Source organism: Bacteroides sp. 90-K9/2, assembly GCF_047310725.1.
Lineage (GTDB): Bacteria > Bacteroidota > Bacteroidia > Bacteroidales > Bacteroidaceae > Bacteroides > Bacteroides vicugnae.
This window is the reverse complement of sequence record NZ_JBCGVL010000002.1, coordinates 57672-115342: the sequence shown is the minus strand read 5'-3', so window position 1 is coordinate 115342 and position 57671 is coordinate 57672. Positions and strand designations below refer to the sequence as shown.

The following is a 57671-nucleotide window of genomic DNA, read 5'->3' as shown; positions in this document are numbered from 1 at the left end:
TGACAAACTGTATAAACTGGTATCAACCGAAGAACTGAAGAAGTTCAAAGGACTCGATATTGAGCAAAAAAGAGGCTAACCATTATTTCTCAACTTTTAATTCTCAATTCTCAATTTAAATGAACTATATCTATGAATTGGAAATGAAGGTGCGTGATTACGAGTGCGACCTTCAAGGAATTGTTAATAATGCGAACTATCAGCATTATCTGGAACATACCCGTCATGAATTTCTGACGTCGGTTGGTGTCAGCTTTGCTGCACTTCACGAACAGGGAGTCGATCCGGTAGTGGCACGCATTAATATGGCATTCAAAACGCCGTTGAAAAGCGGAGACGAGTTTGTCTCTAAACTCTATATGAAGAAGGAAGGTATCAAATATGTGTTCTATCAGGATATTTTCCGTAAGAGTGATCATAAAGTAGTAGTGAAATCCACTGTTGAAACGGTATGTGTGGTAAACGGACGTTTGAGTGACAGCGAATTATTCGATAGCGTCTTTGCCCCTTACCTGAAATGAGCAGTTCCGAGGAAGAACAGATTTATAGTATCGCCCTGACAATGGTGCCCGGTATCGGGCACATAGGGGCGAAACATTTGATAGACGGAATGAACAATGCTGTTGATGTCTTCCGTCTGCGTAAAGAAATACCGGAACGTATTCCTGAAGTGAGTCAACGGGTGATAGAGGCGTTGGATTGTCCGCAAGCTGTGATCCGCGCCGAACAGGAATATGAATTTATCCGGAAGAACCGGATCTCCTGCCTGACTTTCCATGATGAGGCTTACCCTTCCCGTTTGCGGGAATGTGAAGATGCTCCTATCGTCCTTTTCTTTAAAGGAAATACCGATTTGAATTCCCTGCATATCATAAATATGGTAGGCACCCGTAATGCCACTGATTATGGTACCCGTATTTGCGCCTCTTTCTTACGCGATCTGAAAACACTTTGTCCTGATGTGTTGGTAGTCAGCGGGCTTGCTTATGGGATCGATATCCATGCACATCGTGAAGCACTGGTCAATGACCTGCCTACGGTAGGTGTTCTTGCCCATGGTCTGGATCGCATTTATCCTTATGTCCATCGAAAAACGGCCATTGATATGCTCGAAAAAGGAGGACTGTTGACCGAATTTCTGTCCGGCACGAATCCCGACAAACATAATTTTGTCAGCCGTAACCGTATTGTTGCAGGTATGTGTGATGCTACGGTTGTCATTGAATCGGCAGAAAAAGGAGGCTCATTAATCACTGCTGAACTTGCTGAAAGCTATCACCGCGATTGTTTTGCTTTTCCCGGGCGGATAAATGATGAATATTCAAAGGGGTGTAATCGGTTGATTAGAGATAATAAGGCTTCCTTACTATTATCGGCTGAAGATCTTGTACAGGCAATGGGATGGAATATACCGGCAACTTTTTCCGGGAAAGTAAATGTGCAACGTAGTCTTTTTCCCGACTTGTCCGAAGAAGAACAAAAGATTGTCTCTATCCTGGAGAAACAGGGGAATTTACAGATTAATTCTCTGGTGGTAGAAGCAGATATTCCCGTACATCAGATAAATGCTATTCTTTTTGAATTGGAAATGAAAGGAGTAGTTCGTGTATTAGCAGGAGGAATGTATCAGTTATTGAATTAACTCGTATAGACTAACCTCATATATGGATATAAAAAAAGGAGCAACGCCTTGCTCCAACCTTTGTTAACCTTAAATCTAATACTATGAAAAAAATCACATGACAAATGTATGTCTTTGCAAACTAACCTCCAAATAATTCTGTCGTATTTGTTTCTCTTTTAATTTCTTTCACTGATTTTCACTGTTATCGTACACGGTGCGCTTTTGATGGCTAAAGTAGGATGCTTTTGAGATAAGTAATAGGGAGGAAAGTAAGTCTTCCTGAATATCATTACAGCTTCTGGGAAAATTAGAAAATAAGGTCTGAATATAAGTGTTTTCTTGGTTTTAAAGGAACGATGCTTTGGTTTTAAACCAACAGGGCGTTCCTTTTAAAGGAAAGATTTTGCTATATTATAAGTGCTGTGCAATAATTGCAATGTCAAATATTGGAAAAATAAAATGATGGCTTAATTGGTTGATAATTAACTTTGTATGGATAAATAGTTCTTTATATTAACGGCAAAATCCCAAATGACTTGACAAACGCTTTTTGATGTTGTATATTTGTAGTACGAAAGAAACAATGAAACGACAAATTAAAACTTTAAAAACGAAATGAGACGAATCTTATCTTTTGCTGTATTAGCTGCATTGTACTTCCCCAGATGTACGACCAGTAAAAATGTAGTGCGTTGTCTGAGCCGATGGATTAAAGACTGTAACCCGTTGACCAAAGAGCTTGTACCGACCGGTTATATGCCGTATAATCATCGTTATCTGACGATGAAACAGTATAAGATTATAACAAAACATCTAGGAGATCCTTATGAGGATTAGGGTATAGAAGACCCGATGAAAAGCTTGAGGCTGCAACCTTTTATAGGGTTTGCAGCCTTTTTTGTTGCATAAATTCAATGTAAATCCTTCTGAAAGCTACATTCGGGTTTTTAATAAACTTGGATACCGTTTTTAATAAACTCCTTAAGAATTTATTAGAAACTCAAAAGTTGTTTATGCAGAAAAGATAAACTTTTTTCGGTGTGTTGAAATGAGAGATATACGAAATCTTTGTGTGTTTGGTTAATAATCACTACATTATTAAAGACAGTCTCATTTCATCTTTATTTGTGTAACTTTGAATGGGTAGATGTTTCTTCTTGTAATTCTTTATTTTAATTGAAACTTATCATACAATCATATATGATTGTGAGTATATGAATGTGAATATGTTACTTTGGAGAATAAATTATGTCTGGCAAATCAAGAATCTTAAATGAGAGAGATCAGTCATAAAATATTTAGCAGAGTAATAACAATAAAAAAATGATGAAATGGATACTCTTAAATTGCATTCACACTTTGAAAATTTACTGTATGTGGGAAGAAGCGTGCTCACTAATACAAGTAGCCGCATTCAAAGATTATTTTTTAAAAAAGAGATGTGTATATATGAATACTTGTTTAAGGAGGAAGCGAGTAAAGGCATTGAGATTGTAGTGGACAATGCTGTCTTAGTTTGTGTTTTGGAAAATGATATCTGTAATAAATCTATTCTTTATCTTAATGACTCCACTAATATAACATCTTATATTAATTATTGCAATAGTAATTTTGAATATGATAAACTCCGTGATAGATGGATTATGCCTGATGGTTATCTTACCCTTTTTATACCGAATGATGACTTTGAAAAGCGATTTGCATTCGTGCAAACTTTAGTATGAATGAACTTTGTGAAGTCTTTGGATTCTTAAGGGGATATATCTTTGAACATTAGACAATTTGATTTGTTATTTATACTGTTAAGATGTATGTGGTAGTGTTTTGCTTTCATTATGATGTAAAACATCTATTTTTACCCGTTTTTTAAAGCCTGTTTTTGACTATATGTCAAAACAAACCTTTATATTTGTATATGTGAAGTTAACCAAAGAAAAAATCACTTATTATTGGCTATGATGAAAAAGGAAATCAAATTCAGTCTTGTTTATCGGGATATGTGGCAATCTTCCGGTAAGTATCAGCCTCGGGTTGACCAGCTTGTACGTATAGCTCCATTGATTGTTGAAATGGGCTGTTTTACAAGAGTTGAAACGAATGGAGGTGCTTTTGAGCAAGTGAATCTATTGTACGGCGAAAATCCAAATAAAGCCGTCCGTGCTTTTACCGCACCTTTTAGAGAAGCGGGCATTCAAACGCATATGCTCGATCGTGGCTTGAATGCATTGCGTATGTATCCCGTTCCGGCAGATGTGCGTAAGTTGATGTATAAAGTCAAGCATGCACAAGGGGTGGATATCACCCGTATCTTCTGTGGACTGAATGAGACGAGAAACATAATTCCCTCCATTAAATATGCTTTGGAAGCAGGCATGATTCCGCAGGCAACTCTTTGCATCACATATTCTCCGGTACATACCGTTGAGTATTATGCCCGGATTGCCGATCAGCTGATTGAGGCCGGTGCACCTGAAATATGTTTGAAAGACATGGCAGGTATCGGTCGCCCCGGTATGTTGGGGCAACTGGTCAGGACTATCAAGGAAAAACATCCGGATGTATTGATACAATATCATGGTCATAGCGGACCGGGATTGTCTATGGCATCTATCCTCGAGGTTTGCGAAAATGGTGCGGATATCATAGATGTGGCTATGGAGCCCATGTCTTGGGGCAAAGTGCATCCGGACGTGATCTCGGTACAGGCAATGTTGAAAGATTTAGGATTCCAAGTTCCCGATATCAATATGAAAGCATATATGAAAGCCCGCGCGATGACGCAGGAATTCATAGACGATTTTCTGGGTTACTTCATGGATCCTACCAATAAATATATGTCTTCACTTTTGTTGAAATGTGGTTTGCCGGGTGGCATGATGGGGTCTATGATGGCAGATTTGAAAGGGGTACATTCCGGTATCAATATGATATTGCGGAGTAAGAACGAACCTGAACTTAGTCTTGACGATCTGCTGGTAATGCTTTTCGACGAAGTGGAATATGTATGGCCTAAGTTGGGTTATCCTCCTTTGGTGACTCCTTTCAGTCAGTATGTGAAGAATGTTGCATTGATGAATCTTATGCAGTTGGTAAAAGGAGAAGAGCGCTGGACAATGATAGACAACCATACCTGGGATATGATTCTGGGTAGGAGTGGACGTCTGCCGGGTACGCTTGCTCCGGAGATTATAGAATTGGCGAAGTCTAAAGGATATGAGTTTGTCGATACTGATCCGCAGTTGAATTATCCGGATGCTCTGGATGATTATCGCAAGGAAATGGATGAGAATGGCTGGGAGTATGGAGAGGATGACGAAGAACTTTTTGAACTAGCTATGCACGATCGCCAGTATCGCGATTATAAGTCGGGTGTTGCCAAGAAACGTTTTGAAGATGAATTACAACATGCTAAGGATGCATCCATGGCAAAGAGTGGTTATTCCGAGGAAGATATCAAGAAGTTGAAACGTGCCAAGGCAGATCCGGTTATTGCTCCCGACAACGGGCAGGTGCTTTGGGAAGTTTCCGTGGAAGGACCGTCCATTGCGCCATTCATCGGACGTAAATATCAGCATGACGAAGTCTTTTGTTACCTTTCTACTCCATGGGGAGAATATGAAAAGATTCTGACCGGATTCACCGGACGGGTGGTGGAAATATGTGCACAGCAAGGTGCTACCGTACGTAAGGGAGATGTTATCGGTTATATTCTGCGGAGCGATATCTTTGCGTGAGTCTGGTAAGAAATAAACTTTTAAGTGGTAAATGCACAGAAAATCGGCTGATTATCGATGATCTGTGCATTTTTTATAAGACTATATCTATTTCTATTCAGGTGTGTACATTTTTGGCCAAGGTATATTTTCCAGCCCGTCTCCAATATAAAATCCCAAGTGGGGTGGTTGATTATAGCCTACATTCTGCCAGGCGATACCTAGGCGATACATCGGATCGTGCATTAATGTATATAAGCGATGATCGGTAGGGATGGTCGTAGTGTATATATGTAATTTGCTTGGATCCTTTGCATCACAGAAAACGACCTCCTCTCTCCAGTCACCGAAAAGATCAGCACTGATATTAGGAACAGCTTTAGTGCCACTTGTATATTGGGCCTCCGTGAAGGTACGCAACGGTACAGGCTTCTGTCCGTCCCATTTACTAATAGTTGTTTTATTCAGTATTTCATCTTGTAAATCTCCATCCCAATAAATACGGAAGCAAATAGAAGGCTTCTGATCGGAGATTTTCTCCCCTTTACAGTTGTAGACTCCCGGTGCGTCGGCACTCCACATCTCAAATCCCCGGTGGTTAGGATCAATGTCGGCAGCCAATCCTCGTCCGTTGTCTCCGCTGGTAGGACCTCCCCAAAGGATTTCTCCGGTTTTGGCATCATGCATTTCATATCCGTATTTTTCGTATCCTGCAACTTCCTCGTGTACTTCCCATACCTGATAGCCTGGAAGGTCAGGATCTAATTTTGATACATGCATCGCATCTCCATGTCCCAACCCGGTACGATAAAGTAATGTCCCGTCGTTATTGATGGCGCAAGAGCCATAGATGATTTCATCACAACCGTCTCCATCCACGTCTGCTACTGACAAGTTGTGATTTCCCTGCCCATAAGCTCCTTCACCCTCCACATCAGAAATATGTGTCCAGCGTTTTACTAATTCTCCTTTGGCAAAATCGTAAGCTACTAAAGTCGTTTTATGATAATAGCCACGGCACATGACGATACTAGGGTGAACTCCGTCCAGATAGGCGACACAAGCCAAGAAGCGGTCTGCACGGTTACCATATGTATCCCCCCATGAGCTAATTTCTCCTCTTGCCACCTCATAAGGGACAGTGTGTAGCTCTTCCCCTGTTTCTCCGCTAAAAATGGTCAGATATTCGGGGCCATTCAATACATAGCCGCATGATTCTTTAATCATTTCCAGATTTCGCCAGTCTTTGTCCGGATCATCTGTGCCGAGAACAATTTTCTTCCCTTTTCCATCCACAGTTCCGGGAGCAGTTTTGCAAACTAATTCGGATTTTCCGTCGCCGTCGAAGTCATACACCAGAAACTGGGTATAATGTGCACCTGCCCGGATATTCTTTCCCAAACTGATCCTCCACAAATGCTTGCCATTTAACTTATAGGCATCCAGATAGACAGGACCTGTAATTCCGGAGCAGGAGTTATCTGCTTGATTGGTAGGATCCCACCTTACTATAATCTCATATTCTCCATCGCCGTCCAAATCGCCTATGCTGCAATCTTTGGGAAGATAGGTATATTCCTGACCATTCGGATATTCCTTGACAATGCCTTTGTCCGGACGAATAAAGGCGACGTGTGGAGGAGTCATACCTTTTTCGGGACGGTTGAGTTGTATAGTCAGAAAATCTTTTTTCCACGGTTTCACTTCTTTAGAACTATCTGTTTCTTTCCCTTTTATTACGGCCTTTACTACATATCTATCTTCTATGTTACCTGATTTGTCAGTCAGATTGGTTGCGTGTTCAGCAGATACGAATTTGAGTAGCTTACCATTTTTATAGACATTAAAAGCTACGTCCTTTTCATTACCCAACACACGCCAACTGACGAAAACCCCATTCTCGGTTTTCACGGCTACTAATCCTCTGTCCAGAGTTTCCATTTGTCTTTTCATTTCCCCGACCGGGGTTATAGCTCTTCCTACGAGACTACTGAATATCAAAACTGAAAAAAGTAAGATGTTCTTCATTTTGCAATTACTTGTTATTTCTGACAGGCAAAGGAAAGCGTTTTCTCTCTGTAATTTATGTACAGATATACAAAAACATGGAGAAATCGAATATGTAGTCTTTTTCCTTCTCTTTTGGGCAGTTCTGAATCAGAGTGAATAAAATAGTACTAGGGTGCATTTTATGCAAAAGTTTTCGCCCTACATTTGCTGAAAACTAATTTTAATGTATCACTAAAATAAAATTCATGAAAAGACGACTATTTTTCGTTGTGACATTACTCGCCGGATGGAATCTTCTTTCGGGACAGTCTCTTCCCGACCGGAAAGAGACCTTGAAAACATTGGTGAAAGTCAATGATTGTTTTATGAAAAAGTATGCCGATTATACCCAGCCCAGTTATGTGGGTAAATTCAGGCCCAGTAATATTTGGACCCGGGGTGTTTACTATGAAGGGCTGATGGCATTACACACAATTTATCCCCGTTCGGATTATTATGATTATGCATACGACTGGGCTGATTTTCATAAGTGGGGGCTGCGTGATGGAAATACAACCCGTAACGCAGACGACCACTGTTGTGGACAGACCTATATTGAGCTTTACAAGATATGTCCTGATCCGGTGAAGATAAAAAACATCAAGGCAGCAATGGATATGTTGGTGAATACTCCGCAGGTAGATGATTGGACTTGGATTGATGCGATACAGATGGGAATGCCGGTTCTCGCCCAATTAGGAAAAGTTACCGGTGAACAGAAATATTATGATAAAATGTGGCAGATGTACGCCTGTTCGCGTAATAAGATAGGGAAAGGATTATTCAATGAAAAGGAGGGATTGTGGTGGAGAGATGCTAATTTTGTCCCTCCTTATAAAGAACCTAATGGGAAGAACTGCTATTGGAGTAGAGGAAATGGCTGGGTGTATACGGCATTAGTAAGAGTGCTGAATGAAATTCCGATGGATGAAGTGCATCGGGCAGACTATAAAGCTGATTTTCTGGCAATGAGCAAAGCTTTGAAAGCCTGTCAGCGTACTGATGGCTTTTGGAACGTAAGTTTGCATGATGAGTCCAATTATGGCGGTAAGGAGACATCAGGAACTACCTTATTTATATATGGTATGGCTTGGGGAGTACGGAATGGCTTATTGGATAAGAAAGAATATATGCCTGTCATTGTAAAAGCATGGAATGCTGTAGTTAAAGAAGCGGTACGTTCCAATGGATCTTTGGGATATGTGCAGGGAAGTGGTAAAGAACCGAAAGATAGCCAGCCCGTAACTTATAAGAGTGTTCCTGATTTTGAAGATTATGGAGTAGGATGCTTTTTACTGGCAGGTACTGAAGTATATAAGTTAGATTGATTGGGATAGTCAGTTTTTTTAGTTTTCAATAGGTATTAGATAACAATCGTTCGCTAAATTCTAAAATTAACAAATTCTAAAATGAAAAACAGCAATACATTATCTTTAATTGCAGTGTTATTACTAACCAGCTGTATAGGGGGGCACAAAGCTATCACAACGGATACTCTTTCGGATGCTGTGTTCGGTTTTGAGAATGTGCAGGACAGTGCCCGTACCAAAACGTGGTGGTTTCATGGGGAAACAGAAACAACAAAAGAGGGAATTACCGCTGATCTTGAAGCATTCAAACGGGCTGGAATCGGTGGCGTGGTTTATTATGACCAGACACACGGTGGGATGGAGAATGCTTTTCCCGCTTTTTCTCCTGAATGGTGGGAGATGTTGAGGTTCTCGGCTAAGGAAGCCGAACGACTTGGACTGACCTTTGAGGTCAATGTCTCGAATGGATTTGTAGCCGGAGGTCCTTGGATCACTTATGAATACGGGATGAAGTATTTGGCAGCCACTGAACGGAAACTTCACGGCGGTCAGTATTTTGAAGGAAAACTGGAAGTTCCGGTCAACCGTTATAACTATTCCCGGGATGTGGCAGTCATCGCCTTTCCTGTTCCGGCAGGTGGTGGCATCTCTTCAGCAACAGAGAAAGTGAGCTATTCATCGAATATGAGTGGAATTAATCTGGAGAACTTATTTAATCCGAAATCATCCACAGTTGAGCAGATTCCGGTTCCCGGAGAGGGAAAATCCGTATATCTCAACTTGCAGTTCGATGACGAATTCACTGCCCGGAGTATCAGCTACGAAGTGCGTCCGAAAGGAAAGGCTACTACCAGTGCAAGTAACGTTCCGGGACCGCCACAGGATACCTTTTATGGTACCGGCTATCGGGTACTTCCCAATCTGGGGCAATTGGAAGTCTCAAATGACGGTGTAAATTATACTCCTGTCTGTGATTTGAAGCCTGTATACCGGGCCCTTGGAGGCTGGCGTTTGAAAACTCTTTCATTTCCGGCAGTTACAGGTAAATATTTCCGATTGAACTTGCACGACTGGTGGGAGAAGAATGATTCCAGTCCTGAAATGCAGTTGGCCCATGTTGTGTTACAATCGACTGCCAAACTTGATGAGTATGAAGAAAAAGCCGGCTTTTATCCGGAATACATAGATAAGGATCAGACCCCTCCCTACAGTGCCAAAGAGTCGATAGATGCTTCGCGTATTCTCAATATCAGCGATAAGATGGATAAGGATGGTATTCTTCGCTGGGAGGTTCCCGAAGGTGACTGGATGGTGATGCGTTTCGCTTACGTGCCTACTGGCGCATCAATTAAACATGGTCGTCGGAATCTGATGGGGCGCGAGTGCGACAAACTCTCTGCTGCGGCTGCGGAGCTCCAGTGGAGAAATTATGTAGGGGTTATTCTTGATTCGCTGAAAGTATCCGGTAACTATAACCTTGCGGGTATGGTAATGGATAGTCATGAAGCGGGATCGCAGAACTGGACGAATAATTTTATTGAGGAGTTCACCCGTCGGCAAGGATATGATCCGACCTTATATCTTCCGGCTATGATGGGTTACATCATCAATGATGTGCAAACCTCAAACGATTTTCTATTTGATATCCGGCGAAATATTGCCGACATGATCTCTGATAACTATTTCGGTACATTTGAACGGCTGTGTAAGGAGAATGGGCTGACCTTGACAGCGCAAGCTATCGGAAACGCTCTCTGTATCCCCGCTGATCCGATTCAGGCTAAAAGTAAGGTAGCCAAACCACAGGGGGAATTCTGGCCTATCCAGCCTGACGGTATGTACGATATCAAAGAATGCTCTTCATCGGCACACCTCTATAATAAGTACATTGCATCGGCCGAAGCCTATACCGATGCCAAATATAGTCATTCGGCCGCTGATCTGAAGACATTGGCTGATTATGCTTTTGCATGGGGAATCAATGAATTTGTTATTTGTGCTTCGGCCTACCAGCCTTGGCTGAATCGTTATCCGGGTAATACGGGTGGGGGAAGGCACTATTGTCTCAACCGTAACAATACATGGTGGGAGTATAGTGCTCCATTTTGGGATTATCAGGCCCGCATTGCCTATGTGATGCGAAAAGGGAAGCCGGCCATCGACTTATGCGTTTATTTGGGAGGAAATGCTCCGGTCAAGATATTGACCTATAAGCTTCCGGATATTCCGGGTGGTTATGATTTCGATGCTTTTACATCGGACGCCCTTCTCACCCGTATGTCGGCCCGAAACAACCGGATCATGCTTCCTGACGGAACGGGATACAATATGATGGTTCTGCCGAGGGATGGAGATATCACATTGGATGCCTTACGAAAAATAGCAGGAATGGTGAAACAGGGAATCCGGGTGTATGGCCCTAAACCGGGTGCACATTTCGACTCTAACCGTGATACCGGTAAACAGGCGGAATATACTCGTCTGGCCGATGAACTGTGGGGAGAAAATCCAGCTTCTCAAGGTTTCAATCAGGTTGGTAAAGGGGTTGTTTATTGGGGGATGCCTTTGGCGGAAGCTATTGAAAAGGCGTCTATTATTCCTGATATCTCAATGCAAACCGGTAATACCAAAGATAATATGATTTATTTTGCCCATCGGAAACTGGCCGATGCAGATCTTTATTTTATGGCTAATCGTAAGGACTTGCCCGAGGAGACTACTTTTACGTTCCCTGTTAACAGAAAATTTGCAGAACTGTGGAATCCGGTTACAGGTGAACGTTATTCTCTTACTGGTAGAAAAAGCAAGGATGGCAGTACAAGTGTTGATCTTTGTATGGCTCCGCGCGAAGCTTTTTTCGTTGTTTTCACGGACAAGCAGGAAAAACTGCCGGCTATGGAATGGTATCAGCCGACGAACCGGTCGGAAACGATAAAAGGAAGTTGGGAGGTGTATTTTGATCCCGTCTGGGGCGGACCGGGAAAGGTCGTTTTTGATGAACTATATGATTGGACATCAAGTACCGACCCCAGAATTAAATATTATTCCGGTACGGCAGTGTATAAAAAGACGATACAATGCAATCCTTCAAACGACCGGATTTATCTTGATTTAGGAAATCCGGGACTCATCGCCCGCGTATTCGTTAATTCTCAGGAAGCCGGTGTAGTATGGTGTTCTCCATGGAATCTGGACATTTCTAAATATCTGACTCATGGCGAAAACAAATTAGAAATACACGTGGCGAATTCACTGATGAACCGTATGATTTATGATGCATCTTTACCCGAAGAGAAAAGGGTTACTTATGCCTATCCTGCCATTGTTTCGGAGGGCGATCCTTTGGTGGCGTCAGGATTGAAAGAGGTGAAAATTGTAAGAGAAAGTCGTGATTAAATACATTAATAAGATAATATGGTGTCAATAAAATATTCTTGTTTTTCTTTTTTGCTTCTTCTGTCTACATTCATTTATGGGGATGAGAACCGGACTAAACTTGCAGGATTGAAAGACGCGTTGTATGGTTTCGAGTATCTGCAAGATTCTACCCGGACGAAAGTTTGGTGGTTTCATGGTGAAACTGTGACTACCCGTGCGGGTATTACAGCCGATCTGAAGGCTTTTCATAAACAAGGAGTAGGCGGCGTGGTTTATTATGACCAGACCCATGGCAACTGTGAGGGAGCTTTTGAGGCTTTCTCTCCCGAATGGTGGGAGATGTTGGTTTTCGCTTCACAGGAGGCAAAAAGACTGGGATTAACTTTTGAAACACATATTTCCAATGGATATGTGGCTGGGGGGCCATGGATAACACCTGCGCTGGGGATGCAGAGATTGACTTCGGTGGAGACAATAGTGGATGGCGGAAAATACTTGGAGTTTTCGCTTCCTGTTCCTGAAGCACGCTCTGATTATTATAAAGATGTGGCTATATTAGCTTTTCCGTATCAGAGGGAAATACATGATGACAGCCGTGTGTTGAAGCCGGTGATAACTTGCAATAAGGCGGGCATAGATGCTAAAGCATGTTTCTCATCGTCAAAACAATTATCCGTAATTCCTGTACAAAAACCGGGAGAGTCTGTTTATATGACGCTTGATTTTGGAAAACAGTTCACAGCACGTTGCATTACCTATTCAATGGCTCCCAGAGGGAAAGCAGCTACTGATGCCATGAATGTGCCGGGTCCCCCTACAAAGGAATTTGTAGGAACAGGTTTCCGGGTTCTGCCAAATCTGGGAGAATTGGAAGTTTCTGATGACGGACTAACTTTTAAAAAAGTATGTGATTTGAAGCCTGTTTATCTTGCTCTTGGGGGATGGAAACAGAAGACTCTTTCTTTTCCGGCTGTAACAGGACGATATTTCCGTTTGAATCTGCATGATTGGTATGAAAAAAAGGATCGGAAACCGCATCTGGAGCTTGGGCAGGTGGTCTTGTCTTCTCGTGCCTGCATTGACCAATGGGAGGAGAAAGCTGCTCTGACCTCTGCATATATTGAAAATGATTTTACGCCTTCTTATCAAAAAAATGAAATCATAGACCCTGATCGGATAGTGGATCTTACGGAGCAGACAGATTCATTGGGGACAGTACGCTGGAAAGCTCCTGCCGGTAAATGGGTAGTAGTACGTTTTGCCCATGTTCCAACGGGTGGAAGGACCAAACATGGACGTAAGAACATGATTGGTTTAGAATGTGACAAGCTATCTGCCGTTGCTGCAGAGGCACATTGGAATCATTATCTGAAACACATTGCCGATTCGATAGAAGCTCATGGCGGACATTTGGACGGAGTGGTGGTAGATAGTCATGAAGCTGGTTCGCAGAACTGGACATCGGGATTTGAAAATGACTTTCTGCGTTTGCGTGGGTATGATTTAAGAAAGTATCTGCCGACATTGGCCGGATATGTAGTAGAATCACGCGAAGTGTCGGATGGATTTCTGTATGATATGCGGCGTACTATTGCGGATTTGACAGTAGAAAAATATTTCGGAACATTTCAGCGTTTGTGCAAAGAGCGTAATCTGATACTTACATCGCAGGATTTTGGCGCACTTTGTATGGCAGGCGACCCTATTCTGGCTAAGGGAAAAGTGCAGAAACCTCAAAGTGAATTTTGGGGACATCATCCTGACGGGAACTATGATATAAAGGAGTGCTCATCGGCTGCGCATATGTATGGCAAACCTATTGCATCTGCCGAAGCCTTCTCTGATGTGAAATTTAGCCAGTCATTGGCAGAACTCAAACAATTGGCTGATTATGCTTATGCTTTTGGTATCAATGAATTTGTCGGGTGTGCCTCTTCCCATCAACCTTGGCTTGATAAGCTGCCCGGAAGCACTGGCGGAGGGCGTCATTATGCATTGAACCGTACTAATACCTTTTGGGAATATAGCCGGGATTTCTGGGATTATCAGAACCGATCTTCTTTCCTTATGCGGCAAGGCATGTCTGTCATAGACTTATGTTTGTATCTGGGTGATAATGCCCCGGTTAGAATCCTGACTCATCGTCTTCCTGTCATACCGGCGGGGTTTGATTTCGATGCTTTCTCAACTGATGCATTGCTTACCCGTATGGAGGTAAAAGAAGGGCGTATTGTATTGCCGGATGGCGTGAGTTATCAGATGATGGTATTGCCGCGAAATGGAGAAATAACACTGGAGGCTTTGCGTAAGATTGCTTCTTTGGTGCAAGCTGGTGCATCTGTTTATGGAACACGTCCACAACGTTCAGGTACATTGCATGATTTGGAACATATGGTTGAATATGAAGAATTGGTCAATATGATGTGGGGAAGGAATAACACTCCTCAAGGATGTAGTCATTATGGCAAAGGAACTGTTTATTGGGGGATGTCTTTGACTGATGCAGTATCGAAAGCGGGGATGATGCCGGATGTTACTGTACCTGAAAAAAGGAAGTTTTATTATGCCCATCGCACTCTTTGGGATGGAGAAATTTATTTTCTGGATAATCATGAAGATACTCCTTTGGCGCATACATTTATTTTCCGTACTAGTAAAAGGTATGCTGAACTATGGAATCCTGTGACAGGAAAGCGTTATTCATTACAGAGTACTCTTACAGCTGACGGTCGTATTTCAGTCCCTTTGCAGATGGCTGCCCGCGAATCTTACTTTGTCATTTTCAGTGATGCGCAGAGCACAGGCCAATTGCCCGTGAAAGAGTGGAATATGCAGGAGAAGACAACTTTTATTCAAGGAGATTGGACTGTAGACTTTTCCGAAAAGCTCGGTGGTCCCGGTAAGGTTGTTTTTACTGCGTTGACGGATTGGACTAGCCATAAGGATGAACGTATCAAGTATTATTCCGGTACGGCTGTTTATCGCCATAATCTGATGATGGACGACAAGCGGTCTGAATCGCGGTATTTGCTGCGTTTTGACAAGCTTGCCTCCATTGCACGCATCGTGTTGAACGGGCGGGAAGTCGGTACGGTGTGGTGTTCGCCTTGGGAAATAGATATTACGGAAGCTCTGGAGACAGGGGAAAATAAACTGGAGATTTATGTAGCAAATTCTCTGATGAATCGCATGATTGGAGATTCTATGCTGCCTGAAGATCAACGTATCACTTATTCTGCTACTTCTATAGCAACACCCGGAATGTCATTGATACCTTCAGGTATTATAGGATCTGTACAGTTGGTTCGGCAGATGTCTGCGTCCAATTCTTCTGATAAATAAAAGATGATAATATTTGATTTACTATTGTTTATGAAAAATGTGTGCTTGAATAGAAAATACATTACAACATTCTGTTTGCTTCTGACGAGTTGGTATACGCTTACTGCACAAGAATGGCCGGAAATACAACCTGAAGCCCGTCCCGCTACCCGTTGGTGGTGGATGGGGAGTGCAGTAGATGAGGTTAATCTAACCTATAACTTAGAAGAATATGCTAAAGCCGGATTGGGAGGGGTGGAAATCACTCCAATCTATGGGGTACAAGGTAATGATGCCAATAATCTCTCTTTTTTAAGTCCTGAATGGATGAAGATGCTCCGGCATACCCAAGATGAGGGAAAACGACTGGGAATAGAGATAGATATGAATACCGGGACGGGATGGCCGTTCGGCGGACCGGAGGTCGATATGAAGGATGCGGCCACCAAGGCTATCTTTCAGTCTTATCAGGTGAAAGGAGGTGAGGCAGTCAGTCTTGATGTCAGTGTTCGGGATAAAAGACAAAAGCCAGTGGCTCATTTGAGTTGCGCCATGGCTTATTCCGACAAAAAACATTGTCTGAATCTGACTTCCTACGTACATGATGGAATACTGCAATGGCAGGTTCCCGAAGGTAAATGGGAGATTGTCGTGCTCTATGTGGGCAAGACTTTTCAGAAGGTGAAACGTGCTGCACCGGGTGGAGAAGGGTATGTAATGAATCATTTGGACCGGGATGCGGTCAAGCGGTATTTCTCTAAATTCGACAGGGCTTTCCGGGAGAACAAGATGGTTTATCCACATACATTCTTTAATGACTCTTATGAAGTATATGGAGCAGACTGGACGCCCGATTTTCTGGAGCAATTCGCCAGACGGCGTGGTTATAAACTGGAAAACCATTTCCTCGAGTTTCTGGATCAGGGTCGTCCGGATATTACTGCCCGCATTGTTTCCGATTATCGCGAGACAATATCCGAACTTCTCATCGAGAATTTCAGCAAGCAGTGGACTGCCTGGGCACATAGTCATGGAAGCATTACCCGCAATCAGGCGCATGGTTCTCCTGCTAATCTGATTGATACATATGCTTCTGTGGATATTCCCGAGTGTGAGGGTTTCGGACTTTCTCAATTCCATATCCAAGGATTACGCCAGGATTCATTGACCCGTACCAATGATTCCGACCTGTCGATGTTGAAGTATGCTTCTTCTGCCGCACATATTGCCGGAAAACCGCTTACTTCCTCGGAGACATTTACTTGGCTCACCGATCATTTCCGTACTTCGCTTTCACAGTGTAAGCCGGATATGGATCTGATGTTCCTGTCGGGAGTTAACCATATGTTCTTTCATGGTACGCCTTATAGTCCTAAAGAGGCTAAATGGCCGGGATGGAAGTTTTATGCTTCTATTAATATGTCACCCGCCAACAGCATTTGGAAAGATGCTCCTGCTTTTTTTGAATACATCACACGCTGTCAGTCTTTCCTTCAGATGGGAAAACCGGATAATGATTTTCTGCTTTATCTTCCTTTATACGATATATGGCAGGAGCAGCCCGACCGTTTGTTACTTTTTACTATCCACCATATGGCCAAACGTGCGCCGAAGTTTATCGAAACAGTCCATACGATTACAAAAAATGGATATGATGTAGATTACATATCCGATGCTTTCGTTCAAAGTACCCGTTGTCGGGATGGAAAGCTGATTACAGAAGGTGGAGCGTCTTACAAAGCACTTATTATTCCGGCTGTCAAACTTATGCCGGAACGTGTGCTTCAGCATCTTCTGAAATTGGCAGAGGAAGGGGCGACCCTTATTTTTATAGAGAACTATCCCGAGGATGTACCGGGCTATGGTCAATTGGAGAAACGTAGAAAGAACTTTGCCGGATGGAGAAAACAACTTCCGTCTATTTCTACTTTTGACAGTACGCTTTCCACACCTTATCAGAAGGGGACGATTATTACAGGGAAAGATTATGGGTCTGCATTGGCTAAGAGCCTTGTTTTTCCTGAAGAAATGAAAGTTCTCCATGGTCTGCAATATATCCGTCGTTCCAATGATAAAGGTTATCATTATTTTATATCTTCCTTACAAAGCCGGGGAGTTGATGATTGGGTAACGCTTAGCGTATCTGCCGAAGATGTAATGTTATTCAATCCGTTGACCGGAGAAAAAGGAAAAGCACAGACCCGGATACAAAACGGGCGGATACAAGTACGATTGCAATTACGCTCCGGAGAAAGCGTCATCCTGCAAACTTTCAATCAACCGCTCAATCAGGTGGAAAAATGGAATTATATTCAGGAACAACCTGTCAGCCTCTGTCTCGACCATAATTGGAAATTGCATTTCATAGAAAGCATTCCTGCAATAGAAGGAGAGTTTTCAATAGATACTCCTTCTTCATGGACGGAGATAGGGCATCCGGATGCTGCTGTTACGATGGCTACCGGAGTCTATACCAATGAAATACAACTTCCGGAAATCTCTGCTGACGACTGGATACTGGACTTGGGCGATGTGCGTGAAAGTGCCCGTGTACGTATCAACGGTCAGGAAGCAGGAGTAGTCTGGGCTGTTCCTTTCCGGCTAAAAGTGGGGAAGTGGCTTAAACCCGGTAAAAATATCATTGAGATAGCAGTGACCAACTTACCCGCTAATCGTATCAGTGATATGGATCGCCGGGGAGAAAACTGGCGTATCTTCCATGACATCAATATGGTAGGCTTGAATAATAACCATAATCCTTATAGCAATTGGCAATCATTACCTTCGGGGCTGAACGGGATGGTGAAGTTGATTCCCATTAATTGTCAATAGACAAATTAAGCCGCGCAGGAGTGTGTATTTCCGAACTTTTGTCCATACATTGGTATCTGAATCCAGCTCAATTTTATGCATAGCGGTTACTTTTGTGCAGTGATTATAAGCAACTTTGGCATTTTAAATGGTTCTGATGTCAATAGTCGGCTTTTGGAATGAACTGACAGAACCTACCTTATTTTTTAATGAGAAACAATGAAGAGCAAAGGAGCGTTTGGCATGTGCCGTTTAAGTTTGCGTTCCTATTTATTATTTGTTTGATGGCGTCCTATCTACTTCATGCTGTCGAAATACCAACCAAGAACAATGTCGGTCCATCTTTTATGACCGATACTATTGGAAGAATTGACGCACCATTCCATATGCCGCAATTGCAGCGACCGCAGTTTCCTGACCGCAAGATGGTGGTGAAGATGAAGAAACGTGGACTTTCCACTTCGGATATCCAAAATGTGATAGACAAGTTGGCGGATGATGGTGGCGGAACTGTGGTTATACCATGTGGTAAATGGAAAACAGGGAGAATTATTCTCAAGAGTAATATCAATCTTGAAATTCAAGAGGGGGCAGAGTTGGAATTTAGTGGATTTATTAAGGATTATCTGCCTGTGGTTTTTACCCGTGATGAGGGTATTGAAATCTATTCTCTTGGCGCATTTATTTATGCTTGTGATGCCGAGAATGTAGCTATTACCGGTAAAGGGCGTATTATTGGTCCTTCAACAGACTGTGAGATTTTCCGTATCAATAAGGAGAAAGCTTTGCATATTGAAAAGGTTGTAGGTGACAAACTTTTAGCGGAGCGTATTTACGATGGCATCAAAAACGCAGAAGTGTTTTTACCGAAGACCATTGCTCCTATCAACTGTAAGAATGTACTGATTGAGGGAGTTACTCTTGACCAGGGACTTTATTGGAATATCGTTCCGCAATATTGTGAGAATGTGATTATCCGGGGTGTCACTGTAACGAGTTTTGGACATGGACGTACGGATGGCATTGATGTGGAGTCGAGCCGTAATGTATTGATAGAATATTGCTCTTTGGATTGTTCGGATGATTGTTATACAATCAAGTCGGGACGTGGTGAGGATGGAGTGAAAATAGGACAGCCATCCGAGAATATTGTTATCCGTTATAGTATTGCGAATCGTGGTGCCGGTGGCATTGTTTGTGGGACAGAAACGGCCGGAGGCATCCGTAATGTATATATGCACGATTGTGTGTTTGACGGAACTGACCAGGCGTTCCGTTTCAAGACGCTTCGTCCGCGTGGAGGCGGTGCAGAGCAGATCTATATAGAACGGGTGAGGGCCAGACTGAATGGTGCCGCTTTCTATTGCAATATGCTTGGCTCCATCAAATGGGGAGGAGATTTGGCTAAACGCTTCCCCGCACGCAAGATAGATGAATTTACACCTGATTTTCGTGCAATAAAAATAAATGATGTTATAATTGAGGACTGTTGCAATCTGATTGATGTGGATGCATTACCCGAACGTCCGCTCGCCAATGTATACATCAGCGGTATCACCGCTAACTGCAAAAATTTTGGAAAAATGCGTGATGTATCATCGTTCACAATCAAGAATGCAAGGATTACAACTGTTGATCCGGTTTTGACAGTCGATGGTTGCAATGGTGTGATATTGCTCGACGTTAAAAATATGGATTCAAACAAGCCTATTCAAATTAACTATGAGGGTGAGAAACAGGATTCGGTGTTAATGCAGGATTATCCGTTGACTTATCATTCGATAAAGCCCGGTCAGTTATGGCTTGATACCAATGGTAACCCCATTCAGGCACATGGTTTCCAGATGTTCGAGAAAGAAGGGACCTATTATTGGTATGGTGAGAATAAAGAATACACCACTTTGGGCAGTAATGTCTGGACTTATGGCATCCGTTGTTATCGTTCGCGCGATTTCTACAATTGGGAAGATTGTGGACTGATTATTAAACCTGATACGGTAAATCCATTGTCTCCGCTACACTATTCGCAGACGCTCGACCGTCCTCATATCATATATAATGAGAAAACCGGTAAATACGTATGTTGGATAAAGAGTATGGATACTGACGGGTATTTTGTCATTCTTCAGGCTGATGATTTTCTGGGGCCTTATGAATATGTGCGTTCGCTGAAACCCGGAGGCTATGGTGTGGGTGACTTTGATATGTATGCCGATCCGGAGACAGGGAAGGGTTATGTATGGTTCGAACGTCCTCATTGGGAGATGATATGTGCTCAACTTACTGACGATTTCCTGAACATAACTTCCGGCTATTCCAAGCATTTTGTCGGACTTCGTCCGCCTTTCACTCGTGAGGCACCTACTCATTTCATGCACGAAGGTAAACACTACCTCTTTACATCGGGTACCACCGGGTATGTACCGAATAAATCGCTGGTTACGTCGTTTGATGATTTTCATGGAGAATACGTTGATCTTGGTAATCCGCATCCTGCTGATAAATATGAATCTTCATTCTTTTCACAGATTACCGATGTGATTAAAATTCCGGGAAAAAATCTGTATGTGGCTTTGGCTGATCGTTGGTTACCAGAACTGACCGATACGGATATTCCCATACGAACGGCAAAGAATAAGGAAAAGCATTATGTCAATCACCAGCCGTTTCCCAAAGACTTTAGTGAACCTAAGACAAGAGACAAGCGTAATCTACGGCGTACTAAATGGGATGTGACTTTCAATGCAACCTATGTATTTTTACCTATTACATTTAAGGATGGCGTGCCGCAGATAGAATGGCTTGATGAATGGAAGATCGAAGATTATGAGAATTAAATTTTGTTTAATTTATAATGTGAATGTATGAAAAACATGTATTTATGGGTGGCAATATCTTTGATGTTTTTGGCCGCTTGCAATAATGAAGACGAAGCAGTGAGCACGGATCCGATGGACTATCCAGCTGAAATTCGTGGAGTGGTGAAAGATTATGCTGCCACTGAAACTACTAAAACCGTCTCTTCCATTTGGACTGAAGGAGACGCAATCGGTGTGACTACGGCTGCAGGAATCTCTAAGATTTCTTACATCATGACAGATGACCGTAATGTCAAATATGCGTATAATGCAGAAAAAGATGTTTTTCAGGTAGTCAGTAAAGAGGGAGAGGATCATACTATTTATTTTAAAGGTCCTTATACGATGAGTATGACAGCATATGCTCCCTATACTGGTGAGAGAGGAACGTTGGCAGGAGTGATACAAGCTTCCACCACATCCGAGAAACAAGTTGGTACGGCACGGGCTACTATTGATTTCCTGTATGCCGAAGGTGGCGGCTCTCAAACGAATCCGAGAGTTGAGTTTCAATTCTTTCATAAGATGTCTCAATTGGTGTTGGCTTTCAAAGCGGGTGGCGGTCTTGAGTTGGATGATATCTCTTATACATTGAAAAATATCATATTGGACGGTTCTTTTGATACATCTGCCGGAAGTGTCGCTTCAGGTAAGACTACAGGGAATATCAATATGTCGTTGGCTAAAGGTAAAGAGATGAACTCTTCGGTGATCGTTTTTCCACAGAAACTGGCTTCTACTCTTCTTCTTGAACTGGCTATGGGAGGTAAAACTTATGCCCAGCCTATTGGGAATGGTATTGATCTGATTTCTGGTAATACGTATATTTTTGATGTAACGATTGCTCCTCAATCGATGACTGTCAGTCCGGCCAAGATAGAGGATTGGATATGGGGTGAAAATAGTGACCATTATGTGATTGCCGGTGAAAGTGAATAAGGTAAGTTAATTATAAACGAAAATATTATGAGAAAACAGAATGTATGGGCTTTGTGCCTGATGGGGATGGCCTGTCTGGTATCCTGTAATAATGAGCAAGAGTTTTCCTATATGAAGACTGATTCTCCGCTGAATCTGACCGCTGTACAAGTGAAGCAATCGGTGCAGTCGCGTGCCAGTTCAGATAATCAATGGATAGGTGATGGTACGGAACACGTTTCTGTCAGCGATGGAAGTGATGCTGCTACTTATACGGTGGTAAATGAGAATGGAGAGCTTCAATGTTCCGATGAGAACAATCAGCTGTACTGGGCGTCAGCTACAGAAGAGCAGACGGTAACTGCCTGGTATCCTGCTACTGCGGATAATAAGTTATGGGAAAGTTGGACTGTTAAAAGTGATCAGTCGGGTGACGGTTATCAACAGTCGGACATGATGTATGCTAATACAAAGGTGGCTTTACAGGGAAGCCATGTGTTGCCTTTCCGCCATCAGACAGCTAAAGTGATTGTGCATTTACTTAAAAATGAGGTGATGGCTGAAGAACTTGCCGGAGCAACGGTGACAATTAAAAATGTAGCACTTCAGGGAAATGTAAACGAAGGTGCTTTGATCCGAAACGAACAGGCTGGGGTTGAGGATGTGAATCCTAAAGCCGTATCTCCAATGAAAGACTATTTGGCGTCTTATGAAGCATTGTTGATACCACAGTTGGTAAAAGATAAAGTCTTTATTGAAATAAAGACGACCGGCGGTAAGACTTTTACTTATAAGCCCAAAGGTAATGAAGGATTGCTTGAAGGGACCTATCAGAATATTTATTATGTGACAGTCGGTAAACCGGGCATTTCTGTTGTAGTCGAAAGAGGCGGTCTGCAATGGGGACAGGAAGGAGAAGACCAGATTGTTGATATGACCCATGAATAAGAATCCACATGTTTTAGTAATCAGAAAAAAGAATCATTATGAAATTCTATAAATACTTATCATTGGCTGTTTTGTTTGCCCTGACTTTGGCTGCTGGTGGTTGCTCGCAAGAAGATAACTTTCCGGACGCTAATGGAAATATGGTTATCAATGTGTATGATGCCGGAATGGAAGCTGTTGGCGGAAATTCACGTGCTGTGACAGACGAAAATTATACTACTGTATTTGAAACAGGAGATTGTATCGGACTTTTTGCCATAAAGGACGGGGCGGTCTGGAATAATATGAATAATGTCAAAGTAACTTATACTGAAAACGGGACCTGGGCTTCGGAGATTGCGCTGCAATATGATGACGAGCAGGAAGGAGTTGCTTATTATGCCTATTATCCTTATCAGGATGGCAAAACTTATCAATCTGGTACGATAGAGAATTTTCTTACGAAAATGGCAAATAAATGGACTCCGGCAGCAGACCAATCGGATAAAGATAAATTCGCTGCCTCTGACTTGATGACGACAACTGAACCTTCATCAGTTATTCAGGAAGGAAGCGGACAGTTTACAATTCGTTTGTCTATGAAGCATCGTATGGCTATGAGTGTGTTGGTAATGCCTGAAACGGAATATAAATTCTCGGATGAGACATTGAATGAGATTCCTTATATTGCCAAAGAGCATGCATCTATGTTTTATATGACTTCTGTGAGTGATGAAAATGTAGTGAGACCTTATCTGGCTGATGATGGTTCTTATCGCTTGATTATAAAACCGTCTGATGCAAACAGTCTGATTGTTACCCAAGGCACTTACAATGATAAAAAGTATGAATTTACAGCTTCTATAAATGAGGGGAAATACCAACGATTTTTATTAGGTGGTGGAAAGAAGATTGTTGAACATGAGCTGAAAGTGGGTGATTTCTATTGTTCGGACGGTAGTATCGTTTCGGGGAATGCAGAAGAAGTACCGGAAAATTGTATAGGTATTGTCTATTATGTAGGAAATCCACAGCCTTCGGTATTGTATCCGGAAAAGGTAAGTACGGATGGTTCGCAGCCTTTTGATGAGGCACACGATGCATTGAGACGTGATCACCCTTCATGTGTGCATGGATTGGTTTATGCGTTGGATTATGCAAATGATGTGATTAAACTTTTTGGAACCAAAGGAAATAAGCCTGATATGGAGGGTATAGCCTCTGCTTATACAAGTTCATATTTATGTAAGAGTGGTAGCCGGGAACCTCATTATAAAAGTATTTTAGGCTATAATAATACTGAAGTATTGAAGAAACTTGCTGATTATGCAATTGAAAATAGTGCGGATTGGGATCTGTTGAATATGGTATCTTGTCTGGATTCATATAATAAACAGAAAGTACTTCCGTCAGGATTGACTTCCGGATGGTATTTGCCTTCTATTGAAGAAATGAGAATGTTGATTAATGAAACTGAAACAATTAATGCTTCGATAGCGAAAGCTAATGGCTTGGCATTATGGTATCTCAATGGAACGGAGGCTGCAAATGACCCGAGAGGTCGGTTTAACGGATACTGGAGTTCATCATTACGTGCCGGTTATCTTTTCTATATGGTGAAAGATGGGAAAGAAGGTGATAGTATCAATGGATATGTATGGAACTTGGGATATTTCCGTTTCTCGTTTGCCTTTTAGAAGTTTTAATGGCTTTTGTTTAACTTAATAATATAAGTAATGAGTGGAATAATAATATTCAAGTGGTATAGTCCTAAGAAAATCACACAATATCTTTTGTTACTGGGACTTGCTGCAGGTCTAATGCCGATAGAAAAAACACAGGCGGCTTCATCTGTCCAGCTGGTGCAACAGCAGACAGTGAATGTAAAGGGAACCGTACTCGATAGTCATGGAGAACCTGTAATAGGTGCAAATGTGGTGGTAGATAATACTACACAAGGAACTATTACGGATATTGATGGCAATTTCAAACTTTCAGTTCCGATGGGGGCAAAGTTAAAAATATCTTTTATTGGATATGAAACACAAACGGTAGTTGTGAAAAACGCTAAGATGAGTATTGTTCTTGCCGATGATTCAAATGTATTGGATGAGGTGCAAATTGTAGCCTATGGAGCGCAGAAGAAGGTGACAGTGACTGGTGCGGTTTCTGGTGTGAAAGGAAGTGATTTGTTGAAGACACCGACTGGTTCTGTAACGAATGTCCTATCCGGACAATTGACTGGTATCACTACGGTACAGTATTCCGGTGAACCGGGGGCGGATGTGGCTGAAATTTTTGTCCGTGGACAAGGAACCTGGAACAATTCGGCTCCATTAATTCAGGTGGATGGTGTGGAACGTACTTTCAATGAAATCGATCCCAATGAAATTGAAAGCATTACGGTGTTGAAGGATGCGTCGGCTACTGCTGTATTCGGTGTACGTGGTGCGAACGGTGTTGTTTTGATTACTACCCGGCGGGGAACAGAGGGGAAAGCAAAAATCTCATTTACGACTTCTGCCAGTGTATTGATGCCGACCAAGACAGCAAAGAAAGCCAACGCTTACCAATATGCGGATTACTATAATCAGATGCAACGTAATGATAACCCGAATGCTACTCCGATGTTCTCTGATGATATAATGCAAAGATTTAAGGATCATTCTGATCCGATACGTTTCCCAGATGTAGATTGGGTGGATTATTGTTTGAAAGATGCGGCATTGCAGAGCCAGCACAATATCAATATCAGTGGAGGAACCAGTAATGTCCGTTACTTCGTCTCTGCCGGTGCTTATACCCAAGGGGGACTGTTTAAACAATTCGATACGCCACATAATGTGTCGTTTCAATACAAACGTTTTAATTATCGTTCCAATTTAGATATTGATGTAACAAAAACGACGACTATATCATTTAATTTGGCAGGAAGTATTGATAATCAGAACCGTCCGTTTAGTGGAGGGGATACTTCTGATTTGGTACGTGATTTATATACTTCGACCCCGTTTTCCAGCCCGGGATTTATTGATGGCAAGTTGGTGCAGACATCAACGGACTATACTGATTTGGCATTGCCTTTCACGGGAAGTACCGGTATGTCTTATATTTCACGTGGTTATCAATCCAGAAGTAAAAACAAGTTGAGTGCTGATTTAATCTTGAAGCAGAAACTGGATATGATTACCAAAGGGTTGTCTTTCAATGCGAAAGGATCTTATAACAGTGATTTCACTATTACGAAGAATGGTGAACAAGACATTGCTACTTATACGCCTTGGGTGTTGGCAGACGGCACATTAGGGTATCGTAAAACGAAGGATGCCGGTCGTTTGACTTATAGTGAGAAATCTGGAAAAGGTCGTAACTGGTATATGGAAGCCGGTTTGAACTACAATCGTTCGTTTGGCAAACATAATGTGGGGGCATTGGTATTGTATAATCAGTCCAAAACTTATTATCCGTCGGTATATTCAGATATTCCGTCGGGGTATGTCGGTCTTGTAGGACGTCTGACCTATGACTGGAATACCCGCTACATGGCAGAATTTAATGTCGGTTATAATGGTTCTGAAAATTTTGCTCCGGATAAACGTTTTGGTACTTTTCCGGCTGCCTCTATTGGCTGGGTAGTCAGTGAAGAGAAATTCTGGAATCCTGTCAAGAAAGTTATCAATTATATGAAATTCCGTGTGTCTATGGGACTTGTCGGTAATGACAAGGCTGATAATTCCCGCTTCTTATATACTTCTGACCCATATTCTGTGGATGATGCTCTTCCTGCAGGCGGTGGAAAATTCGGACATGGGTACTTCTTTGGAATAGAGAACTCTACTGCTTCCATGGGAGCTTTTGAGAAAGCTAAGAATAATCAGAATGTGACTTGGGAAAAGGCGTTTAAGCAGAACTATGGAGTAGATTTTACTTTGATGAATGAACGATTGAATGTGAGTGTTGATTATTATAAGGAAAAACGCCGGGATATTTTGTTACGTGACTACACGGCAGCAGGTATACTTGGATTTATTACTCCTTATTATAATATGGGACGTGTAAACAGTTGGGGATGGGAACTATCCATGAAATGGAATGATAAAATCGGTGATAAATTCCGCTATTGGGTTGGACTGAATTTATCTAATAATGAAAATGAGATTATTGAAAAGAAAGAGGCACCGCTGAATAATAATTATCAGTATGAGAAAGGACATCGTATCGGAGCACGTTCATTGTATAAGTTCTGGCGGTATTATGATGAAGGAACTCCCGCTCTATATGAACAGACTTTTGGAAAGCCTTTTCCCGATCATAGAACTGATTTGCAACCGGGAGATTGTGTTTATGTTGATTTGGACGGAAATGGTGTAATTGATTCTAATGATATGACTCGTGAACTGGGTTACACGGATGATCCGGAATATATTGCCGGATTGAATATGGGATTTAGTTGGAAAAATTTCGAATTCAGTATGCAATGGACAGGAGCCTGGAATGTAAGCCGTATGTTGGATGAGGGTTTCCGTACCCCATTTACGAGTAATGCAGATACGACGACGGGTGGTTTGTTACTGTATCAGTATGAGAGTACCTGGACACCGCAAAATCCGTCGCAGAGTGCTGCCTATCCACGTGCTACATGGGCAAATGCCGAGAACAACTATGCCGATTCGGGTTTGTATGAAGTCAATTCCAGTTATTTACGTTTGAAAACTCTGCAGGTTGCATATAATTTTCAGTTCCCTCTAATGAAGAAATTGAAGATGAATACATGTCAATTAACGTTTAGTGGATATAACTTGCTTACGTTTACCGGATTTAAATGGGGCGATCCGGAATCAAAAGTAGCCGGTGCACCTACTTATCCATTGACAAAGACTTATTCTTTGAGTTTGAAATTAGGATTTTAATCGGTAGAAGTTATGAAAATGAAGATACGAAATAAGATAATAGTTCCCGTTTTAGTTGGAATGATGATGGCAGTTCCCTTTTCATCTTGTACGGATGAATGGAAGTTTGGAAATTCTTTTTTGGAAAAAGCACCGGGTGGGCAGTCGACTAAAGATACAGTTTTTAACAGTGCGAAATATACGCGTGAATTCTTGACGGGTATTTATGCCTTGCAGTATTATGGGCTTCCTTATGATAATCTCTTTACACAGATTCCTTATCCGAATGATACATATATAGGGAAGTTTGATGTCTTGTCGGATTGCTGGCATAATCATTGGGCGAATAGTGCTTTAACAAAGGTGTATTATTCCGGTACACATTCGGCAAACTATGATGCTCATCAAGAGAAATTTGATTTTTTGAGAAGTAATGTATGGGAGGCAGTTCGTGCAAGTTGGCTGTTGATTGAGAATATTGATGGAGTTCCTGACTTATCGGGGGAGGAGAAGAAACGAATGGTTGCCGAAGCGAAGTGTATCATTGCCGCTCGTTATTTTGACACATTCCGTCATTACGGTGGATTGCCTATTATTCGTTCCTCATTCGAGGGAACAAGTAATGATATACCACGTGGTACAGTGGAAGAAACCGTGAAATTTATGATTCAGCTGTTAGATGAAGCTAAAAACGATTTGCCTTGGGTTTATGAGGATATGCAGAATGATGCCGGACGTTGGACTAAAGCCGGAGCAATTGGGGTAAAGTGTAAAATCTGGAATTTTGCCGCTTCTCCTTTATTTAATGATAATGAGGCTTATTATCCCGGAGCAACTAGTTTGGCTATTTGGTATGGCGCTCGTAAACCGGAGCTTTGGAACAATTGTCTGGAAGCCTGCGAGGAGTTTTTCAGGGAATGGAATAATGAAGGTTATTATCAATTAGAACGGGCTGCCGGAAGTCGCCCTGAAGACTATCGGCTGGCTTATCGTAAAGGATATTCTACTCATGGAAAGGAAATGATTCATTCGACTCGTGTGTATGATAAAGTTGGTAGAAAATATAATTGGTGGTATTGGCAAAATGATGATGTTCGTCGATTGAACTACACTCCGACACAGGAGTACGTAGAAATGTTCCCATGGAAAGATGGAAAACCTTTTAACTGGGAAGAATTAAAGGATGCCGGAAAGTTGGATGAAATGTTTTCTAAAGGGACGATTGCTGCCGGTGTAGAGTTGACTCGTGACCCCCGTTTGTATGAGTCGGTAATTGTTAATGGAATGCCCAAGCAAATGGATTGGAATACGGGTAATATGTCGGGAACCAGCTATGAGTTATGGAGAGGAGGTACAGATGCCAAAACTGACCCTGCCAATGAGGATGGTAAATATGCCACTGGCTATGCTAACAATAAATTCTATATGGGTACAGATTATGATGGGAAGTATGCCTTATGGTCATATTTGCGTTTGCCGGAGATTTATTTGATTTATGCGGAAGCGATTGTGCAGACTGGTGGAAGCCATTCAGATGCAATCGCTAAGGTAGATGAGGTTCGTAAACGTGTGGGGTTAAATGGTTTGGAAGAATGTAATCCGGATAAAGATTTGAGTTCTAAGGACGTTTTACTGAATGAAATTCTACGAGAGCGTGCTTGTGAATTAGGAATGGAGGATGCCCGTTTCTTCGATATGATTCGCTATAAGATGAAAACACGTTTTGAGACACCTTTACATGGTTTGCATATTTACCGCCTGAATGCTAATGGTGAGCGTATTCTGACTTCTTGTCCCTGGTTTGGTGGAGATAAAGCCAATGGAGTTGCCCAACCTACCCATTTTGAATATGAAAAGTTCTCTTTGACAAATGTAGAGCGTTACTGGTGGAAGAATGGTTTTGATCCGAAATGGTATTTGTCTCCATTTCCACAGGCAGAAGTGAACAAGGGGTATGGTCTGGAACAGAATCCGGGATGGTGATTCATATAATGTGATTGATTCTACTAACAATTGAAAAAGAAAGAATTTATGAAAAAGAAAATATGGATAATTACTTTGTTGGCATTTGGGGGAGTTTGCGGACATGCTCAAGAAGCCGATAAAGTAAAAACGGTCAATATCGCCGGTATTGACCAGGATGTCAAGGAATCCACAGCTTCGATATCACTAATCTCCGGTGAAGACTTGACAAAACGGAGTGCAAAGAATGTCACTAATTCCTTATTTGGTTATGGATTGGGGCTGACTACATTGCAAAATTCAGGTTCCTATTCTTCACAAGAACCGACTCTCTATATTCGCGGATTGCAGACGTTATCAAGCAGTACACCGTTGATGCTGGTGGATGGCATCGAGCGTGATATTACATTGGTCACTTCGGAAGAGGTGGAATCCGTGCAAATTTTGAAAGATGCAGCTGCTGTGGCTCTTTATGGATATAAGGGGGCAAACGGGGTAATTAATATCATTACTAAACGAGGTAAGTACAACACGAAGGAAATCAAATTCACTTTCGATCATCTTATTAATTGGGAAGTCCGCCGTCCGGAATTTGCAGATGCTTATACATATGCTAGTGCGATTAATGAGGCTTATGCTAATGATGGCATCCGGAAGCCACGCTATCATGAATATGAGATGAATGCATTTAAGACAGGTGCTTATCCGCAATATTACCCGAATGTAAATTGGGTGGATGAGGTCTTTAAAGATGCGGCTGCAACAAATATAGCGAATATGAGTTTACGGGGAGGCGGTTCGAAGTTCCGTTATTTTGCGATGTTTAATTGGGTAACAGATAACGGATTTATTGCGAATGCAAAAGCAAATGACGGTTATTCTACTCAAAACAAGTCTTCGAAAGCTAATTTACGTACAAATCTGGATATAGATTTGACTCCTTCAACGAAGATGACATTGAATTTGTTAGGAACATTGGCAGAAACGAACAAACCGGGTGATTCGGCTGATTTATGGTCTATGATTTACAGTCTGCCCGCAACCGCTTTCCCTGTAAAGACGGAAAATGGCTTATGGGGTGGTAATACGACTTGGGATGGAACGAAAAATCCGGTGGCGCAATCGCAGGCCGCTGCTTATACCAAAGGACATAACCGTTCATTGTATGCCGATATGACGCTCAAGCAGGATTTGTCATCTATTCTGCCGGGATTGGGGGCAGGTTTTATGCTAGCTTATGATAACTGGGCTTCGTATGTGGAAAATCACTCCAAAACGTATCGGTATGGAAGTGATAATGTGCAATGGAAGAGTGGCAAGCCTGTTGCCGTTTCCCAATATACCGCGGGAACAGAGAGTGAAATGAATACGGGGTCGGAACTTTCTGCCTGGAAACGTAATTTTAATATGGCTCTTGCAGTGGATTACAAGTTTGAAAATGAGATTCATTCTGTTTATACGCAATTAAAATGGAATCATGAATATCGCAATATCAATGGAGTGAATAATACGTGGTTCCGCGAAAACTTTACTTCTTATACGCATTATGGTTTCAAAGGACGTTATTATGCAGATTTAAGTATGGCTGTTTCTTCTTCCAATAAGTTGGCACCCGGACATAAGTGGGCTTTTTCACCGACACTTTCTTTGGCATGGGCTATCTCGAAAGAGAAATTTATGAAAGGAGTGCATTTTATTGATTTTCTGAAATTGCGTGCGTCGGCCGGTATGATTAATATCGATAATATTCCGGAAGAAGCTTATTGGCAGGAAATTTATACGGGAGGTAGTTTATATAACTTCAATAGTAGTTATGCTTCCTCTTTGGGAAGCTGGAAGTTGAGCAAACTGGCTGCAGAAAACTCCACACATGAAAAAGCCTATAAATATAATGCTGGTATTGATGCTGTACTTTTCGGAGGACTTAACCTCACTCTGGAGGGATATTATCAGAGAAGAAGTGATATATGGGTTGCCACTAAAGGAAAGTATTCTTCTGTCATCGGTTTTGATGCACCTTATGAGAATGGAGGTATTGTGGATAGCTGGGGTTTGGAAGTTGGTGCCAACTATGTCAAAACAGTAGGTAATGTAACTTTTAATATCGGTGGAAACTTCACGTTGGCAAAGAATAAAATCGTAGAACAGTATGAAGCTCCGCAACTATATGATAATTTGGTGACAACTGGTGGTTCATTAAATCAGTTGATGGGGTTGGAAGTGATTGGCCTTTTCAAAGATCAGAAGGATATTGACGAGAGTCCGAAACAAACCTTTAGTACGGTTAAACCGGGAGATATCAAATATCGTGATGTGAATGGAGATAAGAAGATTGATGCCAATGATAAAACAGCTATTGGTTACAGTACGGCGGCTCCTGAAATCTATTATTCATTTAACTTCGGAGCTGAATGGAAGGGGTTGGGATTTAATGCATTATTTCAGGGAACGGGACATTATTCCGCTATGTTGAATACACAAAGTCTGTACTGGCCGTTGATTAATAATACAACAATCTCGCAACATTACTATGAAAATCGTTGGACACCGGAGACATTGGATGCAAAATATCCGAGACTGACCAGTCAAAGTAATAATAATAATTTTCAGAACAATACGTTGTGGCTTGCCGACCGTTCGTTCCTGAAATTACGTAATGTGGAGATCTATTACAAATTGCCGGAAACTTGGATGAAGCGTACAAAGATCATGAATAATGCAAAAATATATGTGCGCGGTAATGATTTGCTTTGCTTCGACCATATCAAGATTGCTGACCCTGAATCGTATGGAGTGAAAAATCCGTTGACACGTAGTGTGGTTGCCGGATTGACTATCGGATTTTAAGTTGTAACTAAAAAAGGAAATAAATTATGAAACTTAAATATTTGTTCATAGGAAGTATGATTGGTTTTGGAGGACTGACTGCTTGTCAAGACCAATTGGACTTTAACGAATATGCCAATTATGATAAAAACTATATGATGGAATCTTATGAGAATGTAGGAGGACTGGTTACCAGCATATATGCACAATTGGATTCGGATTGGGGAAATTACGGTGGAGCGACACTGGCTTCAGCCTGCGATGAGGCTGAATATGCGTGGACCTCTAGTTCTGTTCATGATTTTTACAACGGTTCTTGGAGTGCGACGAATACTATTTCAAACTGGAGTAAGAATTATCTGGCTATTCAACAATGTAATATGTATCTGGAGGAATTTCTGGGGTTGACATTCCCTGACCTTCGTTTAAACTCGGATTATGATGCGCAAATGTTCCGTTATAATAATTACGAACATGAAGTCCGCTTTTTACGTGCATATTTTTATTTTAATTTAGCCCGTCAGTATGGAGGTGTACCTTTGGTGACAAAAGTACCTTCAGGGGATGAGGTAAATTCGTTGAAACGTACATCTGTACAAGAAGTATTTCAGTTTATCGAGAACGAATGTGATGACATAATGAATAAGATTCCCGCTGACTATACTAAGTTGGGAGACTATGCCCTACCCACGGAACAGCCGGAAACAGGACGGGCAAATCGATTGGCAGTGTTAGCTCTGAAAGCGCGTACAGCTTTGTATGCAGCCAGTGAACTTTTCAATCCGGAACAAAAAAAGGATTTGTGGAAGAAAGCAGCTGAAGCTAATAAGGCGGTTATTGATTCGTGTGCCAAATATGGGTATAAGCTAGGCAATTATGATAAGTTGTGGGGAGCGGACAGTTATCGGGAAAATGAGATGATTTTCCTTTGTCGTGCAGAAAAAGAGAGCAATTCGTTTGAAACGAATAATTTTCCGATAGGAGTGGAAGGAGGAAAAGGTGGTAATTGTCCTACCCAGACATTGGTTGATGCTTATGAAATGACAAACGGTAAGTTCTGGAATGAACCGGGTAGTGGTTATTCGGAGGAACCGGGAAGTGATCCGTATGCAAACCGTGATCCTCGTTTAGCCATGACAATAGCGAAGAATGGTGATACGAATTGGCCGTCCTATAATAAAAGTCCTTTGCAGATTTATTATGGAGGTGCTAATGGACAGCCTTTGGAAGGTGCTACTCCCACTGGTTATTATCTGAAAAAATATTGCGATGCTTCCATTAACCTGACAGCTTCCGGTTCGAGTAAGAAATTTCATTCCTGGATTATATTTCGTCTGGGCGAATTCTATTTGAATTATGCAGAAGCAATGTTCCGTTATACGGGCGATGTGGAGCAAGCTTTGCCCGGTGATAAATCACCGCTTACAGCACGTCAGGCTATCAATGTGATTCGTCAGCGTACGGGAGTGAAAATGCCGGAATTGAAAGCTGAAGATGTAAATGACCCGAAAGTTTTCTGGAAGCGGTATAAGAATGAGCGTATGGTAGAACTGGCTTTTGAAGGCCATCGCTTTTGGGATGTACGCCGTTGGAAAGAAGGAGAAACTTTTAAAGAGGTTACTCTTATGAAGATTACGCAGAATAACAATGGTACGTATAATTATAGTCGGGAGAAAAGTATACGTTCCTGGGATGATAAGATGTACTTCTTCCCGATTCCGCAAACAGAACTGATGTGTAATACGAATCTGGCCCAGAATCCGGGGTGGTAGTTTTTAATTTTTAATTGAGATGAAATATGAGAAGATTAGCTTTTATATTTAGTGCAGTCATTTTTCTGGCTGCCTGCTCCGATGATAAGATTGTGAATCCTAATGGTCCGGATAATCCGGCGGAAATTGAGGGAAATCCTATTACCGCGAGCTATGATGATAGAGGACTGGTGGTTAGTTATGATAGTAGACAGCCAGACTTGAATGCCTTGGTCAGCTGGAAATGGTTTAAGAGTGATCCGGATGATGCAGCCTATGATATTTATCGGAAAACAGGTGATAATGCATGGGAGAAACTGAATATGGAACCGATTACTACAAGTACCAATTATCGGGATAAAACATTCGACCCTGCTAAGAAGAATGAGTATCAACTGCGTTTTTCCGGAGCGAATGATGTCTTGGCAACGTATACGTTTGATCCGGACAAAGCCGAGCAGACTTTTTATAAAAGTATTTTCCTGAACAATAGTAATTTGCCGGATCCGACATTGGCTTATAATGCTGGAGATGCTGCTGTCGGTGATTTGGATGGAGACGGAAAATATGAATTAGTTATCAGAAGAGATGTGGAGCCCCGCGACCCGGGGCCTGCAGAAAACTGGGTAGGGAAAGAAAAAGGCTCTACTTTATATGAAGCTTATGATTTGAAAACAGGGGCTTTTTTGTGGAGAGTCGATACCGGAATTAATGTACCGCAGGGTGATCATTATGCTTCGTTTATAGTGTATGATTTGGACGGTGATGGGAAAGCGGAGGTTGTACTCAAAACTTCGGAAGGTACTACCTTTGGAGACGGAACGACGATTGGTGATGTTAATCAGGATGGAATTACGGATTATCGTAATCCGGAAACTGGACGGGTACAGGCTGGACCGGAGTTTCTGTCGGTTGTAGATGGTATGACAGGAAAAGAACTGGCTCGTACGGATTATATCCCCAGAGGCGATAAGGAAGATTGGAATGATTATTGGGGGGATGCTTATGGAAACCGTTCGGATCGTTTCCTGATGGCAGTAGCACATTTCTCTGGTAAGGATAGAACCCCAAGTATTGTGATGTGCCGTGGTTATTATGTTAATTTCCAGTTGACTGCATTAGACTATTCTAATGGTACTCTGACGCAGCGCTGGCATTTTGACACTTACCCGGGATGGACGGATTATGCTGGTCAGGGAAATCATAACTTGGCAGTAGGCGATGTGGATAATGATGGCAAAGACGAATTGATTTATGGGGCATGTGCTTTCGATCACAATGGCAAAGGTCTGTATACAACTGGACTGGGCCATGGTGATGCTCTTCATCTGGGAAAATTCGATCCTTCCCGTGAAGGGTTACAAGTAGTGGCTTGTCATGAGGAGCCGAAATCGTATGGAAATGCCGGTTTAGAGTTCCGTGACGCTGCTACCGGAGAGTTGATTTGGGGAATTCCGGGAGATGGTGAAGATGTAGGGCGTTGTATGGTGGGAGATATGGACCCGGATACTCCGGGATGTGAAGTCTGGGCTTCCTGGCCCATTGGAAAGATGTATTCTTGCAAAGGAGAACTGTTAAGTAAGTCTGCCCCGATGATTAAAGGTGGTGTTTATTCTTATAACATGGGCATCTGGTGGGATGGTAGTTTAACCCGGCAAAATATCGATGATGAGCTGGTGCTGGCGTACCGCAACGGTGAAGGTGGAGATAGAATATTTTCATGTAGTAATTACGGAGTAGCCTCAATCAACGGGACAAAGAGAACTCCTTGTTTCTATGGAGATATCTGGGGAGACTGGCGCGAGGAAATGATTTATGTGGTTGGAGAACGTAATGTGGGTGGCGCTTCGGAGTTACGTATTTTTACGACCAACATAGAGACGAGTCATCGTTTCCGCCCGTTGATGGATGATCACATATATCGAATGAGTGCTACACATCAGAATATAGGATATAATCAATCTACCCATACAGGATATTATATTGGCTCTGATTTGGAAAAGGCTAACCCATAATCATAGGCTACCTAGTGGAAATCAGGCGCTTATAATAAGTCGATGTAGTAAAAAATCACGGAAGTAGAAATGTTTCCGTGATTTTTTTATTCAAGATATTAAGTAACTTGTCTTGTGGGAACTATAAATTTATTTGCTAATTTTGCATGGTGCCTTTAAATGATAAAAACACATGCGGAAATTTGTATTCTTATTTATCCTGTTATTATTGGGAAGCAAGATGGTTGCTTTCGATATTTTGGATATTGTTACTGTCACAGACCGTAACGGATTGTCACAAAACACCACTCGTTGCATGATGCAGGATAGCCGGAATTTTATCTGGCTAGGAACAATTAATGGGCTGAATCGCTTTAATGGAAAAGACTTTACTATTATTCATCCCCAGTTAGATGGTTCTCATGCACTATCGGATAGCCGTATCCGTGAAATTGTGGAAGATAAGAATGGCTTTATTTGGGTACGTACTTTTTCGAATACATTGTTTTGTTATGACCCACAACTCGAAACGATGATTGATTATGCTCCGCAAGATTCGGATAAAATATTTTCTAATATTAAAGTTGTCTCGAATAAAGATGTGTGGTTATGGGGGAAGAATGGATGTTGCCGGGTACGCTATGTGAATGGAAAACCGGAAGCATGGAAACCTGACAATGAGGTGTTGGCCGAGAAAAATATATTATTCATGTTTGAGGATTCACTACATCGAATATGGATTGGAACCAAAGAGGAATTATTTCGTGTTGAAAACAATCAGGTGATTTCCGTGCGGAAAGGGATAACTTTCTGGGATGTACAGGAAATAGGAGATGAAATGTATTTTGTCAATGAAAGTGGGCTTGATATTTTTAGTAATCAACAGTCTTCATTTGTATCGTTTATTCCAATTACCCGTACAACAAAAATGGAATATGTCCGTTCTTGCTTATTGAATGACGGACTTCTGATGTTGACGACGAACAGGGATTTGTATTTGTTCGACACAAAAGAAAAAAAACTCTTACCTACTGAGAGTTTCTTTCAAGGGAAGAAGATGCTGCGGGCTAATTTTATTATGGATAACAAAGGCCATGTGTGGGTTTATAATAAAACTGGTATATTGTGGAGGCATCATTCGAATAATACGTTCGAACCGTTGAACCTGATTCCTTCGGAAGTGCTTTCATTGATTGATCAGGAACAGTTCATGATTTACCATGACTCGCGGGATATTGTTTGGATCACAACATTTGGTAATGGGTTATTTGCAATTTACAATACAGGAAGAATCCAGCATTTCACTGTAGGTAAAGATTTGCCTACCAATTATTTGTTTTGTGTGACAGAAGATAAGTCCGGTGAAATTTGGGTAGGAACGGAATTGGGAGGGGTGGTGAAAATCTCCTTATCCAATTATCCGTTTGAGATGTATTATCCGGCGTTGGGAGATGGCATGGAACGTGGTAATGCTGTTCGTTTGATGTTTGAAGATAAGAAAGGATATTACTGGTTTGGCACACGTGATGGTAACTTGTATATTTGTGATGAGAATTATCATCGGCTTTCTACACAAAGAATAGAAGGTGGGTTGCCATTCACGATGGCTGAAGATACACTTGGATATAAATGGCTGGGAACGAAAGGAGCCGGTTTGTTTCTCTTCTCGGAACGGGGGGATCGTTTGATTGAGAAATATATGTTGCCTAATAGTGCAGGCCAACCCTCATCGCGCAATAATATTTTCACAGTGTTGCGTGATAATAAGAACCGGATGTGGATGGCTACTTTCGGGGGAGGTTTACAATTGGCGGAACGGAACTCGGGAAAGTTGACTTTCCGGCAATTCTTGTTTGATAACGATCACTTGAATATGATGCGTTCCATGATTCAGGATAGGGACGGACTTATATGGATTGGAACTAATGACGGGGTGGTTGTTTTCGATCCGGACGAACTACTACGGGATAGAAGTAAATATACTGTTTTGCGTGTATATTCTCACAATCGGCAATTGTTGAGCTATGATGAGGTGAAAGTCATATTCGAAGATAGTAAAGGACGCATTTGGATGGGAACTACAGGAAGAGGACTTCATTTATTGGAACGAAAAGAGAACTTGACGCAATCTAGGTTTAAGCATTTTGGAGGAGATAACGGTCTGTCGAATAAAACAGTTCAAACTATTTTGGAAGATAATTATGGGGATATATGGGTTAGTACGGAGAGTGGCATATCTCGATTTGATTTGAAAAAAGAGCGGTTTGAGAATTTTATATTTTCCAACAACCGTCATCCGGCTGTTTTTAATGAACTGTCAGGATGGAAAAAAAAGACTGGAGAATTGATGTTCGGAAGTTTTAATGGAGTGTATACTCTTAATCCTTCGGAGGTTACTTTTGATACTTATGCGCCTCCGGTTATGATTACCGGCTTATGGGTTAACGGAACTGATGTACGTCCCGGAACGGAGGACTCTCCTTTGAAAGAAAGTATAACAGGGACGAAGAAGATTGTTCTGGATCATAATCAGAATTCATTCAACCTTGAGTGTACCATGTTGAATTTTCATGCTCCGGAATTTAATCAATACGCTTATTATCTGCAAGGTTATGAGCAGGATTGGAATTCTGTATCACGGAATAATATGGCAACCTATCGTAATGTTCCTCCCGGAACTTACGTTTTTAAAGTGAAAGGGTGCAATAGTTTTGGAGTATGGAGTGAACAGGAAACTGACTTGGAGATAATAATTCTTCCTCCCTGGTGGAAATCCTGGCAGGCTATCATTCTTTATATTATATCAGGTATAATCATAACTTTCTTTGTTTCGAGAGTAGTGATTAAAATGCACCGGCTAAATATGGCTGTTGAAATAGAAAAGCAATTGACGGAGTATAAGTTGCGATTCTTTACTAATATATCGCACGAATTTCGTACTCCGCTCACCATTATCAGAGGGGCTATTGAGGATTTGGCTGGTCAAGAACAAATAGCACCATTGATTAATAAACAGCTCACATTGCTGACTAAAAGTTCCACCCGTTTGCTTAGGTTGATTGATCAGCTTCTGGAGTTCCGGAGATTACAGAATAATAAGATGGAATTGAAACTGGAATGGACGGAAGCTGAACATTTCTTTTACGATATCTATCTGACATTTAAGGAAATGGCTGAAAAGAAAAAGATAGAGTTTCTGTTTGAATCGAATGAGTACAAACAGAAAATGTTACTCGACAGAAGTAAAATGGATAAGATTGCTTATAACTTATTGTCAAATGCTTTTAAGAATACCCCGGTGGGAGGAAAGATCGTGATGAGGCTTCATTTTTCGACAGCGGAAGATAACTTTACACTAAGTGTTTCAGATAATGGTGCGGGGGTGCCTTATGAAAAGCGGAATATGTTATTTGTACGTTTTGAGCAGATACATTATGCTTCAGATGGTACAGGTGTAGGGTTGCATTTGACTTCTGAATTGGCAAAGGTTCATAAAGGGAATATAGCATATACAGATTCGGAGATGGGTGGGGCTTGTTTCTCTGTTTCTATACCATTGTCTGATGTAAATTATGACAAGGCAGATATTATTGAAGAGAATTCTACAGAACTTTCATCTGTTGCTAAAGAAATAACTACGGATTTGCTGACACCTGAAGAAGTGACGGATATATCAGAAGCTTCAGTCAATAAGCCTTTTAAGGAATATAAGGTGATGGTGATTGACGATGATGACGATGTACGCGGGCTGCTTGAAACTCAACTTGGCAACTATTTTACTGTATCAACGGCAGCCAATGGAGCAGAAGGACTTGAGAAGTTGGGTGATGAGCAACCGGATCTTGTTGTCTGCGATGTAATGATGCCTGAGATGGATGGTTTTGAATTAACAAAGAGGCTGAAAGGTAATTTTAATATTAGTCATATTCCGGTGATTCTGCTTACTGCTTATTCTTCAGAAGAACATCAGTTAAAAGGGATACGGGCAGGAGCTGATTCTTATATTACAAAGCCTTTTAGTGTGAAATATTTATTGATGCGTATTGTGAAGTTGATAGAACAGCGTGAAAAATTGCAAAGAAAGTTTGCAACCGAACCGGGTGCACTTCAACCGTTCATTAATACTACTGACAGGGATAGAGCTTTCATGGATAAATTGGATGCTGTTATACAGAAAAATATGGGGGACGCTGAATTTAAGTTGGAGACATATGCTTCTACAATAGGAATAGGTCGTACTACTTTCTATGGTAAGTTGAAGAGTATTGTAGGATGTGCTCCTAGTGAATATGTGCGTATCCTTAGGATGAAAAAGGCTGCAGAATTGTTGCTTACTACTGATTTGAATATAGCAGAGATTGGTTTCCAGGTTGGTATTAATGATCCTTTCTATTTTAGCAGATGCTTTAAGAAGTCGTTTGGGAAATCTCCATTACAGTATAGAAAAGAACCTATAAAGAGAGAAACAGATAACGATATGAAGAGTTGAACTATATAATGCTTAACACATTTATTGAACAATATAGATTTGGGCTCTTCTTTGTATATATTGCTTGATTTAACAGACAGATATGAGATTTATAATAATTAATATTTTTGCAAAAAAATGATAGTTACCTGTTGGTGATTTTATTGGTTTTATATGAAATGAATGTATTCTATGAAAAAAAATAATTCTTTGATATATTCTATTGATAACTAACAATATTCTCTTCCGATAATAATTGATTCCAAACGATGAAAGGAGACATAAAGGAGACAAAAGGGGACTGGACATTTCACGGTTGATATACCTTTGCAGAGTCATTCAAACAAAGAGAATGGCAAACAGATAACCTTTATTTTTTTAACCAATTAAACTTTAACAATTATGGGTTTAGAGTACGTAGTAACAAAAAGAGTGTTCGGTTTTGACAAGGACAAAAACGAAAAGTATGTGGCAAAATCGGTTCGTTCCGGTAAGGTGAATTTTGCAAAGATGTGTCGGAAAGTGAGTGAGCTTTGTGGTGTCCATCGTAAGGTGGTAGATTTGGTCGTCAGTGGTCTGGTGGATAAGATGGCGGAGGATATTGATGATGGAAAGAGCGTGCAGATGGGTGAGTTTGGTATCTTCACTCCTACTATCCGTGCTAAAAGTACGGATGACGAGAAAGAGGTCTCATCCAAGTCGATCGTTCAGAGAAAGATCTTATTCTATCCGGGGAAAATCTTCAAAAATATGCTGGAGGATATGAGTATTACCCGCCGTGCGGAAATTGAAACGGATTATACGGACGGAAGTAGTAATGGGGGGAATAATGGGGGTAACCCTGATTCGGGCGATGATGGCAAAGGGGAAGCACCGGACCCGGCTGCATAATTGGATTGGGCTTTGTATGAAAGCAAGTTTTTAATTAGTGAATGCACAGAGAATCGATTCTTAATCGGTAATCTGTGCATTTTTTTATATAATTTTCTGCTTTTATACTTCTCAAACTTGCAAAATCGTTTCAATCGTTTCACAGAACCTTTCAGAGCTTGTCTTTTCTCCTGAAAGTATGGTTTGATTTGTTTTCTAACTTCTATATTTGTCAACAGAAACGAACGACAATGAAACATGGTATCTATATATTGGCTATTCTTATGGTTTTATTAAGCCTTTCAGAAAGTGGGTATGCTGCGGTACCATTTTTTACTGTTGTAAATGATACAATCCGCCGGGTGGTGATATATTTCGATGCGAATAAGACGAATGTGGATCCTTGTTATAAGGGTAATAATCAAGCAATTATTGCATTGGATTCCTTGTTGTCCGGAAACTTGGATACGAAAAATATAACATCGTTAAATGTAGTGAGTTTTGTTTCTCCTGATGGTGATGAGTCTTATAATAAAAGTTTGGTTACTAAGAGAAATGACTCGATAAAGGAATTCCTGCGGCGATATGAATTAGTTAATAATGTTGATAAGATTCATTTTTGTTCAAAGGGAGAGGATTGGTTGGAGTTTCGTAAGTTGGTGGCATCTGACACCAACTTACCCGACCGGGAAGAAGTGCTGATGTTGATCGACTATCATAAGGATGATATCACCAAAAGAAAGCAACTGTTGCGAAAGCTAAATCGGGGAGCCGCCTACCGATATATGGTTCGCAATATATTTCCGGAATTGAGGCGGTCTGTTATAATGATTGTCGGGGAAACCACGATAATAGATAGAGAGGCTTTTGAACCGGTATCTTCTGTCTCCGGGTTGTTTGTTTCGAATCAGGAAGAGGCGCTTCCGAAGAATCAACCTGATAAGCCTGTGGGAGAAAGTGAAGAAAAACAGACCTGTGAGGTCGATGTGTCGGAGGCAGAAGAGCCGGTGAAAAGCAAAACAGTGCTTGCGGTAAAGAACAATCTATTATATGATTTGGCATTGGCGCCGAATATAGAAGTAGAAATTCCGATAGGTAAGAGGTGGTCTTTGAATACTGAATATAAATGTCCGTGGTGGCTGAATAGTAAACACGATTTCTGTTATCAGCTCCTTTCTGGAGGGATGGAAGGACGTTGTTGGCTGGGAAACCGGCAGAAACGCAACCGATTGACCGGACATTTTATTGGACTTTATGCTGAAGGTGGAATATACGATTTCCAGTTACGTGGAGATGGATATCAGGGTAAGTATTATGGAGCTGCTGGAGTGACTTATGGATATGCAAAGCAATTAGCACAGCACTTTTCCCTTGAATTCAGTCTTGGCATAGGATATTTGACAACAGAATATAAGAAATATACTCCTTATGAGGGGGATATTATATGGACAAATAGTGGGCGTTATAACTTTATTGGTCCTACCAAAGCAAAAGTTTCTTTGGTATGGTTGATAACAACAAAGAGATAGGAGGGCGTTATGCGAAATGCAAGATTCATACTTCTTGTGCTTCTGTCCTCGCTACTGGTGCTAAACGGGTGTAGCCGTCGCGATATATTGGATGATTATCCTGTAAGTGGGGTAGAAATATCATTAAACTGGGATGGAGTAACAGATAAATTACCAGAAGGTATTCGGGTTATATTTTATCCAAAGGATGGTGAAGGTAAAAAGGTAGATAGGTACCTTTCGGTACGAGGTGGAGAAATGAAAGTTCCTCCGGGACGATATTCGGTTGTAGCTTACAACTATAATACGGAGTCCATACGTATCCGAGGAGAAGAGTCCTATGAAACGATAGAAGCTTATACAGGAAACTGCAATGGCTTAGGGATTGCAGGAACGGAAAAGATGGTTTGGTCACCGGATTCATTGTATGTGCTGAATATTGATGAACTGAAAATAGATAAGAGTGAAGAGGTACTTTCTTTGGATTGGAAACTGGAATCGGTAGTGAAGAAGTATTCTTTTGCGGTAGAGGTCAAAGGTTTGGAGTACGTAACAGCAATCATAGGGTGTATTAACGGGCTATCTGATTGTTACCACATTGGCAAAGGTTATGGAGCATCTTCCTCACAACCTATCTATTTTGAGGTAAAGAAAGATGGTAATAAGGTAGTGGCGTATTTCACAGCTTTCAAACCTGAAAAGGAAATGTCAGTACCGACACGAATGTCAGAATCTGGAAGTGTAGCTTCCCGCAGTGTAGGCAATGTTCAGTTGATCTTGAGATTTATCAGAACGGACAATACGATGCAAGAAGCGGCGATTGATGTTACTGGAATAATAGGTACACTTGAAGATACTGGAACGCGGGAAGATGGAAAGCCAACCCCACCACCCGAGATTGAGCTACCGCCTGATGATAAGATTGAGGTAGAAAAACCGGAAACACCGCCAAATCCTGATGGAGGTGGAGGCATGGGAGGAAATGTTGATGGATGGGGGCCCGAAGATAATGTTGAGTTACCTGTTACATAAAATAGAAGCTATAAACAAAATATAACAATATTATAAACTTAAAAAATACAGTTATGAAGAAAATTTTATTGGCAGTTACAGCTGCTTTAGCAATTACGAGTTGCTCACAGAATGAAGAATTTGAGGCTCCAAATCAACAAACAAAGATTGATTTTACTTCAGTAGTAAGGAAAGCTACAAGAGCTACAGATACAAATAGTAATAACTTTTTAGGGTTCACTGTAAGTTCCTATATTACAGATGATGACTATAGCGAAACAGGTGCTTTAGGAGCTGCATACATGGATGGAATCTCATATACGAAAGATAATGCTGCTGCACCTTGGACTACTACCGATAAAGGAACGTATTATTGGCCATCAATAAGTTCAGGAAAAAAAGTACAATTCTTTGCATACCCGACAACGGAACCTACATCTTACTCTCTTCCATCTACTGGCTATCCTACAATATCTTTCACTGTTGATGGTACTCCTGCAAACCAAAAAGATTTGGTAGTTGCACATGCAACTAATGTTACCTCAGAGTCGAGTAAAGTAGCTGGCGGTACACTGACCCTAGATTTTAAACATGTTCTAACCCGTATAAATTTTGCATTTATTCCTGATGATCCTTTGCTTACTTATGCAGTGACTGCTGTTAGTATAGCTGATATTAAAGGTGGAACAGGTAAATATAGTTTTAATGCAGGTGATGGTGAATGGAATTTGGCTGCTGATGCTACTTCATCATATAGTTATACTGTTAAACAATCAGCAGATAAGGTTGAAAATAAGAATTATTATTCTTTGGCTGATACTAATGCATCTTGGATGCTATTTCCTCAAGAAGTAAATGGTAAGGTTATATCAATAACATATTCAACGAAACAGGGTACGATGGAAGTCTTTTCAGGAACTAAAAAAGTAACTCTTCCTAGTGATGCCAAATGGGCAGTTGGTCAGAATGTACTATATGTATTAACATTACCTGCCGGTGCTGCTAAAGTTGGGCTTAATACAGAGGTTAGCGAATGGAATACTGCAGACGAAAAAGAGGAGACTGCTAAATGATAAAATGTGACACTGTCTATGATTTTGCATAAATGAGAAAACAGAATTCAGATATTTTGGTTTATATCTGGATTCTGTTTTTTATATAAGTATTTTTGGTTTTTCAGTTTTTCAAGAAAAGTGGGGGCTTTCTGTTTGAGAGCTAAACTTGCATTTTTTGAGTACTTCTATTTCTTTCCATATAACTTCTTTTTCACTTTTCTTCCCATTTTTATGGCAATATGGAATCTTTCATCTATTTTTGCTGGCAGCATAAACAAAAACAAACACAGTCAGCTTATGCCATCTATTTGTCAAGGAACTTGGGATTGTCAGATATGTCCGAAAGCAGTGAGCAATGCTATTACTCATGTGATTTATCAGCGTGGTTTTCATAAACCAGCTCAAAGGTGTGAGGAAAATTTTATCCTTTTTCTGATGAAGGGAGAAATGCTGATTAATAGTAAGGAATATGCAGGTACCATGCTCAAAGAAGGTGAATTTATACTTCAAGCTATTGATTCTACATTTGAGATGCTTGCCATGCTTGAATGTGAGTGCATTTATTATCGTTTTATTCAACCGGAATTATTTTGTGATTCTCGTTTCAATCATATAATGAAAGATGTATCACCTCCACTTATCTATTCCCCAATAAAGATAGTTCCTGAACTACAATATTTTTTGAAAGGTTCCATCACTTATTTAAAAGGAAATAAAGTCTGCCGGGATTTGTTGTCTCTCAAGCGGAAAGAACTGGCATTTGTGTTGGGGTATTATTATTCTGATTATGACCTCTCGAGTCTGGTGCATCCGCTCTCTAAGTACATAAACAGTTTCCACTACTTTGTTATTAAAAATTATAAGAAAGTAAAGACAGTAGAAGAGCTGGCTCAATTAGGTGGATATACCCTTAGCACATTTCGTCGTATTTTCAACAATGTCTTCCATGAACCAGTTTATGAATGGATGCTGGCACGCCGTAAAGAGGGCATTCTCGATGATTTGAGTAATTCTGCTTATAGTATTTCCGAGATATGCTATAAATATGGTTTTGAGTCCTTGCCGCATTTTTCTAATTTCTGTAAGAAATCTTTCGGTGCTTCTCCACGTAATTTGCGTGGACAAAACCGTTCATGATGATTGATTATTTGGAATAACCGTGATCTATTCATACATAAAGAAATCCCCTGTCGGACTAGCCGGCAGGGGATTCTGTCATTAATCAAATTAAGCTCTCGCTATCTTGAAATCTAGCAATTTCTAGTCTTTTAATTTTGCGATGATGAAGTCACGGTTCAAGCGGGCGATGTTGCTGATAGAGATGTTCTTCGGACATTCAGCCTCACAAGCACGAGTGTTGGTACAGTTACCGAATCCCAGTTCGTCCATCTTTGACAACATAGCTTTTGCACGACGCAAAGCTTCCGGTTTACCTTGCGGCAGCAAGTTCAACTGGCTAACTTTTGCAGAAACGAATAACATAGCAGAACCATTCTTACATGCAGCTACACAAGCACCACAACCGATACAAGAAGCAGCATCCATAGCTTCGTCAGCGATAGGCTTCGGAATCAGGATAGCGTTAGCATCCTGCGGAGCACCTGTACGTACGCTCACGTAACCACCAGCCTGCATAATCTTGTCATAAGCAGTACGGTCTACCATCAAGTCCTTGATTACAGGGAAACCGGCCGAACGCCAAGGTTCAACAGTAATCGTATCACCATCCTGGAAACGACGCATATAGATCTGACAAGTAGTAGCACCTGTTGCAGGACCGTGCGGGTGTCCGTTGATGTAAAGAGAACACATACCGCAGATACCTTCGCGGCAGTCGTGGTCGAATACTACCGGTTCTTTTCTTTCGCTGATGAGCTGTTCGTTCAGAATATCCAGCATTTCGAGGAAGGAAGTATCGCCGGGGATATCTTTCATTTGGTAGGTTTCAAAAGCACCTTTAGCTTTCGGACCAGCTTGGCGCCATACCTTCAGTGTAAATGATATATTTTTATCCATTTTCTTCTAATTCTTTTAAATGTTTAACTTCACCGATTAGCTCTTGTAGTTACGGGTTTGAACCTTGATAGCTTCGTATACCAGCGGTTCTTTGTACAACACCGGAGCTTTTTCATCGTCACCTTGATATTCCCAGCATGCTACATAGAAGAAGTTTTCGTCATCACGTTTAGCTTCTCCTTCTTCAGTCTGGTATTCTTCACGGAAGTGACCACCACAACTTTCGTTACGGTTCAATGCATCGTAAGCAACAAGCTCACCCATTGTGATGAAGTCGTACAGACGGATTGCTTTGTCAAGCTCTACGTTCATGCCTTCTTTAGAACCGGGGATAAACAGATTCGTTTCGAATTCCTTGCGGATTTCTTTCAGTTCGGCAATACCTTTCTTCAAGCCTTCTGCTGTACGTCCCATACCTACATATTCCCACATAACATGACCCAGTTTCTTGTGGATAGAATCAACAGATTCTTTACCCTGGATGCTCATGAACTTGTCGATCTTAGCTTGAACTGCCTTTTCTGCTTCTGCAAACTCAGGAAGATCAGTAGAGAAACGAGGAACAGTGATTTGATCTGCCAGATAATTCTGGATTGTATAAGGCAATACGAAGTAACCGTCAGCCAAACCTTGCATCAATGCAGAAGCACCGAGGCGGTTTGCACCGTGGTCGGAGAAGTTACATTCACCGATAGCGAACAGACCCTTGATAGTGGTTTGCAGTTCGTAGTCTACCCAGATACCACCCATTGTATAGTGGATAGCCGGATAAATCATCATCGGATTATAATATTTTACGCCATTGATTTCTTTTGCCAGTTCTCCCGGATTAACGTCAGTGATTTCTTCATACATATCGAAGAGGTTACCATAACGTTGGAGAACGATGTCGATACCCAAACGGTTGATAGCTTCAGAGAAATCAAGGAATACGGCTAAACCAGTGTTGTTTACACCGAAACCTGCGTCACAACGTTCTTTGGCAGCACGGCTGGCAACGTCACGCGGAACCAGGTTACCGAATGCCGGATAGCGGCGTTCCAAGTAATAGTCGCGGTCTTCTTCAGGAATATCACTTCCTTTGATTTCGCCTTTCTGAAGTTTCACAGCATCTTCTTTCTTCTTCGGAACCCAGATACGACCGTCGTTACGGAGAGATTCAGACATCAAAGTCAGTTTAGACTGCTTGTCACCGTGTACCGGAATACAAGTCGGGTGAATCTGAACGTAAGCGGGGTTAGCGAATACAGCACCCTTGCGGTAGCAAGAGATAGCAGCTGTACAGTTACATCCCATAGCGTTGGTAGACAGGAAGTAAGCATTGCCATAACCACCGGTAGCGATAACTACAGCGTGAGCGGCAAAGCGTTCCAGTTCACCTGTTACAAGGTTTTTAGCGATGATACCGCGGGCACGTCCGTCAACGATTACCACGTCTTGCATTTCATAACGAGTGTACAGTTTTACAGTACCTACGTTTACCTGACGGCTCAATGCAGAGTAAGCACCCAGCAACAACTGCTGACCAGTCTGGCCTTTAGCGTAGAAAGTACGGGATACCTGTGCACCACCGAAAGAGCGGTTGTCCAGTGTGCCACCATATTCGCGAGCGAAAGGAACACCTTGTGCCACACATTGGTCGATGATAGCGTTAGATACTTCAGCCAGACGATATACGTTAGCTTCACGGGCACGATAGTCACCACCTTTTACAGTATCGTAGAACAAACGGTAAACGGAGTCACCGTCATTTTGATAATTCTTTGCAGCATTGATACCACCCTGTGCAGCGATAGAGTGCGCACGACGGGGAGAATCCTGAATACAGAAATTGAATACTCTGAAACCCATTTCACCGAGTGAAGCAGCGGCAGAAGCACCTGCCAGACCCGTACCCACAACGATGATGTCCAAACGGCGTTTATTAGCGGGGTTCACCAATTTCTGGTGAGCTTTATAGTTGGTCCATTTCTCAGCCACCGGGCCTTCTGGAATTTTTGAATCTATCTTGATCATAATATTATTTACAATTTAATCATTTACAATTTACTATTTAGCAAGCACCGCCACAAATCAGTGTTTTCACAAAGAATACCACTACTACCAGTGCGAAACCGAGTACAACAATCGTAGAATAGATGTTAGAAATACATTTCCAACGATTGATCCATACTTTGTTGTTCCATCCCAGTGATTGCATTGAACTCCAGAAACCGTGAGTCAGGTGGAACCACAAAGCAAACAGCCAAACGAGGTAAAGAACTACGTAAACCGGGCAAGAGAAAGTCTGCTGGATGTGATAAGCACCGTTAGCAGCATAAGCCAGTGTCAGTGTGTCAGCATGCATGCCCATGTTGTGCATCAGTTCCGGCAACTGCATTTTTGCCCAGAAGTTGAAGAGGTGCAAACCAAGACCTACGATAACGATAAGACCCAGCACCAACATGTTTTGAGATGCCCATTCTACAGTTTTCGGTTTGTCTGTCACTGCATAGCGTTCGCTACCACGCGCTTTGCGATTCTGCATTGTCAGCCAGAATGCGTAGATAATGTGAATTACGAAAAGAGCAGCCAGTCCTGCGGTAGCCACTAATGCATACCAGTTTGCTCCCAGGAACTCACAAATCATGTTGTAACCATCAGCCGAGATGATCGCAACCAAGTTCATCGCCATGTGAAATGTTAGAAACAGGACAAGGGCGATACCGGTAACGCTCATCACCACTTTCCTTCCTACAGATGAATTACTTAACCACATAAATGATTGAATTTAAATTATTTAATTGTTAGAACTAAAATTTCGACGTCTTACACCTCTTACGGACTGCAAAAATAGGGGAAATAGATTGATTGAGCAAGGAATTAAAGAAATAATTCTTTAATAATGAATCAATGTGCTAATGTGTCAATATGCCAGCCAGTATGCACGCATGGTGCAACTGATTGGCATATTAGTATTATGGGACTATTTATTGTATCTTTCCGATTTTCTCACCACTGGCTGCTTTCTTGCGTAAAGCGCGTGGAGTATCGCCAAAAGAGTCTTTGCAGAAGTGGGCGAAGTGAGACAGGGAGTCGAATCCGTATTTGTTGCAGATTTCAGTGATTCGCATTTTGGTGTGTTGCAGGTCTTCCAGTATTCCTTCCCGTTTCTTTTCCAGTATCCATTCATATACGGGCATGCCATACAAGTTTTTGAAAAGGCGGCGGAAGGTAGTGGTCGTGTATCCTCCCAGATGCGCAAATTCTTCCACATTCTTTACATTACTGTAATTCTGCATGACGAAATAGTGGAAACTTTCCGTATAAGTGCTGATGGGATAGAAGAATGAACTTAGCTGGGGCAGAGGATAGAAATTGGTGATCAAGAAAACAAGTTCCTTACATTTTAAGTCGATATACTTGCCGCAAGGAGTTTCTTCGTTGAGGAATTCGGGCATGCTGGTGACAAGGTGGTATAACCTTTCACTCATAATCAGTGGGGTGTAGGTCACCGGGACCTCTGTGTGTTCCATCATTTCCTTGTACCGGTCTTCGCAGAGCAGAGGCAGCTCGTTGAACCAGTAGACAACGTATTCAACATCTGTCAATGCTAGTATTTCGACCTTGGAACCAATAGCTTGCAGGATAAACTGTCTTTCACGCAGTGTATTTCCGGGATACTCTTCACTATTGATAAGTAACTCACCCTTTATCATGAAAAGCATACAATTCTGCGTACACTTATCCTTGGGGATATGTTCCCCTTTGGGTAAGTTTCTGTATATAAGGATATTCTCAACAGCTTTGGGACATCCTGTACAGTTGGTATATTGTATGCAAAATGAATCTCCTTGCATGAAGTTATTCGTGAATTGTTATTTACGGGGAACAAAGATATAATTTTTTTGCGGAAAATGACATTCTTTCTTTCATTTATGTTTTAGTAGAAAGCTTTGTACGATTGTCTTTATTATAGTGGAATGAATTTATAACTAAAATTATGAACTATATTATGAAGAACAAAAAGGTATTAATAGGAATGGCGGGCATGGCTGTATTGTCTGCCGAAGCTATCGCACAGAAACCGGCCAATATCATACTTATCAACCTGGACGATGCCGGAAACGGAGATTTCTCTTGTCGTGGAGCAGTTGGTTATCAGACTCCACATATTGACTGGATGGCTGCCAATGGGATGGCAATGAACAATTTTTATGCGGTTCAGCCTATTAGTGGTGCTTCGAGGGCGGGGTTAATGACAGGATGCTATCCGAATCGTATCGGATTTGCTTACGCTCTGAATCCCGGTTCTCCTTATGGGATCAGTGCGGAGGAAGAAACGGTTGCGGAATTATTGCGCGACAAAGGATATGCAACGGCTATTTTCGGGAAGTGGCATCTGGGAGATGAGAAAAAGTTTCTTCCGCTTCAGCATGGTTTCGATGAATATTATGGGCTGCCTTATTCGAATGATATGTGGCCTCATCATCCCCAGTACAAGTTCCCGGATCTGCCTTTAATTAAGGGGAATGATATTATCGGTTATAATACGGATCAAACAAGGCTGACTACCGACTATACCAATTATGCAGTCGACTTTATTCATCGCAATGCAAGGAGTAAGCCGTTCTTTTTGTATCTGGCCCATTCGATGCCTCATGTACCTTTGGCTGTATCTGATAAGTTTAAAGGAAAAAGCAAGCAGGGGTTGTATGGTGATGTGATGATGGAGATAGATTGGAGTGTGGGGGAGATTCTCCGAACCATTCGTGAGGAGGGGATAGAGGACAATACGATAGTGATTCTCACTTCGGATAATGGGCCGTGGGCGAATTATGGCAATCATGCAGGGTCGTCCGGCGGACTTCGGGAAGCAAAGGCGAATACATTTAATGGAGGTACCCGTGTTCCTTGTTTCTTCTATTGGAAAGGGAAGATTCAACCGGCTACAGTGTGCAACAGTTTATATTCCAATATCGATATTCTGCCTACTTTGGTTGAGATAGCGGGAGCTGAAAAACCGAAGCAAAAAATAGATGGAATTAGTATGTTGCCAGCATTGACGGTTGATCCTACGATTGCTGCCCGCAAATATCTTTGTTTTTATTATCATAAGAATTCGCTGGAGGCTATTACTGATGGAAGTTATAAGCTGGTTTTTCCTCACAAATATGTGTCTTATGACAGCCAGGTGCCTGGTAATGACGGACTTCCCGGAGCGTTGGGAAAGGGTGAAGTGAAGGAGTGCGAACTTTATGATTTGAGACGGGATATGGGTGAACGTGTGAATGTGATTACGCAGTACCCGGAAATTGTGAAAGATTTGATGAGAGAGGCCGATGTGTGGCGTGATGAACTGGGAGATGATCTGACCGGGCGTCAGGGAAAAGCACGAAGGGAAGCCGGTAAGTCGGATAAGGCTGCCAAGTAGATAAGATAACCTAATAGATTCAGAATATATATGGTTAAAGTCAATATCTGCCGGAGTGCATTATTTCCACCTATATCATTATTTCTATTCATTTTTGTAGGCTTCTCTTTGTTTACGGTGGATTCTGTGGCATCGGTTTCTTATCGGAACTTGATTCCCGAACCAGTGTCGATAGTAGAAAAAGATGGGAGACCATTCGTCGTGAATGAGCAGACGAAGGTGATTTATTCGGGGAACTATCCTGAATGGAAATCTGTTGCGGATTTACTGGCTGCTTATCTCTCGGAAAGTACCGGATATCCGTTGACTATTGGAAAGTTCTCAAAGCTGCAGCGTAGTAATGAAATTATTTTTGAAAGGAATTTCCAACTGCCGAAAGAAGGGTTTAAGTTAGAAGTTACGGAAGATTATATGATTATCGAGGCGGCAGACTTGGCGGGAGCGTTTTATGCTGTTCAGATGTTGCGGCAGTTATTACTTCTTGGGTGGGAAAGACCGGCGGAACAGGAAAAAAGAATAGGAGAAGTAATCGTATCGGGGAAGGAGTTAAGTTTTCCTCCTGTGGCGTTGGAAGATTATCCTTCCATGTCATATAGAGGGGCCATGCTTGATGTGAGCCGTCATTTCTTTTCCGTTGCGCAGGTGAAACGTTATATCGACTTATTGGCTTTTCATCGTTTGAATCATTTTCACTGGCATCTGACGGACGACCAGGGATGGAGGATAGAAATAGAAAAATACCCGAATCTGACTAAAGTCGGTGCATGGAGAGGGGCGGACAAATATGGTGGTTATTATACCCATGAAGATATAAAAGAAGTAGTGGCTTATGCAGCCGAAAGATTTATAACGATTATTCCGGAAATAGATATGCCCGGTCATACACAGGCTGCTTTGGCGGCATATCCGGAATTAGGTTGTATGGAGAAGAATTATGAAGTGGCTACGGAAGTTGGTGGAGTTCATAAAGATGTGATGTGCCTGGGAAATGATTTTACCCTGCCTTTTGTAAAGGACGTTTTGAAAGAAGTTGCCGGGTTATTTCCGGGGGTGTTTATTCATATCGGAGGGGACGAAGTGCCTAAAGACCGTTGGCAGCAATGTGATGCTTGCCAGAAGGCAATCACGAAACATGGTTTGAAAGATGCTGGTCGGCATACGGCAGAGGAGTTTTTGCAAAGTGCTTTTAATGAAGAAATAGCTGGTTATCTGCATGGATTGGGAAAGCGGATGATTGGCTGGGATGAAGTGCTTTCCGATAGTTTGAGCAGGGAGGTTACTATTATGTCCTGGCGTGGGCTAGGACGTGCCACGGCTGCGCTCCGCAAAGGTCACTCTGTGATTGTATCTGCGGATTCTCATTTGTATTTGAATCATTATCAGACAATAAACTCGGAACAGGAACCTCGTGCAACCGGCGGACTGGTGGAGATGAAGAAAGTATTTGAGACTCCTTTTTTCTCCCTGCAACTTTCAACGACCGAAAAGGAAAGAGTGCTAGGGGCGGAAGCATGTTTGTGGACTTCATTTATCGACAATGACTCATTATTGGATTATATGCTCCTTCCGCGTCTGGCTGCTTTTGCAGAAGCTGCATGGTGTGAAGGGAGGCGTGGCACTTACGATCATTTCTTGCACCGTTTGCCCGGTCTTCTGAATTGTTATAACCGGTTGGGATATGGACATGCGAATCACTTCTTTACTATTTCCGCAGCCTATCAGTCCGTTCCTGAAGAAAGGAACTTGCAGATTTCGTTGGAAAGTTTGCCCAATACGGAAATTTACTACACGTTGGATGGCAGTCAACCAATTAAATCTACTTCTTCCTTATATAAATCTGCCTTCCGGATAGATAAGAGTTGTGTCTTGAGGGCTGTTTCCTATTTATCTGACGGACTTTCCAGTGATGAATTGCGTCAGGAAATCTTTGTGAATAAAGCCACATTCAGACCTGTCCGGTTATTAAATGCCCCTTCCGAACGTTATCAGGGGGAAAATGGGAGAGTACTGGTAGATGGAATCCGAAGCATAAACTTTCATAATACAGGTTTGTGGGTAGGGAACCACTCTTCTGATCTGAGCGTAGTGATAGATTTGGAGTCTTTGCAATCTATTTCTTCGGTGGAAGTCTCTGCCTTGACTGATTTAAGTGCCTGGATTATGGGGCCACAGTCTATTTCCGTATTCGTATCTACGGATGGAGAGAAGTATGCAGCAGTATCCCGCCAAATATACAATGCGCCGACAGACGCTATGGGAGAAAAACAGAGTGATCTGAACCGGCTTTCTTTTGATGCAACGTCTGCGCGTTATGTAAAGATTGTGGCGGAGCCTTTTAAAAGCTTGCCTAAAGGACATTCCGGTGAAAACGAACCCCCTTTTCTATTTATTGATGAAATAAGAATCTATTAGTACTACTACTTCTTCCGGCAAGTCCCGTACTGTAGCCATTGGCTTGCAGAGTAGTTGTCAGTCGGCGGATGTTGCTATTACAGGCATAGTCTGCCGACAGACCGGTAAGTATCGTTTTATTCATAGATATATAAGTGTTGCATTTCCTCAAATGTCAGTTTGTGCCCGTCTTGCCACCAGTGGGAGTCGGATAAGTTGCAGAAATCTTTTTCTTCTTCCATACGGAAGGCTAATTGTTCTTTCAGGTCGTGCGCTGTTTTTTCCTGTCCGGGTAATAGATTATGTTGTTCCGATGGATCTTTCTGCAGGTCGAATAATTGTTCGGTAATTGTTCCGCCTACATTGTAAATAAGGTATTTGTATTTTCCGCTGACGAATCCCCGTTGCAGGTTGGAGTAGGCGAGAAATAAATCGCTGCGGTGTGTGGCGGTAGAGTCTTCCAACACATGACAGAGAGATTGTGCCGTCATACTTTCCGGTAAGGCAATGTTTGCCAGTTCACAAAGTGTCGGGGCAATGTCGTGCAGATAGCACAGGGCGTTACTCTTTCTCCCTTTCTGTACTTTGTAGGCGGGAGCGATAAGGGTGAGCGGTACTTTCACGCTGTGGTCGTAAAGGTTCTGCTTTCCCAGTAATCCGTGACGTCCCATTGCCAGACCGTTGTCGGAGGCAAAGACGACAATCGTGTTGTCCGCCTGTCCCGTTTCTTGCAATGCCTGCATAATACGTCCTATCTGTACATCCACTTCGCTAATCATCCCGTAATAATCGGAGAGTTCTTTTTGTATCTGCCCGCCTGTCCGTGGGACAGGTACCAGTAATTCGTCACGCACGTTCATCTCTCCATTGTCAAATGGGTGGCGGGGGAGAAAATTGGCCGGCAGGTTAAGAGTGTCCGGAGCGTATTTCTGACCGTAAGCAGGGAGTTGGTTGCGCGGGTCGTGAGGTGAAGTAAATGCGACATAAGCAAGGAAAGGCTGCTTTTCATCTTTACGCCTTTGCAAAAAACGGATAGCTGCGTCAGCATACATTTTTGATGAGAATTCTTTTCCTGTAAATTCAGTCTCTTTTCCATATACGCCTGTCGAGTCGTAATGGTTCAGATGAGGTGAACAATGCCCGTTCAGTTCATACGGATGCATACCACCGAAATAGATGTTGTCTCCTTCCTGAAATGAGCGGTTGAAGGAGGCCTTGTCCGAATGCCATTTTCCTGTGGCAAAGGTGCGGTAACCATTCCGTTTGAATTGTTGCGGGAAAGTGGTGTGTGTTTCGGGAATTTTCATCCCGTCCGCCTGAATATCATAGATTCCGCGTCCGGTCATCAACATGGCGCGGCTTGGCATGGATAATGCTCCACACAACGCACCATTCGTATAAGTATTTGTAAAGGTGATACCTGCGGCGATGAGGCTGTCGATTGCAGGAGTGCACACGTCATTATTACCTAGAGCATGAATAGAAGAAGCTTGTAAATCATCTGTTAAAATGAATAAGAGGTTGGGATGCTTCGGAGTATTTTCTGTGTTCGGCTGACATCCGGTGACTAATGGCGTAAAAATGAATGGGAGATAGCAGATATTTAATGAATGTTGGATGATTTGTTTCATGTTGACAATGGCTGTATTTAAAGTTACCTTTAAAAGGTTTATTATGTTTTAGACGTGAATTAAGTTTGTAGAACGAACCGGGAAGAAATTCGTAAGGTCACTTAATTCACGTCTAAAGATAATGAATGTAATTTGCGCTATTTATTTTTCAACAAAAGTTAGTTTGTCTTTGTAAAGCATTGGTCGGCTTTCCATTCCTTGACACTTCCGGATACTAACGTTGCATGGTTATTGTTTCCTGAACTGTCATACAGAATTTCGTCTTTACCTTCCTCGACCGGACCTTCATCCATTTTCCAGTAACCGACAAGATTGGAGTTTACAGTGACTGGACCTGCCATGTTGTTTTGGATTTCAGACTGCGTGAGAGCTTTGTTCCAGAGTCGTGCCTGTCCCATCATGTGCTCATTTATCGTATTGGTGTTGAAGAATGCAATGGATGTGATAGGAACAGGTATGCCGCTTGCTTCAACGTCTTGTACTTTTTCTCCGTTGGCATAGAAATAACATTTCACTTGGTCGTAGACAAGAGCGACATGTGTCCAGGTCCGTTTCTGGAAGGAGAACTTGTTGAAGAACCCTTTGTTATTTTCGGCTTGCGTTCCGAAGATATTAATCTGCATCTGGTCTTTGGTAATCTGGTTGTTGGCATTACCCAAACGAATGTAGAAGGCAGAACAGTCGATAACACACTGGTTGTTGTAATTGAAGCCGTCCATCCACAGCCAGAATTCGATTGTGAAGTTTTCTACCGAAATAGTGTTTACATTTTCCGACTTGAAGCCACCTAGAGTACTCATATAAGGTGTATACTGAGTCCACGGCTTGTCGAGTAACAAAAGATATTTGGAACCCAGTTTTTCTTCGGGGACACTGCCGTCGCCTATCACTCTGATGGGCAATGCATATTTTACGCCTTCTGCCGCGTCATAAGGGCTAATGGTCACAACAGTCGGTTGAGCCATTGTCTTGCCGCT

General features: G+C 41.8%; 35 protein-coding genes (2 of these 35 cut by a window edge). 27 read left to right on the top strand and 8 right to left on the bottom strand.

The features are described 5' to 3' along the window. The 6 genes from AAHJ11_RS08085 to AAHJ11_RS08060 all read left to right on the top strand — a co-directional run. A protein-coding gene (locus tag AAHJ11_RS08085) for a peptidase U32 family protein (RefSeq protein WP_217720836.1) crosses the window boundary here: on the top strand, positions 1-79 show its end. It extends 1205 nt beyond the left edge of the window; 79 of the gene's 1284 nt are visible here — the last part of the coding sequence; its start codon lies off the left edge, out of view; its stop codon occupies positions 77-79. A 40-nt stretch (positions 80-119) separates the two neighbouring features. Continuing rightward, positions 120-521 (top strand): acyl-CoA thioesterase, encoded by a 402-nt coding sequence (locus AAHJ11_RS08080; RefSeq protein ID WP_148366876.1) that lies wholly within the window; start codon positions 120-122, stop codon positions 519-521. After that, on the top strand, positions 518-1642 hold the full coding sequence (gene dprA / locus AAHJ11_RS08075) for a DNA-processing protein DprA (protein ID WP_167511871.1): 1125 nt from the start codon (positions 518-520) through the stop codon (positions 1640-1642). Before AAHJ11_RS08080 ends, dprA begins: the two co-directional genes overlap by 4 nt. A gap of 597 nt (positions 1643-2239) precedes the next feature. After that, a complete protein-coding gene (locus AAHJ11_RS08070) occupies positions 2240-2461 on the top strand; it encodes a DUF4248 domain-containing protein (RefSeq protein ID WP_148366875.1) in 222 nt (73 codons plus the stop codon). 494 nt (positions 2462-2955) lie between these two features. Beyond that, positions 2956-3348, top strand: a complete 393-nt coding sequence (locus AAHJ11_RS08065; RefSeq protein WP_164727300.1) for a hypothetical protein — start codon at positions 2956-2958, stop codon at positions 3346-3348. Between the two features lie 234 nt (positions 3349-3582). Further along, positions 3583-5358, top strand: a complete 1776-nt coding sequence (locus AAHJ11_RS08060; RefSeq protein WP_148366903.1) for an oxaloacetate decarboxylase — start codon at positions 3583-3585, stop codon at positions 5356-5358. Between the two features lie 93 nt (positions 5359-5451). On the opposite strand, the gene AAHJ11_RS08055 is transcribed toward AAHJ11_RS08060, so the two are convergent. Continuing rightward, positions 5452-7365 (bottom strand): rhamnogalacturonan lyase, encoded by a 1914-nt coding sequence (locus AAHJ11_RS08055; protein WP_148366873.1) that lies wholly within the window; start codon positions 7363-7365, stop codon positions 5452-5454. A 227-nt stretch (positions 7366-7592) separates the two neighbouring features. Here AAHJ11_RS08055 and AAHJ11_RS08050 point away from each other — a divergent pair, with 227 nt between their 5' ends. From AAHJ11_RS08050 to AAHJ11_RS07960, 19 genes are all read left to right on the top strand, one after another. Further along, positions 7593-8714, top strand: coding sequence for a glycoside hydrolase family 88 protein (locus AAHJ11_RS08050; RefSeq protein WP_148366872.1), 1122 nt, complete (start codon positions 7593-7595; stop codon positions 8712-8714). Positions 8715-8795: 81 nt separating this feature from the next. Then, a complete protein-coding gene (locus AAHJ11_RS08045) occupies positions 8796-12092 on the top strand; it encodes a glycosyl hydrolase (RefSeq protein WP_320978195.1) in 3297 nt (1098 codons plus the stop codon). Positions 12093-12110: 18 nt separating this feature from the next. After that, positions 12111-15416, top strand: coding sequence for a glycosyl hydrolase (locus tag AAHJ11_RS08040; RefSeq protein ID WP_148366870.1), 3306 nt, complete (start codon positions 12111-12113; stop codon positions 15414-15416). A 45-nt stretch (positions 15417-15461) separates the two neighbouring features. Beyond that, a complete protein-coding gene (locus AAHJ11_RS08035) occupies positions 15462-18227 on the top strand; it encodes a glycosyl hydrolase (RefSeq protein WP_148366869.1) in 2766 nt (921 codons plus the stop codon). 263 nt (positions 18228-18490) lie between these two features. Then, positions 18491-21043, top strand: a complete 2553-nt coding sequence (locus AAHJ11_RS08030) for a glycosyl hydrolase family 28 protein (RefSeq protein WP_148366868.1) — start codon at positions 18491-18493, stop codon at positions 21041-21043. A gap of 27 nt (positions 21044-21070) precedes the next feature. After that, positions 21071-22003: a fimbrillin family protein gene (locus tag AAHJ11_RS08025; protein ID WP_117512465.1), complete on the top strand. Its 933-nt coding sequence runs from the start codon at positions 21071-21073 to the stop codon at positions 22001-22003. 27 nt (positions 22004-22030) lie between these two features. Beyond that, entirely contained in the window at positions 22031-22930 is a 900-nt protein-coding gene (locus AAHJ11_RS08020) for a fimbrillin family protein (RefSeq protein ID WP_148366867.1), read from the top strand. Between the two features lie 38 nt (positions 22931-22968). Next, positions 22969-24606 (top strand): fimbrillin family protein, encoded by a 1638-nt coding sequence (locus AAHJ11_RS08015; RefSeq protein WP_148366866.1) that lies wholly within the window; start codon positions 22969-22971, stop codon positions 24604-24606. 123 nt (positions 24607-24729) lie between these two features. Continuing rightward, a complete protein-coding gene (locus AAHJ11_RS08010; protein WP_297284778.1) occupies positions 24730-27819 on the top strand; it encodes a SusC/RagA family TonB-linked outer membrane protein in 3090 nt (1029 codons plus the stop codon). Positions 27820-27837: 18 nt separating this feature from the next. Continuing rightward, positions 27838-29781 carry a RagB/SusD family nutrient uptake outer membrane protein gene (locus AAHJ11_RS08005; protein ID WP_148366902.1) on the top strand — a complete coding sequence of 648 codons (1944 nt, stop codon included), beginning with the start codon at positions 27838-27840 and terminating at the stop codon, positions 29779-29781. A gap of 48 nt (positions 29782-29829) precedes the next feature. Further along, positions 29830-32607 (top strand): SusC/RagA family TonB-linked outer membrane protein, encoded by a 2778-nt coding sequence (locus AAHJ11_RS08000; protein WP_148366864.1) that lies wholly within the window; start codon positions 29830-29832, stop codon positions 32605-32607. 26 nt (positions 32608-32633) lie between these two features. Beyond that, on the top strand, positions 32634-34358 hold the full coding sequence (locus AAHJ11_RS07995; protein WP_148366863.1) for a RagB/SusD family nutrient uptake outer membrane protein: 1725 nt from the start codon (positions 32634-32636) through the stop codon (positions 34356-34358). A 26-nt stretch (positions 34359-34384) separates the two neighbouring features. Continuing rightward, entirely contained in the window at positions 34385-36352 is a 1968-nt protein-coding gene (locus AAHJ11_RS07990) for a rhamnogalacturonan lyase (protein ID WP_320974750.1), read from the top strand. A gap of 172 nt (positions 36353-36524) precedes the next feature. Further along, complete coding sequence (locus AAHJ11_RS07985; RefSeq protein WP_234133175.1) at positions 36525-40820, top strand: two-component regulator propeller domain-containing protein; 4296 nt, start codon at positions 36525-36527, stop codon at positions 40818-40820. Between the two features lie 381 nt (positions 40821-41201). Further along, positions 41202-41690, top strand: a complete 489-nt coding sequence (locus AAHJ11_RS07980) for an HU family DNA-binding protein (RefSeq protein WP_148366861.1) — start codon at positions 41202-41204, stop codon at positions 41688-41690. A gap of 230 nt (positions 41691-41920) precedes the next feature. After that, the gene (locus AAHJ11_RS07975; RefSeq protein ID WP_217720855.1) at positions 41921-43198 is read left to right on the top strand and encodes a DUF3575 domain-containing protein; all 1278 of its coding nucleotides are present in this window, start codon (positions 41921-41923) and stop codon (positions 43196-43198) included. A gap of 9 nt (positions 43199-43207) precedes the next feature. Next, the gene (locus tag AAHJ11_RS07970; RefSeq protein WP_148366859.1) at positions 43208-44209 is read left to right on the top strand and encodes a DUF5119 domain-containing protein; all 1002 of its coding nucleotides are present in this window, start codon (positions 43208-43210) and stop codon (positions 44207-44209) included. Between the two features lie 53 nt (positions 44210-44262). Next, positions 44263-45261, top strand: coding sequence for a fimbrillin family protein (locus AAHJ11_RS07965; RefSeq protein ID WP_148366858.1), 999 nt, complete (start codon positions 44263-44265; stop codon positions 45259-45261). A gap of 279 nt (positions 45262-45540) precedes the next feature. Further along, positions 45541-46380 carry a helix-turn-helix domain-containing protein gene (locus AAHJ11_RS07960; protein ID WP_148366857.1) on the top strand — a complete coding sequence of 280 codons (840 nt, stop codon included), beginning with the start codon at positions 45541-45543 and terminating at the stop codon, positions 46378-46380. A gap of 123 nt (positions 46381-46503) precedes the next feature. On the opposite strand, the gene AAHJ11_RS07955 is transcribed toward AAHJ11_RS07960, so the two are convergent. The 4 genes from AAHJ11_RS07955 to AAHJ11_RS07940 all read right to left on the bottom strand — a co-directional run bounded on the left by AAHJ11_RS07955 (position 46504) and on the right by AAHJ11_RS07940 (position 51098). After that, the gene (locus AAHJ11_RS07955; protein ID WP_004324019.1) at positions 46504-47259 is read right to left on the bottom strand and encodes a succinate dehydrogenase/fumarate reductase iron-sulfur subunit; all 756 of its coding nucleotides are present in this window, start codon (positions 47257-47259) and stop codon (positions 46504-46506) included. 36 nt (positions 47260-47295) lie between these two features. Further along, positions 47296-49275, bottom strand: coding sequence for a fumarate reductase/succinate dehydrogenase flavoprotein subunit (locus AAHJ11_RS07950; RefSeq protein WP_004324018.1), 1980 nt, complete (start codon positions 49273-49275; stop codon positions 47296-47298). A gap of 37 nt (positions 49276-49312) precedes the next feature. Then, a complete protein-coding gene (locus AAHJ11_RS07945) occupies positions 49313-50017 on the bottom strand; it encodes a succinate dehydrogenase/fumarate reductase cytochrome b subunit (protein WP_148366856.1) in 705 nt (234 codons plus the stop codon). A 211-nt stretch (positions 50018-50228) separates the two neighbouring features. Then, positions 50229-51098, bottom strand: coding sequence for a helix-turn-helix transcriptional regulator (locus AAHJ11_RS07940; RefSeq protein ID WP_320974751.1), 870 nt, complete (start codon positions 51096-51098; stop codon positions 50229-50231). A gap of 155 nt (positions 51099-51253) precedes the next feature. On the opposite strand from AAHJ11_RS07940, the gene AAHJ11_RS07935 reads away from it, so the two are divergent. Further along, positions 51254-52672 (top strand): sulfatase, encoded by a 1419-nt coding sequence (locus AAHJ11_RS07935; RefSeq protein WP_148366854.1) that lies wholly within the window; start codon positions 51254-51256, stop codon positions 52670-52672. A gap of 30 nt (positions 52673-52702) precedes the next feature. Continuing rightward, positions 52703-55084 carry a family 20 glycosylhydrolase gene (locus AAHJ11_RS07930; protein ID WP_195648775.1) on the top strand — a complete coding sequence of 794 codons (2382 nt, stop codon included), beginning with the start codon at positions 52703-52705 and terminating at the stop codon, positions 55082-55084. Here AAHJ11_RS07930 and AAHJ11_RS07925 read toward each other — a convergent pair. From AAHJ11_RS07925 to AAHJ11_RS07915, 3 genes are all read right to left on the bottom strand, one after another. After that, positions 55059-55208: a hypothetical protein gene (locus tag AAHJ11_RS07925; protein WP_167511870.1), complete on the bottom strand. Its 150-nt coding sequence runs from the start codon at positions 55206-55208 to the stop codon at positions 55059-55061. The genes AAHJ11_RS07930 and AAHJ11_RS07925 overlap by 26 nt on opposite strands. Beyond that, the gene (locus AAHJ11_RS07920; protein ID WP_148366852.1) at positions 55201-56694 is read right to left on the bottom strand and encodes a sulfatase-like hydrolase/transferase; all 1494 of its coding nucleotides are present in this window, start codon (positions 56692-56694) and stop codon (positions 55201-55203) included. Before AAHJ11_RS07920 ends, AAHJ11_RS07925 begins: the two co-directional genes overlap by 8 nt. A 158-nt stretch (positions 56695-56852) precedes the next feature. Next, a protein-coding gene (locus AAHJ11_RS07915; protein WP_148366851.1) for a DUF1735 and LamG domain-containing protein crosses the window boundary here: on the bottom strand, positions 56853-57671 show its 3' portion. It continues 327 nt past the right edge of the window; only the last 819 of its 1146 coding nucleotides appear in the window; its start codon lies off the right edge, out of view; the stop codon is at positions 56853-56855.

Excerpts from the sequence above, each read along its gene's own strand:
- AAHJ11_RS08070 (WP_148366875.1), top strand. The coding sequence starts at position 2,240 with ATGAGACGAATCTTATCTTTTGCTGTATTAGCTGCATTGTACTTCCCC.
- AAHJ11_RS08050 (WP_148366872.1), top strand. The coding sequence starts at position 7,593 with ATGAAAAGACGACTATTTTTCGTTGTGACATTACTCGCCGGATGGAAT.
- AAHJ11_RS08005 (WP_148366902.1), top strand. The coding sequence starts at position 27,838 with ATGAAGATACGAAATAAGATAATAGTTCCCGTTTTAGTTGGAATGATG.
- AAHJ11_RS07970 (WP_148366859.1), top strand. The coding sequence starts at position 43,208 with ATGCGAAATGCAAGATTCATACTTCTTGTGCTTCTGTCCTCGCTACTG.
- AAHJ11_RS07980 (WP_148366861.1), top strand. The coding sequence starts at position 41,202 with ATGGGTTTAGAGTACGTAGTAACAAAAAGAGTGTTCGGTTTTGACAAG.
- AAHJ11_RS08015 (WP_148366866.1), top strand. The coding sequence starts at position 22,969 with ATGAAATTCTATAAATACTTATCATTGGCTGTTTTGTTTGCCCTGACT.
- AAHJ11_RS08010 (WP_297284778.1), top strand. The coding sequence starts at position 24,730 with ATGCCGATAGAAAAAACACAGGCGGCTTCATCTGTCCAGCTGGTGCAA.
- AAHJ11_RS08060 (WP_148366903.1), top strand. The coding sequence starts at position 3,583 with ATGAAAAAGGAAATCAAATTCAGTCTTGTTTATCGGGATATGTGGCAA.
- AAHJ11_RS08025 (WP_117512465.1), top strand. The coding sequence starts at position 21,071 with ATGAAAAACATGTATTTATGGGTGGCAATATCTTTGATGTTTTTGGCC.
- AAHJ11_RS07955 (WP_004324019.1), bottom strand. The coding sequence starts at position 47,259 with ATGGATAAAAATATATCATTTACACTGAAGGTATGGCGCCAAGCTGGT.
- AAHJ11_RS08030 (WP_148366868.1), top strand. The coding sequence starts at position 18,491 with ATGGCGTCCTATCTACTTCATGCTGTCGAAATACCAACCAAGAACAAT.
- AAHJ11_RS07935 (WP_148366854.1), top strand. The coding sequence starts at position 51,254 with ATGAAGAACAAAAAGGTATTAATAGGAATGGCGGGCATGGCTGTATTG.
- AAHJ11_RS08040 (WP_148366870.1), top strand. The coding sequence starts at position 12,111 with ATGGTGTCAATAAAATATTCTTGTTTTTCTTTTTTGCTTCTTCTGTCT.
- AAHJ11_RS08065 (WP_164727300.1), top strand. The coding sequence starts at position 2,956 with ATGGATACTCTTAAATTGCATTCACACTTTGAAAATTTACTGTATGTG.
- AAHJ11_RS08080 (WP_148366876.1), top strand. The coding sequence starts at position 120 with ATGAACTATATCTATGAATTGGAAATGAAGGTGCGTGATTACGAGTGC.
- AAHJ11_RS08055 (WP_148366873.1), bottom strand. The coding sequence starts at position 7,365 with ATGAAGAACATCTTACTTTTTTCAGTTTTGATATTCAGTAGTCTCGTA.
- AAHJ11_RS07960 (WP_148366857.1), top strand. The coding sequence starts at position 45,541 with ATGCCATCTATTTGTCAAGGAACTTGGGATTGTCAGATATGTCCGAAA.
- AAHJ11_RS07930 (WP_195648775.1), top strand. The coding sequence starts at position 52,703 with ATGGTTAAAGTCAATATCTGCCGGAGTGCATTATTTCCACCTATATCA.
- AAHJ11_RS08045 (WP_320978195.1), top strand. The coding sequence starts at position 8,796 with ATGAAAAACAGCAATACATTATCTTTAATTGCAGTGTTATTACTAACC.
- AAHJ11_RS07925 (WP_167511870.1), bottom strand. The coding sequence starts at position 55,208 with ATGAATAAAACGATACTTACCGGTCTGTCGGCAGACTATGCCTGTAAT.
- AAHJ11_RS07940 (WP_320974751.1), bottom strand. The coding sequence starts at position 51,098 with ATGCAAGGAGATTCATTTTGCATACAATATACCAACTGTACAGGATGT.
- AAHJ11_RS07985 (WP_234133175.1), top strand. The coding sequence starts at position 36,525 with ATGCGGAAATTTGTATTCTTATTTATCCTGTTATTATTGGGAAGCAAG.
- AAHJ11_RS08020 (WP_148366867.1), top strand. The coding sequence starts at position 22,031 with ATGAGAAAACAGAATGTATGGGCTTTGTGCCTGATGGGGATGGCCTGT.
- AAHJ11_RS08000 (WP_148366864.1), top strand. The coding sequence starts at position 29,830 with ATGAAAAAGAAAATATGGATAATTACTTTGTTGGCATTTGGGGGAGTT.
- AAHJ11_RS07995 (WP_148366863.1), top strand. The coding sequence starts at position 32,634 with ATGAAACTTAAATATTTGTTCATAGGAAGTATGATTGGTTTTGGAGGA.
- AAHJ11_RS07990 (WP_320974750.1), top strand. The coding sequence starts at position 34,385 with ATGAGAAGATTAGCTTTTATATTTAGTGCAGTCATTTTTCTGGCTGCC.
- AAHJ11_RS07945 (WP_148366856.1), bottom strand. The coding sequence starts at position 50,017 with ATGTGGTTAAGTAATTCATCTGTAGGAAGGAAAGTGGTGATGAGCGTT.
- AAHJ11_RS07965 (WP_148366858.1), top strand. The coding sequence starts at position 44,263 with ATGAAGAAAATTTTATTGGCAGTTACAGCTGCTTTAGCAATTACGAGT.
- dprA (WP_167511871.1), top strand. The coding sequence starts at position 518 with ATGAGCAGTTCCGAGGAAGAACAGATTTATAGTATCGCCCTGACAATG.
- AAHJ11_RS07920 (WP_148366852.1), bottom strand. The coding sequence starts at position 56,694 with ATGAAACAAATCATCCAACATTCATTAAATATCTGCTATCTCCCATTC.
- AAHJ11_RS07950 (WP_004324018.1), bottom strand. The coding sequence starts at position 49,275 with ATGATCAAGATAGATTCAAAAATTCCAGAAGGCCCGGTGGCTGAGAAA.
- AAHJ11_RS07975 (WP_217720855.1), top strand. The coding sequence starts at position 41,921 with ATGAAACATGGTATCTATATATTGGCTATTCTTATGGTTTTATTAAGC.